The sequence below is a fragment of the Candidatus Saccharibacteria bacterium genome (assembly GCA_012965045.1).
Classification (GTDB): Bacteria; Patescibacteriota; Saccharimonadia; order Saccharimonadales; family DTSZ01; genus DTSZ01.
The window spans coordinates 1-57,671 of sequence record DTSZ01000001.1; the positions used below are offsets into that span (position 1 = coordinate 1).

A 57,671-nucleotide genomic window follows, 5' to 3' on the forward strand; every position below is an offset into this window, starting at 1 on the left:
GTACATTTGCCGGAACAACCTATAGTGCAGGTACTGCACTAACGCTTACCGGCACAACATTCAGTGTCACCAACGACGCTATTACCGACACTCAACTGCAATACAACACCGGGCAGCATCTTACTACTACCAGTGCACCAACATTCGACAATCTGACACTCGGTCAAACCAGCGAGCAGGCAATAACATTCGATGGCGGAGATTCATTGATTACCGTTCATGATGGCTTTGGCAATTTCAATATTAAAAGCGGGGTAGATGAAAATAATATAATTACATCAGGTGCTGGTGGGTCACATATTCGGCTAGATGAGGGCGGCTATATATCATTAAGCGTAGACGACAGTACTGCTGTTAGCGGCACATATAGCGCAGACGCTGATCTACGCATAGACGGCGGAGCAGTGAATGTGCAAACAGGCAACTTTGAGATTGGCGGAACAGCAGTCATAACGAGCGGTCTAGTTCTGCAAAATGTTACTGCTAGTGCAGACATCATTACCAGCGGAACACTGGCAGACGCACGCTTGAGCGCCAACGTTGCACTCCTTGATAGCACCCAAACATTTACAGGCCTTAAAACTTTTAGCAACACAGTAAATGTGAGTGGTGCTAATGTTATAGACTTCGGCGAAACAACAGGGTCAAAGATACAGTTGTATAACAGTAATTATGGGCTGGGCATCGACTCATCTACTTTAACAGTGTATTCAGGTCAAAACGTAAGCTTCCGTGATGGTGGGCAGAGCGGTACGGAGAGAGTCCACTTCGACCTTAATACTGGCGATATTCAGCTTGACGGCGACTTAACCGTAAGCGGTGGCGACATAACAAGTGCAGGCGCTCTTACTGTAACGCCAGCTGCAGGCAATAACTTTAATGTTGCGCTTAGCGGAGCAGGCGACTTTGCAGTAAATACAAGCCAATTATTTGTCGACACCAGCACCGGCAATGTTGGTATTGGTACTGCTGGCCCAGGTGCTAGCTTAGACATTGATTCTGCTGGAACAACATCTGGCTTGCGAATTACCAACGGTGACGCAACACATACCTGGTTTAACTACCAAAATGGCAACAACAATTACATCCGTGGTAGCACTACATTTATTGACACCTTAGTCGACCTAAATGGTAATGACATTAACGATATTGACGATCTAAACTTCCAAACTTCGAGTGGTAGCATTACAGATAATGGCAGTGGTCTGTTGTTTGACGGCGGCGATTCTAGCTTGGACTTCTTGGTCTATGACGATGCAGTTTACAGCGATCAACTCATACTTGGCTATAGTGGCACCGCCGCATTAACCACCTACGACGCAAACGAATCACTTAATATAAACACTAATGGCACTGGCGCGATAAACCTTACCCCAGGAAGCGGCAATAACGTCGTTGTTGGAGCAGGTAGCCGCCTTAAAGTCGTTAACACCCCAGTACTAGAAGGTGGCGATACAGCGGCGACACGAGTTTACCGCAACCTTGCTAATTACGAAAGCAACAGCAACTCACAAGCAGGCGCGATCGTCATTAACACTGGCGTACCACTAAGCAACCAAATGAGTGTTGTTACCCTTAAAGGCTATAAATATTCAGCCGGTGATTCTGGTGGGTCGGGGCACATATTCGACATTGATGTAAGTGGGTATTTCTATACAGCTGGGTCATTCCCGAACAGGAGTTTTGTCAACAAGGGTGATGTAACTATTGACCAAGTTCGCTTTGGTCTTGATGCTTCGAGCAATGTAGTTATTATCTTGGGTGACACTGCAGACACATGGAGCTATCCAAAGCTGTGGGTGGAAAAATGGATAAGCAGTCATAGTAGTGGTGGTGACGGCCAAGCCGACAATTGGAGCATTAGCACCGTAACAGACCTAACTGGCTATACCGATTTAACATCTGTACCAGACCAAACTCATTTGGATGCTGACTCTCGCTACATTCAGCTGCAAGCCTCTACCCCAGGCACCGCCCAAACTGGCAACATAAACGTAACAGGCGCTGTTATTGGTGGTAGCTTCCAAGGTAACGGCGCCAGCCTCACCAACCTCAACGGTTCAAGCATAAGCTCTGGTACAGTAGCAAATGCTCGTCTCGAAGGCAGTGGAGCACTAACTGTTACAGCAGGTACTGGTCTAACTGGTGGTGGCAGCGTAGCACTTGGCGGTTCTACGACTGTTAACGTTGTTGGTGGTACGTGTATTACTGCTAATGCTAACGACATTGCATTAACAGCAGGCTGTATAACTGACACTCAAATATCGGCTAACAGTCTTACAGCAGGATCACTCGCAGCTGACTCGGTTGGCAACAGCGAACTTATCGACACTCCACGTGTTACCAATCTAGAAATAACCGCCGGCAACGAAAATGGTATTAAATTCTGGAACGGCAACTCTAACTATTCAATTTCAATGGGCAATGGTCAGGATGACCAAGGTACAGTTACTGATTATTCAATACACAGTAATATGGGTACTACCGCGGGACGTGGCTTTACGTGGGGTAGCAGTAATACAGCTGTAAGTGCATCACTCAATGCGCTAACTGGCGACTTTAATACTGACGGCACCGTCACCGCCACCGACTTCCTTTGTACAAACTGTATTGATGCTGGTGCTTTGGCCGCAAACTCAGTCGACTCGAGCGAACTAGTAAGTGGATCTGTAGACGAAGTTCACCTAAACATCACTAACGCTCAAACATCTGGCTACGTATTAAGTTCTAATGGTTCAGGTGCATTTACTTGGGTACCGCAAACAGTAGACACCAATACTACATATTCTGCTGGCAACGATCTTGATTTAAGTGGCACTACGTTTAACCTAGAACCACAGCTCGACTTTGTAACTGCTATCGACGCACCTGCAACACAATTACTGCTTACATCCAACAACTATGTAGACGTACGACCAGAAGGTGACAACTACGGTCTTCTTGTACGACAAAATGGTCAAACAGACGACTGGCTTAACATTCGTGTCCAAGAAAATTATGTAGGATTCGGCATGAACTCTTCAAATCCAACACAATTGACATTGGCCGATGATGGATATGTTGGTGTAGGTGGTGTAACTGACCCATTAAGCCCACTGACGATATATAATGCAACATCGCCAGATCTTCGTACTCAAAGCGCAACAACGGGCACTACTTTTACCGACGGTGCATTATATGGTTATGATGGGTCTAATGACCTAAACATATGGAACTACGAGAATACTGATTTTTATATAGCAACGAATGCGTCAGAAGTATTGCGGCTTGGCGCCTCAGGAGACAGCACCTTTACAGGCACCGTCACCGCCAGCGACTTCCTTTGTACCAACTGTATTAACGCAGGTGCCCTAGCTGCTAACTCAGTGGACTCGAGCGAACTTGTAAACGCTTCTGTAGACGAAGTTCACCTAAACATTACTAACGCTCAAACATCTGGCTATGTACTAAGCTCTAATGGTTCTGGAGCATTCACCTGGGTGCCACAAACAGTAGACACTGACACAACCTACTCTGCAGGCACTGCACTAACACTATCGGGCACTACCTTTAGTGTTACCAGCAATGCCATAGGAAACACTCAGCTTCAGTACGATACTGGACAAAGCCTTACTACCGGTAGCACACCGACCTTCGCTACTATCAACACTGGCAACGGCAACATGGAAGTTAATAGTATTGCCGCGTATCTTGGTAACCAAAACCTACGCTCTACGGATAGCCCGACATTTAATTATTTATTCACCACAAACAATGTACAAGCTGATGGTAGTGGATTTTTTCAAGGAAGTTTAGTTGCAGGCACCACAGGAGCGGGAGGCCATAGGTTGAATATTGTTGGTGGTAGCTCACGCTTCCGAGGAACAGGAGCAAGTGCAGATATAGCAACCTTAGAGGCAACTACTGGCAGTTCAAAACTTGTTGTACGACAAGACGCATATAACGAAGTAATTCTTAGAGTGTATGACTCAAGCAATAATGAAGATATACGCCTAAATCCAGCCGGTGATAGCTGGTTTAATGGTGGCAATGTTGGCATTGGCACCACAAATCCGTCAGACCTTTTGACAATATCTTCTGACACAAATTCAGTTATTAATCTAATCCGGTACGGTAACGCACAAAATAACCGTGGCATTATGAAGTTTTCAAGAGGAGCTGGTACTGCTGGTTCACCTTCTGCCGTTGCTGATACGTATAACCTCGGATCGTTTGTGTTTGACGGTTATGACGGTTCGGCATTCCAATCTGCTGCTGCATTAGAAGCCTATGTGGATGGCACAGTTACAGCAGGCTCTGTTCCGACTAGCCTTGCTATTTCTACAGGCACAGCAGAAGGTAATCGTACTGAGCGACTTAGAGTAGACAGTACAGGTAATGTCGGCATAGGTTCCACTGATCCGGGTAGCCTGTTGCACATTAAAGGCAACGTCCCGACCTTAACTATAGAAAATACAAGCGATCTTGGAGCGCAACAGAGTCGAATAGAATTCACTCATACCACAGCGGGGGCGAATACTCCTCAAGCGTCTATTCATTCCGAGCAAACAGAGTATACATTCGGGCAATATTACGGCCAACTAGTTTTTTCTACATCACAGAGCAACTCTAACTTGATCGAGGCTCTGAGATTAACAAATACTGGTACTGTTCAGGTAGGTTCTGCTGCAAGAGGAGGCAGTATATATGTTGATTCAAATAAGAGTGGTGCTGGGAATGCACTTTATCTCGATAACAATCACGCAAGTGCCTCACAAACCCGCTTAAACTTCAATAACAAGGGTGTAAACCAGTGGATTCAATACTCACTACATTCAGACAATTCACTTCGTTTCTACGATGCAACTAATGCACATACCTCATTAACACTACAAAAGGACGGCGACGTCGGCATAGGGACCACTAACCCAAGCTATAGACTGGATATACTTGAAGATGCAAACGACGGCACTGACGCTAATCTTAGGTTGGCAAACTCAGGCACGGTAGCTAGCAGTCACACCATTTTTAGAAACCTAATCAGTAATACCACAGACAATAACTATATCTACTTTGGCGACAGCGATGATGTTGATGTCGGTAGAATCCAATATGATCATGGCGCTGATCGTCTACGCGTTTTCGCAGGTAATACTGAGCAGTTTAGACTTGAAGATACCGGTGAAGTCTACTTCTACAACACTGGAACCCGTTCTTCTGCTGCTAGTTCGTACTACACTCGTATAGACACGACTACCGGTGAGTTGTTCCGCTACACCTCATCTGCCCGCTACAAAGACAATATTGCCGACTATAACTACCAACCTAGCGATATTCTGCAAGCTCAACCACGCCAATGGAACGATAAAGAAAATGGGGTTTTTGATATTGGCTTTATCGCAGAAGAACTTGATGCTCTTGGACTTGTTGACTTAGTGATATATGACCAACAAGGTCGCCCTGATGCGGTCAACTATGACAAAGTGCCACTCTACAACCTTGGCGTACTAAAAGACCACGATGCCAGAATACAAACTCTGGAACAAAACCTTGGCACAGCCCAAAACCAAAACTACCTCCAAAATGGCGATTCTGCCACCTTTGCTAATTTAAACGCAACGGGCACCACCACGCTAAACGGCACATTACTTGTTAAGCAAAATGCTACCTTCGATAAAGACGTATTGGTAAAAGGTAAACTAACCGTACACAATGACCTAATAGTCAAAGCAGACCTTTTCGTGGAAGGCCGGCTAGTTAGCAGGGGAGAGGCGCCAGCCGTGGTTGACTTTAGCAGCCTTGGTACAGAAATAAATGGTGCAAGCATAGTGCTAGACGGTACCGACACTGCCGGAACAATTAGCCTAGAAACCGGTACTGACGCGGCTGTGATAATTGAAGGGCAAGAGACGGTGCTGGCTGAAATAAACTTTACGTCTGCCTACGACGCTGCACCACGCATAGCCCTAACCGCCAAAGACGGTAAGTCAGCCCGATTGCCGGTGTACTTAGAAACAACTGTAAACGGCTTCAAACTAATGGTAGACACCGCCATCGACCAAAGCCAAAGCTACGAATTTGACTACATAATAATCTCCAGCGAATCCGTCACCACCAACTAAGATCAGCCACCAAACCCACTAATAAACCCCCCCACACAGAACGCGCCACATAGAGCCACCAATACACCAACATACTATTCCAGCAATCCAGCAGCACCCCAATCCAGCAATCCACCAGTACACAAATCCACCAGTACACTAATAGCTAATTGAAATCATGTAACTAAAACTGATTTAAAACTGATTTAAATCAGTTTTAGTGTATACTTAACTCATGGTCATAAAAATAGCAATAGTGGGGCAGTTAGGCAGTTATGCCGGTAGACATGAAAAAGAAGTCAGATAGAGAAAATACGTAGTTATAGGAATGAATTTAGTTACAAAAAGCCACTACATGCGAAAAACGGCCAAAGCTACACATGGTGCCAGTGAGTACCGTATTAGTGCAAAATGTATTCGGACTAATTATTAATAGGGCAGTAGAGCCAACCGATCTATTCAACAAATGCTTACCAATCAATAAATAGAAAGCAGGTTACCATGGGGACTCGTCCAATTAGCGAACTAAATCAAAGGGCGCTCCAAAAGACGGGAACTGGCAGTTACACTATTACAGTTCCAAAACATTTAGTTAAAGCAATGCGCTGGCAAGTACGCCAAGAACTAGTATTTGTTAAAAAGGGCGACAACCTGATTTTAAAAGACGCCGAATAGGACCTTTGTAAACCGAAAAAAATTAGCGTAAATCTGTCTTTACATACACCCCTGTAGTTGCTACTATAAATGAGCACTTTGTGAGTTTTGGCAGTAGTTTATTGACATCGACCTCTGTTTGAACTCACATATTTTCACTTATTTGATGTAAGTGAGTTCGGATGTACTTTAAAAATTTGGATTATACAGATAGGCAAACAGAGGTAATCTTTGACCACGATGAGCGTCAAAGTAATTGCACTCTGTTAGTCATATGCACATGAAAAGAATAGTAAGAGCATACGATGGATGCCTTGACACAAAATACTGATGAAGGACGTGGTAATCTGCGATAAGCTTCGGGAAGCTGATACACAAGCGTTATATCCGAAGATTTCCGAATGGGGAAACCCGGCTAGAGTTATGTCTAGTCACTCTTGTCTGAATATATAGGACAGGTAGAAGGTACCCGGTGAACTGAAACATCTTAGTAACCGGAGGAAGAGAAAATAAGAATGATTCTCCTAGTAGTGGCGAGCGAACGGGGAAGAGACTAAACCTTATATGTTTCCGTCTTTTAGAAGACGGATAAGCTGACAGGCGAAAATATATAAGGGGTTGCAAGAAATCTTATGTCATGAATATTACGATAATTGGTGTTAATTTAACTACGGTTAGATTGCAGCGATTAGAGTTATATTTATGAATGATTAAGGACTGTCATCCTGATCGTAATTTCGCTGTATTAGTAGAAGGTTTTGGAAAGAACCGCCAAAGAACGTGAAAGCCGTGTATACGAAAATGCAGTTTGAACTTATATAGAGGTTTCTTAAGTAGGTCGGGGCACGTGCAATCCTGACTGAATCTGGGAGGTCCACCTCCCAAGTCTAAATATATTTTGTGATCGATAGCGAACCAGTACCGCGAGGGAAAGGTAAAAAGAACCCCGAGAGGGGAGTGAAATAGATCCTGAAGTCGTATGCTTACAAGGAGTCGGAGCCTGCTTTATGCGGGTGACGGCGTGCTTTTTGTAGAACGATCCAACGAGTTAATTTTGTCGGCTTGGTTAAGTCATTTGACGGAGCCATAGTGAAAGCGAGCCTTAATAGGGCGTAGGGGTCTCATCCCTGCCAAAAGTTGTATTGCGAGTTTAAATCAGCTGCCTGAAACGGCGGGAAATTTTTGAAAAGTATCAACCTAGATACTTAGAAAAAATTTAACACCGTTATCAGACGTTGATTTCAGCTCTCATAACCATCTTTTGGTAGAGACGAGACCCCAAAGGTCGGCAGGATTAGACACGAAACTAAGTGACCTAACCATGGGCAGGTTGAAGCGGCGGTAAAACGCCGTGGAGGACCGAACCAGGGCACGCTGTAAAGTGCTTGGATGACCTGTGGTTAGCGGTGAAATGCCAATCGAACTTAGAAATAGCTTGTTCTCCTCGAAATAGCTTTAGGGCTAGCGTGACGTGGTAGCAAGTGGGGGTAGAGCTCTGTTTACGATTGGGGTCCGCAAGGATACCCACCGTTGACAAACTACGAATACCATTTGTGAAATCGTTGCAGTCAGAACCTGGGGGCTAAGCTCCAGGCTCGAAAGGGAAACAGCCCAGATCGCCATCTAAGGTCCCTAAGTCTATGCTAAGTGGGAAACGAGGTGGAATTTCTTAAACAATGAGGATGTTGGCTTAGAAGCAGCCATTCATTTAAAGAGTGCGTAACAGCTCACTCATCAAGAGATTCTGCGCGGAAAATGTAACGGGGCTAAGCATAGCACCGAAGATGCGAATTGCAGTTTACTGCAGTGGTAGAGGAGCGTTCTTGTCAGCGTTGAAGTTGGACTGCGAGGTCTGGTGGAGCGGCAAGAAGTGAGAATGTTGGAATTAGTAACTATTCGGGAAGTGAGAATCTTCCCCGCCGAAAGAGTCAGGTTTCCTGGGCGATGATCGTCATCCCAGGGTTAGTCGGTCCTAAGCCGAGGCGAATAGCGTAGGCGATGGACAACGGGTTAATATTCCCGTACCGGTGTGAGTGTTGTAGGAAGTGCGCGGCGTGGTAGTTCGAGCGGTTTATGGTTATAACCGTTTAACTGTCTAGACTTCGGTCGAAGCAGGAATAAAACCGTTTCTAAGAAATGGAATTTGAATGACCCATGCTGACCAGAAAAGCTTTCCTATGTTAATAGCTCACTCCGCCCGTACCGCAAACCAACACAGGTACTCAGGTCGAGTAGACCAAGGCGTTCGAGAGAACCTTCGTTAAGGAACTCGGCAACAAAAGCGGCCGTAACTTCGGGATAAGGCCTGCCCCGTCACATTGTTTACAATGCGACGAAGCAAATGAAGTTTTGTTGTCAGTTTAAGAACGATTCATGTTAATTATTTCATATGATATCTATCGTTGAGAAGACACAATATAATTGCTCTTAACTGATGTAACTTCGTCAATAACGTTGTAAATAGCGTGACGGGGCCGCAGTTAATGAGCCCACGCGACTGTTTACCAAAAACACAGGTCTCTGCTAACACGAAAGTGGATGTATAGGGGCTGACGCCTGCCCAGTGCCGGAAGGTTAAGGAAGAGAGTTCACGCTTTCGACTGAAGCCCCGGTGAACGGCGGCGGTAACTATAACCGTCCTAAGGTAGCGAAATTCCTTGTCGGGTAAGTTCCGACCCGCACGAATGGCGTAACGATGTGGGCACTGTCTCAACGAAGGACTCGGTGAAAGTGCATTGGCGGTAAAGATGCCGTCTGTCCGCATCAGGACGAGAAGACCCCGTGGAGCTTTACTACAGCTTGGCATTGCATTAGGCTGCGGCTTGTGCAGGATAGGTGGGAGACTTTGAAGCAGATCCGCTAGGATTTGTGGAGTCACCCGTGAAATACCACCCCTGCCGCCGTTTGATGCTTACCTGGACCTCATTTTGCAAAGCAATTTGAAGGATTCCAGCGTAGCTAATTTAAGTAAGTAACACATATATATAACGGTTAATCGTAATTTTTTATCAAACCTTATGTTTTATTTATTCATTTAGATATACGTGATTTGAATTTGATTTGTAGAATCAGGTTCAGGGACCGTGTCTGGTGGGTAGTTTAACTGGGGCGGTTGCCTCCCAAAGAGTAGCGGAGGCGTTCAAAGGTCGGCTAACCTCGGATGGAAATCGAGGCTATAGTGCAAGCGCAGAAGCCGGCTTGACTGTGAGACTGACAAGTCAAACAGATACGAAAGTAGGAGCTAGTTGTCCGCTGTCCGTACATTCGTACATGAGAGTGGTATCGGCAGCGCTTTCGGATAAAAGTTACCCCGGGGATAACAGGCTTATAGCGCCCAATAGTTCACATAGACGGCGCTGTTTGGCACCTCGATGTCGGCTCATCACATCCTGGGGCCGGAGAAGGTCCCAAGGGTTCGGCTGTTCGCCGATTAAAGTGGTACGCGAGCTGGGTTCAGAACGTCGTAAGACAGTTCGGTTTATATCCGATGTGGACGAAAGGAAACTTGAGAGAATTTGCTCCTAGTACGAGAGGACCGGAGTGAACGAACCTCTGGTGTATCAATTGTCGCACCTGCGGCATTGTTGAGTAGCTATGTTCGGTTGTGATAAGTGCTGAAAGCATCTAAAGCACGAAGCCATACTCAAGATTAGGTTTCCCTATGAGATCCCGGAAAGACTATCCGGTTGATAGGCGCAAGGTGTACGCACTGCAAAGTGTTTAGCCGAAGCGTACTAATAGATCCATTGTCTTTTCATGCTCTGAGTATTTGGAATAATATGTTCCAGATATTCAGAGAAAACGCATGTGGCTAACATAGTGTAATTACTTTCTGTTTGCTCTATCTGTATAATTCAATTTAAACGTATATAATTTAACAACGATTTATTCTTCGCGATGAGAAAAATCTTACGGTTTGTCTCATATCCAAGAATTTGTGGTTTTTATGTTGGTGTCCAAGGCGGAGGGGGTCCACCCGGCTCCATTCCGAACCCGGCAGTTAAGCCCTCCAGCGGCGATGATACTCCTTGTGGGGAAAGTAGCACGACGCCAACATAAAGTTCACAAACAAAATTAAGTATTGTATCGTTCAAAGCAATGAATATGCTTTCATTTTTTGCTGGCTTCACATACTGCGACGGTTTTCCGTTTGGCGGTGAAGATGGTGCCGGAATAGTAATCCTTATCGGGATCCTAATCTTTGTGACTGTCGTCTACAGTGTGCGGTTTAACTTCTCTAGCGTATTACTGACTGAACCGATCAACAGAGTAAAAAAACGGTTACTATTGCTTATAGTAGGGTTGCTAGCAAGCTTCATAACTTTTGGTGTGAGTATCACTTTGCCTTATTTTCTGCCCGTTAGGATAAAGGGTCTGAGGATGCAGCTTAAAAGGATTACTTTAATAAGTGCTTCTGCCACCCTTGTCCTAGCCTTGTCGGCACACGCTATATATATTCGAAGCAGGTTTTTGCAGCGGTGCAGCTCTGAGCGTTCAGACGACTATTATTTACCCAGCCAAATGGAGTTGCTTCAGTCACTTGTGATTGTAATTGTAGGGGCGATTGTAGTTGGGGTAGCGATCAAATATCTATGTAGTTTTTTCGTAGCTCTGGTCAAAATTTTGAGACGGTCAAAAACATAATATTGACATAACCTTAATAAAGTGCTAAAGTTTGTGTAAGTTACGAAAGTTTCTTACAAACAAAAGAGGGTAGTTCACTCCAATCGGAGCGAGCCCCTCTTTTTTGTTTGGCAGAGCTTGGTGGAACTTACATTAAATAATGGGAGTTTAAGCAATGGCTGGAACTAAAGCAGGTGGCGCAAAAGCTGCACTAACTAATAAAAAACGATACGGCAAAGACTTTTACGCTAGCATTGGCGCAAAAGGCGGACGAAACGGTAACACTGGTGGTTTTGCTGCTAACCGTGAACTAGCTCGAAAAGCTGGTGCTAAAGGTGGTCGCATTAGCCGACGTACTAAAGCAAAAAAATCTGAATAGAATACAATATATTTAGATCAAAAGCCTAAGGCTATGTCCTTAGGCTTTTTGCTTTGTTGGCACTCGACAAACACGCTTTTTTTGGTCAAAGCTGACTTTCCAGAAGGCTTGGCAATTAAGACAGGTGTAGTGAAGTTCGTGGTTTTGGTAGCCAGTTTGCTCACATTCTATACATGTTGATCGTTTGTCTAGCCACAGTCGGTATGAGTCGAGGCAGTTTTCGGCAAGGTCATCATTAAATGTAATTGCATACCGTTCGCATAGCTCACGAGCTTTTTCCCATGCTGCGACCTCTTTTTTTAGAAGATCTACATCATTCTCGATTGAGTTATGGTCTAGCAGGGCGTGCCCTAATTCGTGCAGCAAAATCAATCGTCCATTTTCTTCACCAATAAATTCAGGATTAAAATAAACTGTTTTTTCTTCTGGGCTCCAGCGAAATTCATCGGCTGCCGAGAAGTTAAGATCAGTAAAGTCGGACTTAATTTGCTGCAAGGTACTGTTTTGCGGCATAAAAACATCCTCGTATTACGCATTGGTTGGGAAATGCGGCTTTCGTTATTGCAGGAACCTGCTTTAGTTGTTTTTTGACAGAAAGATACTGGTCGAGGTGTTGAAGTAGGTATTGTTGGTATTTTTCAAACTGTGAGCCTACTGGTCCACCTAAAATAACCAAGTCGGTGTCGATAGTTGAAATTAAGTGGCTGAGACCAAGGGCGATATCTTTGGAGAATTCATTCCAGATAGTAGGATCATCAATTTCAGTTGCGAGCCCACCATAGCGCTGATTAAACGCCCGCGCCGAGGCAAGATCCTCCCAAACCACAGTTGTGCCGTTCTTTTCGAACGGCATCATGCCTACTTCGTCCCGGCTCATTTCTGGTTCGATTTTTTTATCAACAATCACGCCAGCTCCTATACCGGTGCTCAGAGTAACGTATAGATTTACGCTATGACCTACACCAGCACCAGAAATTGCCTCTGAAAGTCCGCCGAGTTTCGCGTCGTTGTTAATAATCACATGACAGTTGAGTAATTTATTGAAATCTTCGACTAGATGAATGTTTTTCCAGTCTTTATTACCTAAAATAGGCACAGATTTTTTATCACGAGAAACAGGTCCTGGAACAGCAAAACTGGCAATAGTTAATGGTTGCGGTGAAAATTCACTAACTATCTGTGCAGTGATGTTTTTAAATTCTGCATAAGTTTCTGGAGTGGCGATTTTTTTTTGAACAACTGGCTGTGGGTCGTTTTGTAATGGAAACAACGAAAAAAGTGTTTTTGTTCCGCCAATGTCTACCCCTAAAATCATAGACCTAATTGTAACGAAAAAAACATATATAAGGTATTTGTTTTTATTTCTCTTTTATAGTATAATTAACATAATCGAAAAAGGTGTAAGGAGTATTTACATGGCAGATTTGCAAGAAGCATTGGCAGCTAGAGAGCGTCGTTCGCGATTTACAGCGATAGCAATTAGTGTAGTTATTATTCTTATTGTTGGTTTTATTGTATTTAGGATTGCTAATAATGGCGACAGCGAACAAGACGTGGCAAGTAGTGGGCAAGAGCAAACAGAGCAAATCGAGTCAGAATCTGGCGACAATACAGAAACTGCAGTTGACCTCGACGAGTTGTTTGGATCACAAGAAAGTGACGCTAACTCAGACGAACCTGTGGCTGAAGTCGAAGACGAACCAGCTGAGAGTGCTACCGATACTACTGAGGTTGCGAGCAACGCAACCAGCACGACATCGACTGGGGATCTTCCTAACACCGGCCCTGCAGAAAACGCAGCACTTGCTGTTGTAGTGCTCGGTGCCGCCTATGCTGTTTATACTCAAAACAAAACGAAACTAGCCGAAGCTCGGCTTAAATAATTACCACCTGTTTACAAACAGAGGTAAACAGATTACAATACACTCCGAATACATTTATCAATTAATTCGGTGATGAATGGTCATGGGCTACCCCTCTTACTTTCTGAGGAAGGAATCTTCAGTAGATTTCTTTTACTCGAAAAAGTTAAGAAGGGAGTTACCAGAACAAAGGAGAATGCCTAAGATATGGCAAAAGATTTAACAATGGATGAGTTGCTAGCCGAAGAAGAGGTTAAGCAGCTAAAACAAAGCGAAACAATAGAAGGAACAGTACTTAGTGCTCACAAGCACGAGATTTGGGTAGACCTTGGTGCTCAAGGTGTCGGTATAGTTATGCGTCGTGAGATTGGTCACGGCAACCGAGACCTAAAAGAAGGTGACTCAATTGTAGCCAGTATTGTCGACCCAGAGCTCGATAATGGTGTGGCGTTACTAAGCTTGAGAAAAGCAGCGAAAGACCGTGGTTGGGATGATTTACTCGCCAAATTTGAAGCTGGCGAAGTTATCGAGGTTAAACCTTACGACGCAAACAGAGGCGGTTTACTAGTTGAAGTTGATGGGATTCGCGGATTCCTTCCAGTCTCACAGCTTTCAGCAAAACACTACCCACGGGTAGCGGGTGCAGATAAAGATGAAATTCTACAAAAACTCAACGACCTACGAGGACAAATACTACGAGTACGAATCCTTGATGTAGATCGTAAGCAGAACAAGCTAATTTTCTCAGAAAAAGAAGCAGTGCGTGAAGACATGCAAGAACGTCTTAAAGAACTTAAAGAAGGTGACAAAGTAACCGGCACAATTACCGGCGTTGTAGACTTTGGCGCATTTGTGAACGTGTCTGGCATTGAAGGACTCATTCACATTTCTGAAATTTCTTGGGACCGCGTAGAAAACCCAAGTGACTATGTAAAAGTTGGCGACCAAGTTGACGCAAAAGTTATCGCAATCGACAAAGACCGGCTAAGCTTGAGCCTCAAACAACTTCAGGAAGACCCATGGCTTAAAGAAGTAAATGACTACAAAGAAAATGACACAGTAAGTGGAACTGTTACTCGAATAACTCCATTTGGTGCGTTTATCCAAATTAGCCCAGCGGTAGAAGCGCTTGTGCATGTTTCTGAGCTTGGCGAAGGTGACGCAGCTGATCCTGATAAGTTGTTTAAACTTAATGAGAAAAAAGAGTTTACAATTATTGCTATCGACAAAGAGGCGCGCAAAATTTCACTACGATTAAACTAAATTAAACAGAAGGAGGCACCACTATGGCCGAAAAAACAATTACGATCGGTGACTCCATAACTGTTTCCGATTTAGCAGATAAGATTGAAGTGAGCGCTGCTGAGTTAGTTGGAGCGTTGATGAAGAGTGGTGTAATGGCCACGCTTAATGACTATATTGACTTCGACACAGCTGCCATTATTGCTGCGGACTATGAAGTTGAGCTTGAACAAGAAGAGAAGAAAGATCCAATTGCCGAGCTAAAAAGTAAGCGCGATTTGTCTGATAAAGCGCAAGAAAGACCACCAGTAGTGGCTGTTATGGGTCATGTTGACCACGGTAAGACTACCTTGCTGGATTCTATTCGTGAAACTAAAATCGCCGAAGGCGAGTCTGGTGGAATTACTCAACACATATCCGCCTACCAAGTAACGCAAAATGACAGAGTAATCACCTTTTTAGATACACCTGGCCATTCAGCTTTTGCAGCGCTTCGTCAACACGGTGCGGCACTGACTGATGTTGCTGTTATTGTAGTGGCTGCTAATGATGGTGTGATGCCACAAACCAAAGAAGCGGTTGAATATGCACAGCGTGCCGGTGTACGAATTGTCGTTGCTATTAATAAAATGGACGCCGATGGTGCCGACCCTAATCGTGTTAAGCAGCAACTGAGTGATCTGCAGTTGATCCCAGAAGATTGGGGTGGTGACACTGTAATGGTAGAGGTTTCTGCACTTAAAAATACGAATCTGGATAAGTTGCTTGAAATGATTCTTTTGGTGGCCGATATTGATGAACTTAAGGCTGATACTGAAGTGCCCGCAGAAGGTATTGTGATTGAATCTCACACTGCCACCGGCAAGGGTCCGATCGCGACTATACTTGTTGAGCATGGGGTGTTGCGTGTGGGTGACTTCATAGTTACTGCTGGCACATATGCCAAGGTGCGAACCCTAGAAGATACATCAGGTAACGTTATTTCTGAAGCTGGCCCTTCGTGTCCAGCTGTTGTTACAGGATTTAAAGATGTCCCTGTTTTTGGCCAGCGGTTTGAAGAAGTTGAAAATGAAAAAACGGCCCGTAAATTAGCCAGTGAAGCTGGTCAGCAAATGCAAAAAGTTCGCACCAATGTAGTTAAATCTGCTAGCGACTCTGATGTTCTGCAAGCCATCGAACAAGAACGCCTAACGCAACAACTTAAACTAGTTCTAAAAGCTGACGTGCAAGGATCGCTCGAATCAATGATTACTTCGCTTGAAGAGCTTGGCAACGATGAAATTTCAGTGAAGGTTATTGCGTCTGGTGTTGGTGATATTAGCGAATCAGATATTACTGCCGCTCAAGCCGCAGAGGCTTCAATAGTTGGGTTTAATGTGCACGCCTCTGGCACTGTAAAACGCCAAGCAGTACGGGAAAATATTGATATAAAGAATTACACAGTAATTTATCAACTACTCGATGACGTCAAAGAAAAGATGCAGGAGTTGCTGCAGCCAAATATCGTTGAAGAAGAGCTAGGAACACTAAAAGTAAAAGGCATATTTAGGACCACGCAGAAGCAAGTTGTCTGTGGTGGTTTAGTTACAGAAGGTAAACTCGTCAACAATCAATCAATCGTGAAGATTTTCAGAGAAGACGAACAAATAGCCGAAGCGACTATAGTTAGTCTGCAAAAGGGTCAGGATGTTGTTAAAGAAGTATTTAAAGATGACATGTGTGGCCTAGAGCTCGCCACCGATGAAAAAGTAAACTTAAAAGAAGGTGATAAGCTGGTTTGTATTCAGCGTACATCTGTAGTTAAAAAACTCTAGCGTTTTACTGTAGTAAACTTACATATATGGAACAAGAAAGCTTTGCTGAGCCGGTATTGGTTATAAATCGACCAGAGTCTTTTACTGCTCGTCCAGAAAAAAGCCAAGCAAACTTGCGCCAACGAGCTGCCAAATTTATAAGCGGCTTCCTTTTGCCAAGCAAAGAGGTTAAGACGAGCAGGGGTGTAGATTCAAAGACATCTATTTTCGACATTTTAGATGTCGATGTTCTTGGTCGGAAAAAGAAGGAAGAGAAAAAAGAACAACCAACCCTCTGGGAGCGAATACAGGAAAGAGCTCTATACTGGCGCGAAAAAGCAACTACTGATGAAGATACGTTTTTTGATACATGGCTAAAGAAGAAGACCCCCAATAACGATGTCCATAGTGGCGGCAGTGATTATGGCTTTGATATAGGGGAGTTGTTTTCGATTACAGCAACACAAAGACCGACTGAGAGCCTGCTCAGCACAGAAGACGCCCTGCCGGAAGGAGCCGAAAAGCCAACAGGAACAAGAGAAACTATCGTGCAAAAATATTTTACAAAACAAAAAACTACTATCACCAAACTACTTACTCGGTCTAAAACACCAGAAACACAAGCAGAGTCGGATGCTACAGAATCACTGCCCACTGACCCTTCGGTGAACGTACAGCAACCCGCAAAGGCCGAGACAGCTGGAGTTGACCTGTATCATTCAACCGAGAAGAAAGGGCGTACACACAGCGCACTCGGAGCGATCGGTGCAGCTGTATCGTTAGTTGCTTCTGAGATATCATCAACGCTTCATGTTCCAGCTAATGAAGGTGGAGATAGTGGAGTTGAGTTGGATCCGAAACCAACTCGCATGGAAGACGATATGAGCACTCCAGACGTTGAGAACAATGTCGCTACGGAGGGCCCGCTTGTTGCGAGAGTAAATTATTTTGACACCGAACAATTAACCGAACACTCACAACTACCTCGAGTAGACATAGAAGAAGCAGCTGTCGAGCCTGTTATTGTATTCGAAAGGCGAGTCGTAGAGTCAGTAGACAAACAACCTAAAAAGATCAACAAAACAGATCGAATAATTGAACACAAAAATAGTGCAAAGTCACCTTTCGAAGCTACGCAACAACCAGAAATTATTACCATGAATGATGGTGCTCAAAAAACAAAAGCAAGTGTCAAACAACAAAAATCAAACACAACAACGCAGAAGGAATTACCAAGAACCATTAAGCATAGTCGCAGGGAAAACCAACGGAGTGTTGTTGACGGTAAAGAGCAGGGTGTTGCGACAGCCAACAGCAAAGCTGATCTAAGTGAACATGCGAGGAGATTTACTGTGCGACGAAAACCCGAGCACAGAAAGCTTCAATTTAGAGAAGCCGCACAGCCCGAACGGTATGCCAAAATATCTGAAAAAAAAGAGACAAAACGTATATCACCCGAGAGTGCGGATAAGCAGGAAATAGACAAGACCGCCAATAAGAAAACTATCGTATCATATGCAGAAATGGTTGCTGCTGCACCTACGCCTGAAAACTATCTACAGAAGCGCCAATTAGAGTACAGAGTATTGATTGATGACGCTAAACGAGCAGTTGAAAATGCCACACGGTCACTGCGAAACCCGAAGCTACGGTATTGGACTCGACGCAGCGTAGGGGCGGCTGGGGTAAGTGGAATTGCGTATTCAGTCATTAGGCTGGTATTCTAGTTTTATGTTAAAAATTGATGATTCATTACTACAAACAGCCGGTCTTGCCGATCTGCCCGACGAGGAAAAGAAAAAACTACTAGCTCAATTCCGAGAAATGCTAGAAATGCGCGTTGGTGTTCGCTTGGCGCAGAACATGACCGACGATCAACTTGATGAATTTGAAGGCTTTATTGATACCAATGACCAGCCTGGTGCATTGAAGTGGCTTGAAACTAATTTCCCTAACTACAAACAAGTAGTTGCTGAAGAATTCGAAGGACTTAAAAAGGAAATTACCGAAAACGCAGAAGCGATTCGCTCAACTGTAGCGTAGGTAACTATAGGTAGCCGTTGGCAAAATCTTTTGCAGCCATAGGCTTTTTGCCATCTGGTTGTAGCGAGAGGATTTCTAGCACGCCTTCTTCTGTATTGATTTTGATAATGCCGTCTTCGTAGATTGGGGTTGTGACTGGTAGTGAAGCTGTTTCATTTGCGCGGGCATCAAGGATTGCGCACGGTATGTCATTAATAGTCATTTTAACCTTAGGCCAGCCACTGTAGGCTTTAATCTTTTTAACAATGAACTCTGCTGGCTCGTCGGTTGAAACTTTGCCATCATGCTTAGAGATAAGCGGCGTATATGACGGCGTACCTGTTTGCTGGAATGGCCGCAAGCTGCCACTCACAATATCGACCAGTGCATTTGGCAAAATGTCGACCGCCACAGCGACGACTTTTTCGTATAACTGCTGCTTGGTTGTTGTGTCGTCAATCTGAATTGTTTCTTGGAGAAATAACGGTCCTTCGTCCATCTTAGAGTTCAACTGCATGATCGATACACCAGTTTCTTTCTTGCCATCAAGCAAGGCTTGTTCGATAGGCGAGGACCCGCGATACACTGGCAGCAGTGACGGATGTACGTTAATAATTCCAAATGTGAATGCATCTAAAACGCTGCTGGGGATAATCATCCCAAATGATGCAAGTACAGCTATTTCAGATTGTAGGTGCATTGTAGTTTGCTGAAGCTCTTCTTTAGTAGAAACCCAGATTGTCGGTATGTTGTGTTGTTTTGCGATGCGTTCAACGGCCCACTCTGTTTTAGCTGGCCCCGACCCACGCAGAATTACAGCCTCGATTATGTGGCCGTAATCGATGAGTGATTGCAGAATTTGACCGTCACATTCAATACCAGTTGCAAGACTTTCATTACCAAAAAAAACTAATTTTTGGCCTAAGGAGGTCGAAAATCCGGCTCGTTTTACGTCAGTCTTAAGTGGCATTTTTGGTAACGTCCATGTATTTGAGTAGTTTCGTTTTTTCGTCGCCGGTAACTTCGTCCATTTGCCCTTCGGGTAGTAATTTGAAAAAACGACCTTCCGCACCAATTTTATCTACGAATGTAATGCCATTAGTATGGTCGACTTCATGCTGGAAAACTCGCGCTAAAAATCCCTTTACTACAAATTTAACTGGCCGCCCAAATTCGTTTTTGGCTTTTACTTTAACCTTGCTGTAACGGGGGACCATTCCGTACACATCAGACACACTTAAACAGCCTTCGTGCTCTTCGACAACCTCACCTTCATAGCGAGTTATTTCAGGGTTAATAAATATATCAAAATTAGTATTCGATTTGTCACGAAAGCTTTGCCGCACGACAACTACTCGTTGCAGAACACCAATCTGGGTAGCTGCAAGGGCTACTCCAAATTCATGCGGGCGGCTTGCTTCCCAGTCCAGCGTTGCTGATTTCATGTCCGCAATTAATTTTTCAATTTTTTTATTCAATGGAAAAGACACTTCGTCGGATTGCTGACGGAGGTTTTTAGTTGGTAGTGTTACGATGTCTTCTTTTGACGCCATGGACATTAGTTTACAGCAAATTTAATGGATCAAAATTACAAATTATATTTTCTGATTCTAGTTGACGAGCAATGGCATTCAGCGTTGATCGTTTTTTTGTCCTAAAAATTAAATGCCATTGTTTTTTGCCCGCTGGGACATACATGCTCGGAGCAGGACCAAGGCTATTGATGTTTTTAAACTTCTGCTTAATTCGCAACAGATCATTCTTTGCAGAGCTGTCAGAGTTTCGGCGAGCAGTGATTTTTAGTAAGTACGAGAATGGAGGATAGAATCCTTCTTGTCTTTGTTTGATTTCATACTCGTAAAATTCTTGATAATTTTCTGTCAGTGCCGCGGTAATGGCTTTGTTTTGCGGGTTAAGTGTTTGAATAAATGTCCGAGCACCTTTGCCTCGGCGATCATTTCTACCAATGACCTGCGTTAGCATTTGAAAAGTTAGCTCCTCGGACCGAAAGTCTGGAATGTAGAGCATAGAATCGGCGTCCACGACGCCAACGGTCGATAGACTTGGAAAGTCAAAGCCTTTTGTTAGGAGTTGTGTGCCAATAAGGATATCAATTTTGTTGTCAGCAATATTGGTTAAGAGTGATTTGTACGTAAATGCCTGCTTAGAGGTAATGTCGCGGTCAATTCTTTCAATGCGGGCCTGAGGAAATAATTTTTTAAGTTCTTGTTCCAGTTTTTGAGTACCAGTGCCGCGGTAATGAACATCGCTGGAGCCACAGTTTTTGCAATGGATGATCGGTTCGGACATCTTGCCGCAAATATGACAAGTGTTCTTTTTGTTGAAACTGTGGAATGTGAGGGGGTGAGAGCACAGGTCGCACTCGGCCTTCCACCCACACTCAGAGCACAGAATATTGGGCGAATGCCCTCGGCGATTTAAAAAAAGCAGCGACAGCTGTTTGCTGGCTGTTGATGTATCGATTGATTCGATAAGGGCATCGCTTAGCACTTTGCTTCGGCCAAAGAGTTGCTTATTAGTTCTATCAACGACGGAAATCGAATGGTTGCTGCTTTTAAATATTCGCTCGGGTAGTTTTAAATAATTGATCCGCCCAGTTTCGGAATAATACTGCTCTGTAACATTTGGCGTTGCTGTGGCGAGCACTAATTGGGCTTTTGCTTGCTTTGCTCGAAATGCCGCTATGTGAACACTGTCGTAATACGGGCTTGAGTCTTGCTTTAATGATGCATCATGAGCTTCGTCGATGATCACACAGCCAAGGTGCCGAACTGGTGAGAATACTGCCGAACGGGGCCCGAGCACAACAACGGGCTCGTCGCTAGTGGCAACTGCTTGCCATGCAGCGTGTCGCTGGGCTTCAGATAATTCGGAATGCATGTGGACAGTATTGAATCCATGTGAGTGTAGGATGGCCAGTGTTTGGTTAGACAAACCAATTTCGGGAACTAGTAAGATTACATCTTTTCCTCGCTGTATTGTTTTTTTGATAACTTCAAGCATAACCTTGGTTTTGCCGGAACCCGTTACGCCATGGAGCAAAAATGTGCCGTTGGTTGTGTTTTCAATCTGTTTTATAACGCGTTTTTGAGCAGCGGTTAAGGGAGAGTCGTCTTCGGTAGCTGTGGCGCTGGGCGTGGTGAATTTTTTTCGTCTAGTAACATGCAGTTTTGATGGTACGACCAATCGTGCTGACTCAATAACACTTAAGCTGTAGTAGTCTGAAATCCAAGAAATTAATTGCATAAGATCCGGGGGGAGGCTAAAGATGGTTTCAAGGATGGGTTTTGTGGTAAACGAGGGCTTGGAGGTCTTAGTGTGCACTAAAGCGGTTATGGTTCGCTTACCGTAGGTGACTTTAACCACATCACCTATCTGCAGAGCGCTGTCGTAGTGATAGGTCGCGAACCCTAAGTGTTTTGAGAGCGGCGAAAGTGGGATAAGTTCATAAAAATTGCTCATAGTATTATTGTACAGTTAAACGAAAATCGTAGTAATCAAAACAATATAAACATAAGCGGTCGAATCGTAAATAGAGGCTATTGAAACTGTTAATAGGTACACATAAATTTGTATTTTTGCTAAATAGTAGATAAAAATACAAAAAATCCTTGACTATAAATCGTTGCATTGAATACAATATAGGCACTATGTTGGACGTGTTTATTACATCTCGAGTTCGTCGAAAGATTTTGGTAGTCTATGCCAAATATCCTGATTTTCAGACGCATGTTCGTGGTCTTGCTAAATTAATCAAAGAAGACCCAGGTAATATTCAACGTGAGTTAACTAAGCTAGAAAAAGTTGGCTTCCTTAATTCACGCAAGGAATCAAACACCAAGGTATATAGTGCCAACACAGCTTTTCCCATATTTAAAGAACTTCAAAGTATTGTCTTAAAAAGCCAACGTGCGAAGCGAATTGCTCGTCAATCGTAATTAATGAACACAAAAAAAGGTAGCTTATTTAACCAAGTTCTTTTAGCGCGTGGATTACGGACCGAAGCGAATACATTTTTTGAAGCACCATATAGTAGACTTTCGCACAATCCATACCTATTAACAGATATGAATAAAGCCGTTACTAGAATTGTTCATGCAAAAAAAACAAACGAAAAAATTTGTGTATATGGCGACTATGACATTGATGGGCTGACTGCAACTACCGTGCTGCTGGACGCTTTTAAGGCTTTTGGGATAGACGCCTTTGCGCATATTCCTAATCGATTTAGTGAGGGGTATGGGCTAAATAACCAGTCGCTTGATGCTATTAAAAGTAAGGGCGCAGACTTAGTGATAACAGTCGATTGTGGCTCGACGTCTATCAGCCAAGCAGCGCACGCTCGCGATCTTGGGCTAGACCTTATTATTACCGACCACCATACGGTTAGCGCACAGTTACCAGACTGCGTCGCAGTTATTAATCCTAAACGCACAGATAATGATTATCCATTTATTGACCTTGCCGGGGTCGGGGTAGCCTTCAAATTAGTTCAAGCTTTGCAGTCCGAACTTGACGGACTGCCCGCTGGGCAAGAAAAGTGGCTCATGGACTTAGTGTCGCTGGGGACTGTTTGTGATGTGGTTGAACTTCAGGATGAGAATCGTATGTTAGTTAAATGGGGAACCGAGGTGATGAAAAAAACTCGCCGCCCTGGCATACAGGCCTTACTGGATGTCGCAGCTACTAATAGACACGACATAGACGCTGCGACGTTTGGTTTTAGGCTTGGGCCCCGGCTTAATGCGTCTGGTCGGTTAGAGCATGCGCAGTTGAGCTTAGATTTATTAACCGCAACCGCTGAAGATACAGCAGTCAACATAAGTAAAACTTTAGAAGAGATGAATAGTGAACGGCGAAGAATTCAGTCAATTATTTATGAAGAAGCAATTAACCAGGTAGACCCGAACGATGATGTCATAGTTGTGGCGAGTGATTCATGGTCACATGGAGTTGTAGGCATTGTAGCTTCTAAGCTAGTTGAGAAATATAGAAAACCAGCCTTTGTAATGCAGCATCTGGGGGATGGAACAACTAAAGGTTCGGCCCGTAGTTTTGGTAGCTTTAAGGCCGTCGATGCTATTCGATCGTGTGGTGAACTGATTATTAGTGGTGGCGGACATGCTGCTGCTGGAGGATGCACAATAGCGACAAAAGATTTCGATGGTTTTAAAAAAGCAATTAATGCTTTCTATGCGAGCCTCAACTTGTCTGATCAGATACAGTTTTTGCGACCACCTGTAGATGTTGAGCTTGAGGACCTATCAGCTGTAACTGTGCAAGAAATAGCGCAGTTTAAATTGCTTGAACCATTTGGCAGAGGTAATCCTGAACCGCATTTTTTACTTACCGATATTAATATTAATTCACAGCGACTGGTTGGGGCTCAAAAAAATCATCTACAGCTAACCATTACAGACAAACTTGGCACCATGATGAGAGGCATTATGTTTGGCCAATCGTCTGAAATTACTGAGTCTATTTCGCCGATTGTAACGTTTTCGGAAAGTAGCTATCGACCTGGTGACGTTGAGTTTCAAATTAAGTTTGTGTAGTTGCAAAACCACATCTGTTACTGTAGGATACAAGCTGATAGAAATAGTATGACAGGAGCCTTTAAGTGGTTTTAGTTACAAGAAAAGACGGGAAAGAGTCATTAGAAAATATGATTCGTCGCTTCAATAAGCGAGTTGCTATGTCTGGTGTTATTGCTGCTGCTCGAAATAACCAGTATTTCGAAAAACCAATCAGTAAAACTGAACGCCGAAGCAAAGCTATTATCCGTAACAAACGTAAAGCTGAAAAACTTCGCCAAATTCGTCTAGGTAAGTAATGCAGGCGAGAGTATTAGAAGATCTAAAGCAAGCTATGTTGTCACGCGATGCCGTGACAACATCTGTTTTAAAACAACTCAAAGTCGCGTTTCAGTACGCAGCCATCGATAAGCAGTCCGACCTTGATGAGGCTGAAGAGCTGAAGATCATAAAAAAAGAAGCTAAAAAACGTCGCGAAGCTATAGAAATTTACGAAAAAGCTAATCATATCGATAAAGCTGAAAGCGAACGCAAAGAACTTGCTGTACTAGAAACATATCTACCTCAACAATTGTCTGAGGCTGAAATGCTAAAAGAGGTGGAAGCAGCAGTCGAGAAACTTAACGCAACCCAGTTGTCAGATGTCGGTAAAGTAATGGGGCATCTGTCGCAAAAACTGGCAGGTAACGTCGACAACCGCCGTTTAAGTGAAATTGTTAGAGACCGACTAAAAGGCGATTCTTAGATGATATATCTTATGATGGGTCAAATTGGGTCTGGTAAGTCTGTGCAGTCTAAACGAATTAGCGAGCACCTTGATGCGCTGCGCTTAGGGCTAGGGCAATTGCTCCGCGACCACTATCCAGACCATCCTTCGCTGCAGTCAGGTGACTTAGTAGAGCATCAACTTGTGGTTGACGCGGTGAAGTCATTTTTAGATAAACACCCTATGGAAACAATCATCATTGATGGTTTTCCGCGCAACATTGAGCAGAAAAAATGGCTGGACGAGTATGTAGCCGCACATCCCGACCACGAGATTGGTGAAGTATTTGTTCTTAACGTTGATGAAGACACGGTGCATGACCGACTTATAAAACGTGGCCGCTCTGACGATACTCCCGAAGCAATCGCAAAGCGTAAGGCGGTATTTGACAATGAAGTTAAGCCACTCATTGAGTCATATCGATCAGAGGGATTGGTCGTTGACATTGATGGCAATCAGTCGGTTGATGATGTTGATTCACAAATAGAATCGAAGTTAGCTCACCCCTAAGAGTGTAGAAAGTTAGTATGAGTTTAAAACACTTAGTGCGCAGTAAAAAAGAAATCGACTCTATTCGACAAAGTGGAGCAATGTTAGCTCACGTACTTACAGTATTACGCGGTTCCATCGAAGCAGACATGAGCACGCACGATATTGACGAAATAGCCCGCAAAGAAATAAAAGCACTGGGAGGAAAGCCTTCTTTTTATGGCTATAACGGTTTTCCGGGTGCGGTTTGCGCATCTATCAATGACGAAGTGGTCCACGGTATTCCTTCAAGGCACAGAGTTATGAAAGCAGGCGATCTAGTTAGTTTTGACTGCGGCGTGACCTACAACGGCATGGTTACAGATGCTGCTTTTACCGAAATTGTCGGCGGTGAATCCACGGTTAGTAAACGGGTAGTCGAATTAGTGAACACCACAAAACAGTCACTGCAAGCCGGGGAAAATGCGGTGCACGGAGATGTAGCTATTTCTGAAATAAGCAAGGCCATCGAAGACACACTACAGGCAAAAAAATTCGGTATAGTAAAAGATCTTGTTGGCCATGGTGTGGGCAGAAAATTACACGAAGAACCCGATATTCCAAACTATGTTACAGGTGGAAAAAGTAAATCGCTGCTTAGCGGCATGACAATTGCTATCGAGCCAATGGCAACACTTGGAACAGACCGCGTAACAATGGATTCTGATGGTTGGACAATTCGCACTCAAGATGGGAGTCTTTCAGCTCATTTTGAACAAACAGTACTGGTTACAGAAGAAGGCGTTGAAATTTTAACCGACTTTTTGTAGGCAGCACTAGCTACCTAATTGCATAAGCGATATACTACGTACTAATGCAACGTCAAAATAAAGCTTTTGTTGGTCTAGATATCGGCACGAACTCGGTTCGGTGCATGATTGGTATTGACGAAGAATCATCGGATAAAATTCAGATAATAGGTGTCGGAGTGCACGAGAGCGAAGGTGTTCGCAGGGGCTCGGTAATCAATGTCGAAGAAGTAATAGAACCTATCACCAAAGCAGTCGATGAAGCCGAGCGAACGAGTGGTTACACAATTGAAAGTGCTACAGTAGGCATTAATGGAAACCACATTGAAAGCCAACACTCCAAAGGTGTGATTGCGGTAACCGGTGGTAGCAACAGAACAATAGATGAAGCTGATGTTGAGCGTGTCGAAGAAGCAGCGTCGGTCGTTCAAATGCCGCCTAACCGAGAGATTATTCATGTTTTTGCACGGAGCTACAGCTTAGATGGGCAATCGAATATACAAAATCCATTAGGTATGACTGGCGTTCGACTAGAAGCCGAAACCTTGCTGGTTTCTGCATCTACACCAGCCCTAAAAAACACTCAAAAAGCCTTAGCGCATGTCGGTTTAGCGCTTAATGACCAGTTTATTAATGGAATAGCCGCCGCTCATGTTGGTTTAGCTAAAAAACAGCAAGAAACTGGCACAGTTTTAATTGATATTGGCCACTCTACAACTGGAGTAATGGTGTTCGAGGAAAAAGAGCCGCTTTATTTTGCAGTTGTTCCAGTCGGTAGTTCGCACATTACCAACGACCTAGCGATTGGCTTGCAAGTTGATCTAACAACCGCTGAAAGAATTAAAGTAGAGTATGAAAAAATCGCGACGAAGTTAAATAAGCAGTCAGCTGTAATAAATGACTCAAAAGGCAATGAAGTAAAATTTCGGCCGACGCTTGTGCGTGACATAATTGAAGCACGTACGGAAGAAATATTTGAAGCAGTTAACAAAAAACTTATGACTGTCGGAAAAGTTGGCGATCTACCTGGCGGAGTGGTGTTGGCTGGTGGCGGGGCGAATATGTATGGAATCGTAGATGTATGTAAATCGACTATGAAATTACCGGTTGAAACCGTTACGCTCAATACATATGGCGGTATTACTGACAATGTTGGCGGGTTGGAAATGGCTACGGTTAGCGGCCTTATGGAATTAGACAAGCTTGGGGCTGGAGTCGGCAAAAAGAACTTTAAGCTTAACTTGTCAGGCGGTAATTCGGTATTGCGCACAATTTTTGAACGCTTTAAACCATAGCGAACAACCTGCATACATTATTTTAGATATTTGCTAAAAACGTAGTTAGCTACATTTTTCTTTTGTTTTTACTGAACACAAAAGTGTATACTTAGCAATCAGAAACACTTGTAATAAGGAGGGACGCGTGCCTCAAGTAACACCTAAAGTTGAAACATTTGCTCGAATAAAAGTCGTCGGCGTTGGCGGGGCCGGCAACGCTGCCATAAACAGAATGATAGAAGCTGGCGTTCAAGATGTTGATTTCATTGCCGTCAATACCGATGCTCAGGCTCTTCATAATTCAGCTGCACCTACTAAAATTCATATTGGTCAGCAAACCACACGCGGTCTTGGTGCCGGTGCTGATCCAAAGGTGGGACAATCGGCTGCAGAAGAATCATACGATGAAATAAGTAAAGCACTACAAGGTGCAGACATGGCGTTCATAACATTCGGTGCTGGTGGTGGAACTGGAAGCGGAGCCGGTCCAATCATTGCCGGCGTTGCTAAAGACCTTGAAATTCTAACGGTTGGTATAGCCACGAAGCCATTCGCATTTGAGGGTGAACGACGACGACGCAATGCCGAGGAAGCGATCTCTAACCTACGCGGTAGCGTGGACACGATTATCACTATTCCAAATGACAGACTACTCCAGACAATCGACCGTAAAACTCCGCTGATGGATGCATTTAAAGTCGCTGACGATGTTCTACGACAAGGCGTAGAGGGTATTTCAAACCTTATTACGGTGCACGGCATGATCAACCTCGACTTCGCTGACGTAAAGGCCGTTATGAAGGATGCCGGATCCGCATTGATGGGCATTGGTTCGGCAACTGGCGAGAACAGAGCAGTAGAAGCTGCTCAAAAAGCTATCGAATCGCCGCTGCTCGAAGTGTCTATTGATGGTGCTCGTGGAGTGCTGTTCAATGTCACCGGTGGTCCAGATATGGGCATGCACGAAATTAACGAAGCTGCCGAGATTATTACCTCTGCCGTAGACGCTGATGCCAATATTATCTTCGGTGCCAATATGGATCAGTCTATGGGCGATGAAGTGCACGTTACCGTGATTGCCACTGGTTTTGATGCTGCCTTCTTTGTAGATAAGTCCAATTCTAATGATGGTTTGGCATATTTCTCTAAACCGAACCGATCAACATTTGATGATTCTGATGACGAAGATGTTCAAGATGATGAAGGTTCAAGCTCTGTAGTGCACGGCAACGTCGATGCTCCGCAAGAGGAAGCCAACATGAACGATGAGATCGACGATGATGAAGTTGATCTTTCCATGGATGATGACGAAAAAACTGAACAACCAGACGAAAAATTAAAAAAAGACGACAATGATTCTGGCGATATTTGGTCAATAGACGACGACGAAGATGAGTTTGAAAAACCAGCCTTTCTACGCCGTAGAAAGCGCAAAAAAGACTAAAAAAGTCATATAAATATTGATACTGCACACATATTTTACCCGACCAAAAACCGTCCGTTTGTGCTAAAAATGACAACACAAAGTAATTGACACAAACACCATAACTAGGGCTATAATCGATGCTAGGTACACCACATGTGTGGTTAAGCACATTTGTCGTACAGTACATAAATAGACGGAAGGAGACGCATGAAATGCCCACAATGTAGTGGCGATGATACAAAGGTGCTTGAATCACGAGAAGTTTCTGATGTATCAGCAATTCGCAGGCGAAGACACTGTAATTCATGCTCTGCTCGATTTACAACATATGAGCGCATTGAACGGCCTAATCTTGCCGTTATAAAACGTAATGGTGAGCGCCAGTTGTATGATCGGACTAAATTGCTTGCTGGGATATTGCGCGCATGCGAAAAACGGTCTGTGTCACGACTCCAATTGGAGGAGATGATAAACAGTATCGAACGAGAATTGCATGAATGTGATGAATCAGAAGTGACTTCTGAATACGTAGGTGAACTTGTATTAGACCGATTGGCTCGTATTGATCCAGTGGCATATATACGGTTTACAAGTGTGTATAAAGACTTCACCAACCTAGAAAGCTTTGAGCGCGAACTCCAGCGTCTAAAAAACAAACAGAAGAAAAACAAAATTATATAAATAATTTGAGGTACGTTCCGGTCAGTAGCGATTATGTATCACATCGCAGCTAATGGCCGGAGCATAGCTCGTAGACTCTTTAAAAACGTATGTAGAGACACGTAATTTTAATGAGACACAAAAATTAAAAACAAAAAATTTGTTAGGAAAATAACAATAAATAGCAAATTTAAGGAGGGTAATAAAAGACATGACACCGTATCAACAAAAAATATCATCATTAGGGTTAAGCCGTTTTTTCACGAGTTCGGACACACATCCATACGATCAAGTTAAATGGGAAGTTCGTGAATCAAAAATTGTTAACCCGGTTACGGGCGAAGTCGTATTTCACCAACCAGAAGTAGAGTTTCCTACCTCATGGTCTGTGAATGCAACGAATATTGTTACCCAAAAATACTTTACAGGCACACCGGGCACGCCGGAGCGCGAATCATCTTTGCGACACTTAATAGACCGCGTTGCCGACACTATTACCGAACACGGGCTAAAAGAGGGTTACTTTGTCGATGAGGAAGAAGCTCGCATATATAACGAAGAACTTAAATATATACTTGTCACTCAACGAGCTGCATTTAACTCACCGGTATGGTTCAACATCGGTGCAAAAGATCGAAAGCAGCAAGCAAGTGCGTGTTTTATCCTTGGTGTAGAAGACGACATGAAGTCGATTCTTAACTGGTATGTTGAAGAAGGAATGATCTTCAAAGGTGGAAGTGGCGCTGGTGTAAACTTAAGCAAAATTCGATCAAGCAAAGAAAAACTAAGCGGGAGCGCAGGCTACGCGTCTGGTCCACTTAGCTTTATGCGAGGTGCTGATTCTTCAGCTGGTGCGATTAAGTCTGGCGGTAAAACTCGTCGAGCTGCCAAAATGGTTATTCTCGACGTTGATCACCCAGACGTAGAAGATTTTATTTGGAGTAAGGCAAAGGAAGAACGTAAAGCGCGAGCTCTGCGCGAGGCTGGCTTTGACATGAGCCTTAACGGTGACGATATTCACTCGATTCAATACCAAAACGCCAATAACTCAGTTCGCGTAACTGATGACTTTATGAAAGCTGTCGTTAATGATGATGATTGGCAGTTAACAGCTCGAACCGAAGATGCTGCTGTTGAAACCGTAAAGGCTCGAAAAATTTGGCGACAAATTGCTGAAGCCGCGTGGGAATGCGCAGACCCAGGATTGCAGTTTGATACGACTATTAACCACTGGCACACCTGTCCGGTTGCTGGTCGAATTAATGGCTCGAACCCATGTAGTGAATACATGCACCTTGATAACTCAGCCTGTAACCTTGCTTCACTCAACTTACTTAAGTTCTTAAATGAAGACAGCACGTTTGATATTGAAGCCTTCCGACACGCGACCGAAATAATGTTTATTGGTCAAGAAATCTTGGTTGGCTACTCAAGCTACCCAACAGAAGGCATTACGAAGAACGCGAAAGCCTACCGTGAACTTGGTATCGGTTACGCAAACCTTGGCGCTATGCTTATGGCTCAAGGATTGCCATATGACTCAGACGCAGGTCGCGCCCAAGCTGCAGCCATTACTTCGCTTCTTACTGGCCACAGTTATGCAACCAGTGCAAAGATGGCTCGTCGCGTTGGACCGTTCGCAGGTTACAACCAAGACAAAGAAGGCATGCACAAGGTGCTTAAACAGCATCGAGAGGCTGTTGGTAGTATCGACGCTAACTTTGTGTCAGAAGACCTTCTAAACGCCGCTACGATTGCCTGGGACGAAGCAAATGAGTTTGGTGAGCAGTTTGGTGTACGCAACTCGCAAGCTAGCGTGCTTGCACCAACCGGAACCATCGGCCTAATGATGGACTGTGATACAACCGGAATTGAACCAGACCTTGGCTTAGTCAAAACCAAGAACCTAGTTGGCGGTGGAACAATGAGTATTGTTAACCAAACTGTACCGCGAGCATTAAAGTCACTTGGCTACACGCCGCAACAAATTACCGCTATCACAGACTACATCGACGAAGAAAAAACAATCATTGGTGCGCCAAGTCTTAAAGACGAGCATCTACCAGTGTTTGCCTGCTCAATGGGCGACAACCCAATTCACTATCTTGGTCACGTAAAAATGATGGGTGCCGTACAGCCATTCTTATCTGGCGCCATTAGTAAAACAGTCAACATGCCAGAAGACGTGAGTGTTGAAGATGTCGAACAATTGCACCTCGACTCATGGAAGCTCGGCCTTAAAGCTGTAGCAATTTATCGAGACAACTGTAAGGTTGCTCAACCACTGAGCATGACCAAAAAAGCTGGAGCAGACGAAGGTACAAAAGCTGACGAGGTCGTTGCCACAGAAGGCTTTGCAGTTGCTGGTGTCCACAGAAAAGAACTACCAAAGCGTAGAACTTCAAAAACTTACGAATTTAAAGTAGCGGGCAGCAAAGGTTACTTTACGGTCGGCGAATTTGAAGACGGCGCTCCTGCTGAGTTGTTCTTGAATGTATCAAAACAAGGAAGCACCTTAGCCGGAGTAATGGACGCCCTTGCCATTAGCGTGAGCCATGGCTTGCAATACGGCGTACCATTAAAGAGCTATGTTAAAACCTTTACAAACATGGCCTTTGCCCCAGCTGGTCTTACTGACGACAAAGACATTCGTACAGCCAGCAGCTTAGTAGACTACATCTTTAGACGGATCGGCAAAGACTACCTAAGCTTTGATGATCAGCTTGAAACCGGCATAAGCCATTTTGAGGATCAACCAGCTAACCAAGCGCAGCTAATTGCTGACGAGGTGGTTGAGAAAATCCAAGAAGTTGTAGCCGAAGAGAAGCCAGCCCAAGCGCCTCAGGCTGCTGCACCGGCACCAAGCGCGCCAGCAGAAACTCCAACAAAAGAGGACGACACAGCACCACTGTGTAGCTTCTGCGGCAACATAACGCAACGCTCAGGCAGTTGTTATGTATGTACGTCTTGTGGGATGACGACGGGTTGTAGCTAGGATCTTAGCTGCATAGCAAAAAACAGGCCTCATACAGAGGTCTGTTTTAATTTAAACCATGGTATACGTTTAGGATTCAAAATACTGTATTATCGTTGCAGCGCTATGACAGAAATTAGATTATATCGACACGCACAATCAGAACTTAATATACGACGTGATTTGGTTGGAGGACGAAGCAATCAGACGAGACTAACACAGCTTGGCGAATCACAAGCTGTAGCTTTGGCGTGGCACCTGCAAAGTGAGAACTATTCTCCTGACGTGGTGTTTAGTTCACCTGCCATACGAGCAATCCATACTGGAAGAATTGCTCTTTTGGGCCACGGTATAAAGGAAGACGATTTTATAACTGATTATGGCCTGCAAGAATTGAGCCAAGGACATGCTGAAGGTGGGCCTAGAGAAACTATATATACTGACGAAATCAGGGCTCGAATAGGTGTTGAACTTGAGGAGTTCGCATTTGAAGGTGGTGAATCGATGAGGCAAACTGGGCAACGAATGCTAAACGATTGGTTGCTGCCAACATTAGAGAAATTTCCAGATGCAGATAGGATTGTAGCGTTTACCCATGGCTTTGCGATTAAATGTTTAGCAGCTCAGGTTGAAGATGGCTGGGATCACTCTCGAATACGCTTCCATTCTGTACCAAATGTATCAGAAACAACCTTATTTTATGATCGACAAAGTGCCGCGTTGACAGTTGGCGATGTAGGGAAAGTCACAGTTGCTGACTAGTTTGGTATAGTACCTGCATGAAGCTTACGATTATTACAAAAGAAGACCACGAAGACCGCCGAGAGATTCGCCAATATATTGAATCGATTAAAGACGATCTGCATGAAGGTGTTGATTTCAATGTTTACGATTCTAAAACTAAAGAAGCCCAGTCTGTTATGCAGCTGTATGGCTTAATGCAGTACCCGGCAATAGTCATTACCCGACCACTCGATGGCAGCGTGATTCAGACATGGCAAGGGATGCCGTTGCCACGCAAGAGTGAGATTGTTTATTTTGCTAATTCTTAAGATTTAAGCAAACTAAAGTTTGCAATTTAATTCCACCATTTTGAGTGATCAAAACGGTGGAGCCAAAAGATCACCCTGTTCGTATCTCTTGATATCTTCATTGCTAAATAACACAACAGCCTCCGGAATGGCTAAAGCCAGTCTGAAAGTAATCCATAGGAGTTTCAGACAGGTCCTCGGCTTAATTCTTGTGTATTTAGGCATTCAGATTCAGGATCCGCTCAAAAGGGAGGGGCGAGCTTCGCTCGCCCTGTAGCCCTGCAGCCTCTTCCACTTCCTCAACCTACCTGATCAACGAGTGCCTCAAATACAACTAAAGCAAAAAACTTTGCTGAGCCTAATCCAATAAAATTATAGCGAAGCCGCTTGACGTTGTTTTTTGCGTTGTATTTCTAAGCAATGAGATGATAGAGAAGGGTGAGTGTGGTCGTATTTTTGGCTTCCGTTTTTGACGAGACAAAAATGGAAGAGTAATGGCAAGCGTCAGCTTGCAACTAAGTAATTCAAAAATATGTACATCTGCTATATACTTTTAACTACAAAGCATTTGGAGCATTCCAAGAAGTGGCTATCAACCACAAGCTAATGGGAAGAACGGATTAGTCTAAGTAGAACCCATCGCAGATCCTCACTGCGAAATCAAAAGACCGAGATAAAGAAGTAAGTCGTATGATTTGCATGCACGGATGGTACCTCGCTAAAACAGCGATCCTGCACTCACAAGAATGTGAGTGTTTTTATTTTTAAGGAGATAGATCGTGAAATTTAAAGCCAAAACCCGACGAAAAGCTATAGAGTACGAAAAAGACATTGTTATGCAGTGGAAGAAAAACAAGACGTTTGAGAAGTCTGTAGAGACGCGTCCAAAGGAAAATAGTTACGTATTTTATGACGGCCCACCGTTTATATCTGGTGACCCGCATCACGGAACACTACTGAGCAGTATCGTTAAAGACGCCGTGCCGCGCTTTTGGACAATGAAAGGCAAACGAGTTGAACGTGTATGGGGCTGGGATTGTCACGGATTGCCGGCGGAGCGATTTACAGAGAAAAAACTAGGCATTCATTCTAGAGAAGAAGTAATAGAATACGGTATTGAAAAATACATTAACGCAGTACGAGCTAATATGGTTCAGACCAGTAGTCAGTGGGAAGACACCATTGATAGAATTGGTCGTTGGGTAGAGTTTAAGGGTGCCTATAAAACTATGGACAAAGACTACATGGAAAGCGTGTGGTGGGCTTTTAAAACTCTGTATGAAAAAGGCAAGATTTACGAGGGTGAAAAGGTATTGACGTACTGTACGTTGGACGGTACGCCATTGTCTAAGGCCGAAGTAACCATGGATTCTGGTGCATACCAAGATGTCACCGACCCGAGTGTGTATGTGAAGTTTAAGTTAACTGATGGCTCAACGCTCCTAGCCTGGACAACCACACCGTGGACACTCCCAGCTAATACGGCTGTAGCGGTTAATAGCGATGTAGAGTATAGCGAAGTAAAGGTTGGCGACGAGCAGTTTATTGTTGCTACTGATTTACTAGAATCAGTTCTTGTTAACGAAAAAAAGCAACCACTGGAATATGAAGTCATTCGAACTCTAATGGGCTCAGAACTAGTCGGCAAGTCCTACGAGCCGCTGTTTGTTGATCGCGGCGAAAACGCTCACAAAGTTTGGGCGGCAGACTATGTAGAAACAGAAGCAGGCACTGGTATTGTGCACTTAGCACCAACATACGGCGAAGAAGACTTTGAGCTGGCTAAAAAAGAAGGTTTTCCAACTGTTCACACCATTGATGAACACGGCTACTTTACTGAGGGGCCGTGGCAGGGTCAGAACGTGTGGGAGATTAATAAACAGATTGCTAAAGACATGAATCGCTACAGTACAAAAACATTGCAGGGCGAATACGCTGCGATGGCGACTGAGCAACGCATCGAATTCCACAAAAACAATGAACCAGAGCCAGACGCCGCAATTTGGCGAGTCGACTACATAAAGCACAGCTACCCGCATTGCCACCGCTGTGATACAAAATTAATGTACCGCGCGCACCCGAGTTGGTTTATGGATATTGACGGACAGCGCCAGCAAATGCTGGAACTGAACGGCAATATAAATTGGTTTCCTGACCATCTAAAGCACGGTCGGTTTGCTAAAAATATAGAGGCAGCACCAGACTGGAACCTTAGTCGTGACCGTTTTTGGGCAACTGCTATGCCAGTATGGAAAAGTGAGAGCGGCAACGTAAGGGTGGTTGGTAGTTATGCTGAACTCAAAAAGCTAAGTGGAGTAGAACTAGATGACTACCATCGTCCATGGATTGACGACGTTACGTTCGAACGCGACGGCGAAACATACACTCGCGTAGATAAAGTTATGGATAGTTGGTTTGAAGCTGGTTCAATGCCGTTTGCTCAGTTCCATTACCCATTTGAAAACAAGCAAAAGTTTGAGCAAAATTTCCCGGGTGATTTTATTGTTGAGTATATCGGACAGGTCCGAGCGTGGTTTTACTACATGCTGGCTGTATCAACAGCGCTATTTGGTAAAGAGTCATTCCAGAATGTTATTACCACCGGAACCTTAGCCGGCAACGATGGCCGCAAGATGAGTAAAAGTCTTGGCAACTATACCGACCCGAACGAGTTGATGGATCAGTTTTCTGCTGACGCATTGCGCCTTACTTTACTAACCAGCCCAGTACTTAATGGCGAAGATTTTGCCTTAAAAGACAAAGATGTGTCCGACGCTAATCGGAAGCTTGCCATGATCTGGAACATGTACGACTTTTTTACACTGTATGCAGAGGTGGACGAGTGGGAATGGGACGGTAGCTTAAACGACCCAACTGATTCACTTAGCAATAGTTTAGATTTGTGGGCGGTTAGCCGGGTGCACGAGGTAGCCAAAATTATTGAAGAATCAATGCAGCGGTATGATTTGCCAAGCGCCACACGTCCTATATTTGAATTGATTGAAGATATGTCTAACTGGTATGTGCGTCGTAGCCGTCGCCGGTTTTGGAAAAGTGAAGACGATTCAGATAAAAATGATGCCTACAAAACACTTCATTATGTGCTTACTCAGATGAGTATAATTTTTGCACCGTTCACACCATTTTTAAGTGAAGAGCTTTATCAAAAGATGACCGGTGGTGAGTCAGTGCACTTGCTTGACTGGCCACGCATAGGCCACACTAACGAGCTTCTACTAGAACAGATGAAGGTCGCGCGATTAGCGATTAATTCAGGGCTTTCAATTAGAGCAAAAAATCAGATAAAAGTAAGACAGCCGCTCGCTAATGTTACGGTTTCAAATAGTGCTGAATCAAAAATTACAGATGAATTGATCGACGTAATTAAAGAGGAACTCAATGTTAAACAGATGACTTTTTCTAGCCTAGACTATGCCGAAGACAATTCATCAATGGATACATTTGCAAAAGAGTTTGTTGTACAACTTGATACTAAAATCACAGATGAGCTTAAAGCTGAAGGTATGGTGCGAGACGTCATTCGACAGGTGCAGAGTGAGCGTAAAAAAGCTGACTTTGAGGTTGATGATCACGTAGAGCTTACCCTGTGGACAGATGATAAAGAGTTGCAAAACGCTATCAAGGCCCATGCTGAACTAATTCAGCAAGAAACCCTCGCCACAACACTCCTAAGTACCAAGCCGAGCAACCAAATTGAATGCAAGATAGCCGGTAAAGAACTGCTAATTGCTGTAAAAAAAGTCTGACCATATTTTTTACGAGCTTGCTAAACTAGGGGTATGCTACGCAGCCGCTTGGGAACCGCAACAAAAACTGACTGGTTGTTAATTGCAGCTACTGGATTTTTAGTTGGTCTGAGTACCACTATTTTATTTGCAATCGAAGAGGGTGCGGCAAACTCAGTTAATTTCTCACCGTATAAACACGTCTTACATGCCTTGATTGGCATTGGATTGGCCGCAGTAATATCTCGTAGTAATTTCGGTATATGGTACCGTCTGGCCAGCTGGTTGTATTGGGCATCGATACTTCTGTTGTTGATTGTTTTGTTCGCTAATCCAACGTCTGGTTCATCCCGTTGGATAGAACTTGGGTTTATGCAGTTTCAACCCAGTGAACTGGCAAAATTCGCCCTAATATTGCTTTTAGCGCGGCTGTTTTCTCGTCGGCGCGGAAAAATGAATAATCCTTTCAACATAGGCCTGTCAATTTTCTACACGGCACTACCGTCGGCGTTGGTCTTGCTTCAGCCCGACCTAGGCACGGCAATTGTTTTTGTTGTTATTTGGTTTAGCATGCTGGTAATTAGCGACATAAAGCCGCTGTATCTTGTAGCAGGTTTTATTTTTGTAGCCGTTATCGGCGCATTATCGGTGCCGCTGCTGCAGGACTACCAGAAACAACGACTGCTAACGTTCTTAGACCCTTCAGCTGACCCGCAGGGCGCAGGCTATAACGTTCGTCAGGCTAGTATTGCCATTGGAAGCGGCAAGGTTTTTGGTCAGGGTTTAGATTCTGGCACCCAAAGTCAGCTTAATTTTTTGCCAGCCCAGCATACCGACTTTATATTTGCCGTAACAGCAGAAAAGCTAGGCTTGGTTGGGGCGATGAGTGTAGTAATAGCATTCGGGGTAATTGTAGTTCGCATATTGCAGCACGCTGCTCGGTTAAAAAACTCTTTTGCGGCCCATGTTTGTTTAGGGGTGGCGGTACTGTTGGCTTTTCATATAATTATTAATATAGGTATGAATCTTGGGCTTGTGCCGGTTACGGGGTTGCCGCTACCGTTTATGAGCTATGGCGGCACATACCTAGTGATAACCATGGTGGCCATCGGTGTAATGTTAAGTACGCTACGAAAACAAGAAAATCTAGAATTTGTGTAAGAAGTCTTTACAGAGGTCACTTTAACTGTTAAGATTTATCAGATTATGAAGCAAGCAGTGATTAAAACAGGTGGCAAACAGTATGTCGTTAAAAAGAACGACGTTTTAGATGTTGAAAGTTTAGGCGATGCAAAAACCGTAAACTTTACTCCTTTGATGGTCTTTGATGACAATGACGTAACTGTCGGGGAGCCAGAAGTAAAAGGTGCAAAAGTTTCTGCTAAGGTCTTAGAACAAATTCGTGATGACAAAGTTGTAGCAATTCGCTACAAAGCTAAAAAACGTGTACATAAAAAACACGGTCACAGACAAAACTACTCTCGAATTCAAATTACTGATATTAAATAGTAGTATTTAATACGACAATATGGCCCCACTTAACACCTGTAATTTTTAGCGCTATGTACTATTTTTGCTGGTAAGTGTCAAAAATACACCATTGGTCCAGCCAAAGCCTTCTTGGTTGGGGTAGCGACCTGGTTTGCCAACCGACTGGTTGACGACATCATATTTTTCCCAGAATTTACCTGTTTCTGTAAAAACAGCCATATTTAAACTAAGCCATTTGTCGGCGATGCGCTGCGCGTCGTCATCAAGGTTATATTTTTTTAGACCATCGATAACAAACCAGTGTAGCGGAGCCCAGCCATTTGGATAGTCCCATTGTTTAAACGGCTGCATAAGCTGCTGGTCAGTTGTGGCGCTTAAACCGCCAGAATGTTCGAACTCGCTAAGATGATCGACTAGTATTTGAGCTTCTTTTTTGGTTAAAACTTCCGCAAACAATGGCATAAAACCAGCCAATGATTTAAATGAGCTGATTTGGTTGGATGCAAGATCATAGTCATAAAAGAAACCACCGTGCCCCATAAGCTGTTTAATAGAAGTAGCTCTGGCTTTGGCTTGTTGTCTGTATTTGTGGGCCTTATCGGCGTTATCAGTAAGCTCATAAAACCACTGTAAATCGAGTTCATAGCGGTGCAGTAAGCAATTTAGATCAATTGGCACGTAGGACAGAGCATGATTATTGAATCGCGACGTCATATCCCAGCCCGATTCGTGCTCCGCTGTCTGGTCGATTAAGTGGTGGTCGGCGTAGCGGCTTAATCCTTGATGGACAAGGTGATCCACAACATGATCAGCTGGATCAATGTTCATCCAATAGCCTGTTAATTCAGCCTCTGCAGTTGCCATAACTTTTTTTAGCCAAACGGTGTCGCCAGTTTTAGCATAGACCACTCGAGCCATGCTGGTGAGCAGCGGCGGTTGCGATATGCCGGTGTCGTAGGTTCTATTCCTCATTGGAATTAAGCCGAATCTGTCGAATAAAAACACTAAATTATCAACCATGCCACGGGCCAGGTCGATATTTTGGTCGTCATCAACTAAGCCTAAAATTATAAAAAAACTGTCCCAGTAGAACTGATCACAATGAAACTGGCCGCCGCTTGGAGACACGAATGGATTCGGTAGTTGAATGTAGCTACCAGAGTCTTCTGTGGTGCAGGTCATTAAGTGACCCCAATAATTTTTAATATAGCTCCGTGCGGATTCTATTTGTTTTTGTTCCATAGTAAACAGGTTAGCGTGCTTGGTGTATGGGTTGCAAACTGATAAACTAAAGCAAGATAGAAAAATATAAATGTTGAGGGCGTTAAAGTGCAAAAAGTGCTTGCGGTGGCTAACCAAAAGGGTGGGGTTGGCAAGACAACGACTACTATTAATTTGGGTAGCGCACTAGCTCGTGCAGGCTATAAAGTGCTGTTGGTCGATCTTGACCCACAAGCTAATACAACCAGTGGACTCGGAGTTGCCCGACCAGAAACCTCAATATATGATCTTCTGTTTGACGACAGCAAAACGGCCCAAACCGTTGTTGATGCGGGTGAAGTTTCATTAATTCCATCACATCCTAATCTGGCTGCCGCAGAAGTAGAGCTGGTTAGCGAGCTTAATAGGGAACGACGGTTGCAGAATATTCTACAAACCACAGCGTTCGACTATGTATTGATAGACTGTCCGCCGTCTTTAGGGATATTAACAATCAATGCGCTTACCGCCGCAGATGGAGTGTTGATTCCTGTCCAGGCTGAATATTACGCGCTTGAGGGGTTGAGTCAGTTAGTTGATTCTATTCAACGAGTTCGTGTTGCGCTAAATCCACGCCTGACTATATCTGGTGTCGTGCTGACTATGGTTGATGAGAGGACCAGCTTATCAAAAGAGGTGCTAGAGCAGGTTAAACGACACTTTGGCGAACTTGTATTTAGTGAATTTGTGCCACGGAATGTCCGCTTAGCTGAAGCACCAAGCCACGGGGTTAGTGTGTTTGAGCATGACAAATGGAGCAAGGGCGCTCGCGCGTACAAAACGATAGCGAATGAATTAGTGAAACGAATTGGGTAGGGTAGAAAGAACATTATGGCAAAAACAAAAGGACTAGGCAGGGGACTGGAGAGTTTAATACCCACAGAAGTTATACAGGAGCAAATACAAGCTTCGCGAAATACCGGAGTACAAGAAATTGATCTCGCTCATATTGTTCCAAACCCTCATCAGCCACGAACGAATTTTAAACCAGAGGCCATTGATGAACTTGCTCAGTCTTTAGAGCAACACGGATTGGTCCAACCGGTAGTTGTTATAAAAAATAACAATGAGTTTCAGCTTATTGCTGGTGAGCGGCGTGTGCGTGCAGCAAAGCAGCTCAAATGGAAAACAATCCCAGCGTTAGTCCGCACTGCAGATGAGCAACAGCAACTAGAGCTAGCCTTAGTCGAAAATATTCACCGGGACGATTTAAATCCTTTGGAGATTGCTGCTAGCTACATTAAGCTTGTTGAGCTATTTGGGCTGGAAGTTGTAGAGGTTGCCGAAAAAGCAGGTAAGGCGGAGAGTACTGTTCGGAATATTATTCGTTTGCTTAATCTACCCCAAGAAGCAAAGGACGCACTAACGGATAAGGTTATTACTGAAGGGCATGCTCGGCAGATCCTCGCCTTAAAAGACCCGAAAAAACAGCAAGAGCTGCTAAGTCTTATCAAAAAACACGACTGGTCCGTGCGGCAGACGGAAATGTTTACTAAACGGTTTAAAACCAAGGGGAGCACTAAAGAAGTTGCGGCAAAACGAACGCTATCAGAAACACCGCAAACGAAGAAACTCAGCCAGGTTTATAACCGCACGGTGCGTATTCAGCGTACTGCCAAAGGTGGCCGGCTTATGTTTGAATTTAAAAACGAATCAGATTTAAAAAAGTTAACAAAACGCTTAGCCGAACTAGAATAAACGAGCATTTCCTAACGGGAACAGGCGGATTTCTAAGGTTCCAATGATTTTATCTATCGACACGGTGCCAAGTTCATTACGTGAATCGAGCGATCCTCCGGGACTGCGGTTGTCGCCGCTAACAAAAACATGATCATTTTCGACAGTAATATCAACCAGTCCGCTGGTGTATTCCAGGTCTAATTTTAGCTCAGCATCAACATTAAATCCGTCGGGGAATTCGTCATTGTAAATGGTGATTACGCCGTCTTCCAGCTTGACTCGCTCGCCAGGCAAACCAATGACTCGCTTGATTAACTGCAGATCCGAAGAGCCACGTGGGTCATTAAATACAATAATGTCCCCTCGTTTTGGTACAAATTCGCCCTGACTAATGCTCGAGAACGTTTTACCTAACTTAGAAATTACCAGCCGATCACCAGGAGACAGTGTCGGCTCCATGCTTTGACCAAAGACTTCGTATGACTGCAAGCCAAAACCATTAATAATAAGAACGAGCAGAATTACCGCTCCAATGAACTTAAATGCCGATAGAGCATTTTGCACCCACGGGGTTCGCGCTTCTGCAAAATCAGGCTTTATGTCTTGTGGTGTTTCCATAGTTCTAGTAAAGTATGCCTCGTAGTTAGCATAACTTCAAATATTTACTGTTTTAGTCAATGAATTTCTACTGATTTTAGGCTATACTATAAGAACATTTTATGATGAACAAGAACAGAGGTGGTACACCTCAAGCTAAACTTTCTGGTAAAGGGCGTCCGTTGCGACGCTCTTTACGTGATGCGCGGCCTATTGGTAAAACTCAGCAACATATAGAAAAAAAGCAAACGACGCGACCTCGACGCCGAAATACTGCTGCAGATTTCGAAAAAGGCCTTAACAGCATCACCGATGTAGCTAAATCTCCTAAAAAACGGGGCATATACCGATTTAAAAAATTATTGAAATACAGCTTTTTATTGACTGTTTTCGTCGGCGTAGTCATGGCCGGCTATATAGGCTTTAAGATTTTTACATTCGCCCAAGACGTGATTGTTGACAGGGGTGATGGCGCTCTTGGATTGTCTGGTGATATTGATCCAAGCCAACTAAAAGGTGAAGGTGACGGCCGCGTGAACGTCTTGCTTGTAGGAATTGGCGGCGACGGCCATGAAGGTGCTAATTTGTCCGATGTCATTATGACCGTCAGTATCGACCCAACCAACAACACGGCAGCCATGCTGTCTATCCCACGCGACCTGTACTTAACGATTCCAGGTTATTACTCAACCCGCATAAATGCTGCATATGCACTAGGCGAGCAAGACCCTGACACAACCGGAGCAGAGGTACTAACCGAAACAGTTGAGGGGATTCTCGACATTGATCTTCATTATTTTGTCCAGATTGATTTCCAGGGCTTTATTGAGGTTATTGATCGACTTGGTGGTGTAGAAGTGGATGTACAAGAATACTTACGTGATCCTTTTATCGAAGAGACATTTGGCGGCGGTTATAGCGGGCCGTTTGAGGTTTTCCCTGGCATCCAGCAAATGGATGGCCCGACCGCCCTACAATATGCTCGGTCTCGAAAAACTACGAGTGACTTTGACCGAGCCCGCCGACAGCAAATCGTATTAAAGGCGGTTAAAGACAAAGCTTTGAGCCTTGGAACGTTCTCTAACCCGCTTAAGATTGGCGATATGCTTGACTCGCTTGGTCGGAATGTAAAAACCAACATTCAAATATCTGAGATGTTACGCATGCTTGAGATCGCTCAAACCATTAACAACGACACGGTGAGAAGTGAAGTGCTCGACAATAGTGCTGGCGGGTTTCTTGCCGCACAAAATATCTCGGGTGCTTCTGTATTAGTGCCCCGCGGTGGTTTGAATAATTTCTCTGAAATACAAAAATACGTAAAAGGTGATTTATTTGCAGACGGGTTTATTACCAGCGAAAATGCAGCCATAAGTGTATTAAACGCCACAAACACTCCTGGCTTAGCGACAGAACTCGGAGAAGAGCTTGAGGAGCTTGGCTACAACGTGGTTGAAATAGGGAACGCCACGTTAGAAGCTGTACCAGAAACAACAATTTTGTATGACAATTCTCTCGGAGTCCTGCCGTACACCACGAGTTTACTGGAAAAGCGCCTTGATATTATTGCTCGAGGTAAAGCACCAGAAGTCGGCCAGACAGGTGTGAATGATATAGTCATTGTTATAGGAGCGGATTATATCGATGACTGACGAAGCCCCACAACCGGAGATTATTAAGAAGCCTTTTAAGGAGCTGGTTTTAACTCAGGTAGCTCGGTTAATAAATGTCGCTATGATTGTTGCGGCCTATTTGCTCATAAGCAATGATTTGTTCGAGATTGCTTTAGTAGTTTTTATTTTTAGTAAGTGGCGGATATTTTTTACACGACCACGACTGTGGTTTACGAATCTAGTTAATTCACTGTGTGATGTGACGTTCGGTCTGTCTATTTTGCGGCTAATGGAGCTGTATTATCCAGTCGACGAACAGATTGCGATTGGATTAGCCGGGGTGTTGTTTATATGGCAGTTAATCCTTAAACCCTTAACCTCCCACTGGGCTGTTCGGCTTCAGGCACTACTGTGTATAGTAGCCGCGAATACGACAATTTGGACATTGTACGCCGACCCTGACATGCTGCACGGATCACTCGCTGTCCTTCTTAGTATTATTGCGGCCTACGCTTCGGGGCGACATGTCTTGCGCCAAGTTGATAGTGAAAAAATTCGTGAAGAAATTCGCGGTAAAATTTTAACGGTTTGGGTGTTTATTGCAGCTCAACTGGCGTGGTTTTTTTGGCTGTGGAATGTGTATTACGGTCTGCGATTATTTGACGTGTACGTACCGCAAGCAGCAATTATATTTGGTATAACATTTTCGTATTTAGGTTCCGTGCTGTTGTACCAACAACCAGAAGAATCCAAACCGTCTTCACGACGATTTATGGTGCAACAAACTATTTCGTATAGCATAATTATGGTTGCTATTATTGTTCTTACGAACTGGAATACGAGTATTCAATAATCCAAAAGGGAGGGCACTTTGGAAGACAACAACACAACCACAACGACAACGACAATTGCATCAAACCAGAGGACTAAGAAACAGACTATAAACTATATAGTTGTCGTTATTTTGTCACTTGTAGCCGGATTTGCTGGCAGCTTTGTTTATAATCAGACATTTAAATCTAGCAGCATACATTCGCCAACCACAACAGAAGAGCGCCAACAGTTAGTATTGCAAGAGAGCGAAGTTATCGCTGAAATTGCCGAGCAAGTAGAGCCGAGCGTAGTGAGTATTGTAACCGAGCAAACCGTGCAGGGCTTTTTCACTCAAGGAGTATCCGAGGGGGCAGGGAGTGGCATAATTCTTACCGAGGATGGGTTGGTAGTTACGAATAGTCATGTTATTCCAAGTAGCGTGGATACGATTACCGTGGTGGCTTCGGACGGGACCGAGTACGAAAATGTCGAATTAATCGACCGCGACCCATTTAATGATATTGCCTATCTAAAAATTCCAGACGTTTCCGACTTAAAACCGGCTCGCCTCGGAACATCAAATGAAGTTAAAGTGGGCGAGAAAGTAATAGCTATCGGTAACGCTCTGGGCCGGTTCGATAATACGGTGACATCTGGAATAATTTCTGGCCTCGGTAGACCGATAATTGCCGGAGGTGACGGCGAAGAAGCAGAAAGTTTAACAAACCTATTTCAAACCGATGCAGCTATTAATCCCGGTAACTCTGGCGGGCCGCTTCTTAATATTAACGGGGAAGTAATTGGCATAAATACAGCAGTAGCCGATGGAGAGAATATAGGTTTTGCTATACCGATTGACGATGTTACTCCTGGGATTCAGAGCGTTAAAGATAACGGGGAACTCATAAAACCATACTTAGGGGTGCGCTACATTACTCTTACGGCGGCAATATCAAAACAGTTTGGGCTTGTGAGTGAAACAGGTGCCTATTTGGTGGCCGACAGAGGCAATGCTGTGTTGCCAGAAAGTCCAGCAAGCAAAGCTGGGCTGCAAAACGGCGACGTAATTATATCTGTTGACGGCGTTTTAATTGATGACAGAAATACACTAAGTTCTTTAATTGGACGTCATCAGGTTGGCGATGCAGTAGAACTGGTCATTGAACGAAATGATGAGCAGCAGACTGTTCAGGTAGAGCTAGAAGCGGTTCCTGATAGTTTGTAGATTGTTCAATCACTTTTATTTCATTGCTGGTGCTAGAATAAAGACATGACAACATTGGACAAACAATTAGACTTAGCGAAAGATATTGCTAGGCAAGCTGGCAAGATTATGACTAGCTACTTTCGAGATGGCGCACCAACCAACACGAAAGATGATGGAACTGTGGTTACATCCGCCGACATAGAGATTAATCAACTAGTAATCGATAGTTTCACCAAAGAGACTCCTGAATATTCAATATGGGGAGAAGAAAAGAGTGTAATACACCGAGGGGCAGAATTTACATGGGTCTGCGACCCAATAGATGGAACAGCGCCTTTTGCAAAAAAAATCCCTATATCTACCTTTTCGCTTGCACTAGTAAATGGACAAGGAGTGAGTGTCTTAGGTGTTGTGTACGATCCATTTACAGATAGACTATTCGAGGCAGTAAAAAGTCAGGGCGCCTTCATGAACAACGAGAGTATTCGTGTATCAAAAGTCGATAGTCTCCGTGGCGCCTCTATAGATCAGGAGCTTTGGGTAAATAATGTCGAAGGAGTAAGTTTTGAAGATCCAAGAGGTAGATTTGCCATCTTAGGCGCTCAAGTTAGTGTGCAGTGCTCAGCAGTTCTTACTGGCTGTCTTACGGCGAGCGGAGCGTTCGATGCTATGTTGTTTGGTCAGAGTAAACCAGAGGATATAGCAGCACTCGCCGTAATCGTTCCAGAGGCTGGGGGTAAGGTCACTGATCTCTACGGGAATAAGCAAAGGTATGATCAAAAAATACAGGGTGCAGTGGTTTCCAATGGTTTATTCCACGACCAATTAATTGAAATTACTAACTCCATGAACTATAAGAGTCTAAATCTCTAATCTCTTGCAAATATACTAATAAATTCGGAAGCTTTATGATATTTAAATCTATAGTGTTTAGCCTGTGCTGTTAGTTCATTGACTTGATCTGGGTTTGATTCAACGATGAGTAAATTACAACTTTTAGGTAATCGCGACAGTAGTTTTCTGTACAATCTTAAACCATTATCCTCTGCAAATAACGCTAGACTTGGTTCGTATACGGTTTCTGGACTCCGCTCATCTGTTTTTCGAACATACGGCAGGTTGGCAACCACGGTATCTATCCCTCTCCAAGGCAACTCCTTGGAAAGAGAGTTTTTATGATCTAGGATGTCGGTTTCAAAGACATTTATATCAAGTTTGAGTTGTTTTGCATTTTGCTTGGCGACTGTTAATGCGTCTGGTGATATATCGCAGGCCTGCACCTCTAAGTCAGGACGATTGGCTTTTATTGCTAAGGCTATCGCTCCAGAGCCTGTGCCGACGTCAATCAATGTACTTCCTTTAGGCGCCACATTAATCGCCTGTTCAACCATTGTTTCAGTTTCGGGCCTTGGTATGAGCACTTCTGGAGTAACACTAATATCTAAACCGTAAAATTCAATACATCCGCGGATGTAGGCTAACGGCTCTCTGTGCGTACGGCGCTTTAAATAATTATTTGCTTCTCGGAGCTGCTCTTTCGTCAATTTTTCGGGTGGATTTGTTAATAATTTTGTCCGATTAGTCTTTAAAACCAAAGCTACAATTAGCTCTGCGTCAAGCCGAGCAGAGCTAATACCTACACCCTTTAACTGTTTAGTAGCGGTTTCTAAAAACTGATTAGTTAGCATAATCTATAATTTGGTTTTTTATAGCGGTAACAGATTGAGACGAATCAATTATTTCCCATCCATTAGTTTGTGCAAGAACAAGCAGTCTTGATGAATCGTTAAACACGACTTTACGTTCATCAGTCTTATACCCGTAGCCCTTTAGTTCCCGTGTGTCTAGGCGTTCATTTCTTACGCTGCTAGGTGCATCTAGAAGAATCACCTTATCAAAATATTGTTTTGCTCGTGAATCTATTTGTTGCGAAAAACCGCAAATAAATACCAAGTTACTTGAATGGAGATACTGTTCGAGTTTTTGTAAATTCCAGTCCCAGCGGTAGTCATTCCAATTAAAGCCAGGCTTATTAAATACTTTTGCAGAAACTTCCTTGCCTTGTTGATCGTAAAGAGCACCAATGCCCTTTATGTCTGTAGAATCATCAAAAGCTTTGTAACCAGCTTGATTGAGCTTACGGCAAAGGGTTGTTTTGCCGCTTGCCGCAGCGCCGGTTATTAAAATTTTCATTGTGTGGTGCAACTTATAATCATGTTCACAGTTTCCTCAACTGTTAGTCGATTAGTGTCAACGACTATAGCTCCCAGACCTCTCATTCGTTGTTTGTCGGAATCCTTGTATTTGGCTATTGCATCGCGCTCTTCCTGTTTCTTGCCGTAGGCATTATCTCGAGCATCGTATCTGTTAAAAAGCACTTCAAGGGGGGCATCGAGAAAGAATATAAAACCACATTGGGTAGCAATTTTTTCAATACCGTCAACGTTACCAACTAAAAACAAGTTCTTATCTAGTTTTGTTTTGCTTTTTTTTGCTTGAAATTTGGCAGGATTAATCCGCCACTGAAAATACTGAAGATAACCATCCATATTCATCACAACCTTGCTTCCACGAGGGTGGAATTTATTAGTGCGTGTATCAAACCAATCAGAGACGGAGTCCAAATCAATTACTTGGTATCCGTCTTCTGCTAACGTATTGCCGACGGTTGTTTTTCCCGTACCGGCAACGCCCGTAATTAAAACCTTCATTACACTCGAGCATCTTCCTCTATAAGTTGTTGCTCGAATTTAAGCAACTCTTCTACAAGGTCATCGATGTCGCCGTCGAGGGCACTTAACATGTTAGAGCGTGAATATTTTATGCGATGGTCTGTAATGCGATCTTGCGGCAAGTTATAGGTACGGATCTTTTCGCTGCGATCGCCACTCCCAATAAGGCTTTTTCGATGTGCTGATTCTTTAGCTTGTTGTTCTTCTTGTTGCTTGGCTAGCAAGCGGGCTCGCAGGACACCCATGGCCTTTTCTTTATTTTTAATCTGAGACTTCTCATCTTGGCAGGTTACAACAACGCCAGTTGGTACGTGAGTTATTCGTACTGCTGAGTCGGTGGTGTTAACGCTCTGACCGCCGTGGCCACTTGCTCGGTAGGTGTCGATTTGTAGGTCTTGCTGCTGTATATCAATGTCTTGTTCTTCGGCCTCTGGTAGTACGGCTACGGTTGCTGTTGAGGTGTGTATGCGGCCTTGGCTTTCAGTAGCCGGTACTCGTTGCACTCGGTGAACGCCGGATTCGAATTTCATAAATCGGTAAACTTGCCGACCGGTCACTTCGAACGACACTTCTTTATAGCCGCCATTGTCGGAATTGCTAGTACTGATTATTTCGACTTTCCAGCCCTTGTTTTCGGCATACCGTGAATACATTCTAAATAAATCACCAGCAAAAATTGCCGCTTCGTCGCCACCAGCCCCAGCGCGGATTTCGACAATCACGTCTTTGGGGTCATTCGGGTCGCTTGGAGTAAGCTCATTCCGCAAGCTGGTTTCAAGTTTCTGTTTTGTAGCTTCTAATTCTTTTAGTTCTGATTGAGCCATCTGGCCAAGGTCTGGGTCGCCAACCATCTCTTTAGTGTCGGTAATGGCGGTCTGTGTTTGTTCAAGTTCGTTTAGCGAGTTAACGACGTCTTGCAGCAGGGAATAGCGCTTAGACTTTGCAATAAAATCAGGCTTTGCATGAACTCCTGGCTCGCTCATAAATGCTTCGAGCTGTTTTAGTTCTGATTCTAGTTTGGGTTTAAATTCTAGTAAGTTCATAAAAATAAAATACTGCCTCAACTTGCAGGCAGTATAACGTGTTTTCTATTAGTTTAGGATTCTTTTAACTCGACTTTAGCGTTTTTATCACCAAGCTTCACAGCTTCTGATTGTTCTTTTTCGGTCTTAGGAGCTTGTTTTTTAGCTGCAGCTTTCATTTTAGCTTCACGAGCAGCCTTAGCTTTTTCTGCTTTGGCCTTAAAGCGGTCAACTCGACCTTCGAGGTCTAGAACTTTTTCTTTACCTGTGTAGAAAGGGTGAGATGAACTGCTAATGTGAGTTTTTACCAATGGGTATTCGTTGCCGTCTTCCCACTTAATAGTGTCATCGGCCTTTGCTGTCGATTTAGTTAAAAACGTCGAACCATCTGATGTGTCTTGGAACACAACTGGTCGGTAATCTTGTGGGTGTAAGTCTTTTCTCATAAACGAAGACTATCATAACTGAGGTTGTGAAACTTGTAAACCCCAATCTCATCTGATAGAATTTCTGGTAGCTCAAATAATTAATGTAATACAGAGAGTTTGTGAGCATCCTCTGGTTTTTTCTTAGAACTAGTTAGAGCTCTCGGTGAATAAGGAAGCAAGAAAAGGAGATCTCTTTATGAGTTCGATTGATCCACGTGATCTATTAAAAGCTGGTGGCCACTTTGGTCACAAAACAAGTCGGTGGCACCCTAAAATGGCGCCGTATATTTTTGACGCCAAGCAAGGTGTTCATATTATTGACTTAACAAAAACCGTAACACTACTGGACGACGCATTAGCTTTTGTTGAAAAAACAGTGGCTGGCGGCAAAGACGTGCTAATTGTTGGCACAAAACGACAGGCAAAGTCTGTTGTAAAGGACATGGCAGAAAAAACAGGTATGCCATACGTAGTAGAGCGCTGGTTGGGCGGAATGCTTACAAACCACTCGACAATGGGCGAAAGAATTAAACACTTAAAACAGCTCGAAAAACAAATGGAAAGCGGAGAACTTGAGGCAAAATACAATAAACTAGAAGTTCAACGATTCCAAGAAGATATTGATAAGCTAAATCTAAACTTTAGCGGCATCAAGGAAATGAAAGGTCAACCAGGAGCAGTCATTGTAGTTGACGTTGTTGAAGAAAATAATGCTGTTAATGAAGCAAATAAACTACACATTCCAGTTGTAGGTATTTGTGATACCAACGCGAACCCTCAAAACATTGATTTTGTTGTTCCGTGTAACGATGACGCAATTAAGGCAATTCAATTGCTAGCAGACGCGTTTGCTGGGGCGATCGATAAAGGTCTAGCTAAACGTGGCGCTGCAGAACCAAAAGAAGACAAGGAAGGTGGAAAATAATGGCAAGCGTAGAAGATATCAAACGACTCAAAAGCCTAACAGGTGTTGGTTTAACCGCTGCAAAAAAAGCACTCGAAGAAGCTGACGGCGACTTCGATAAAGCTTTAGAAGCTATGCGCATTAAAGGTATAGCTAAAGCCGACAAAAAATCTGACCGCGAAGCAAGCGCTGGTATGGTGCATGCTTACATTCATGGTGGAAAAATTGGGGTATTGGTCGAAGTGAATTGTGAAACAGATTTTGTTGCACGAACTGACGACTTTAAAGCATTTGTTAATGATGTCGCTTTGCACGTTGCTGCAGCTGCTCCACAATTTGTGTCTGCAGAAGATATTTCAGAGGACATTATTGCTAAAGAAAAAGATTTAATCGCTAAAGAACTTGAAGAACAGGGTAAGCCAAAAGAAATGCTGGATAAAATTGCAGAAGGAAAATTAAAGAAGTTTGCGTCTGAAATTTCATTACTTGAACAAGGCTTTGTAAAGAACCCTGACATGACTGTCGGAGAGTATCTGAAAGAAACAATTGCTAAGCTAGGCGAGAACATGGTTATTCGTCGCTTTGAGCGAATCGAGATGGGCGTATACAATTAGGTATAGCAACAAACTTTGGAGGTTCAGTTATGGACGGTGAATTAAAACAAGCCGAGCAAAAAATGAAAGGTGCCCTTGAGCACTTACATGGAGAGCTAAAGAAAATTAGAACCGGCCGCGCAAATCCGGCTGTTTTAGATAGTGTTCAGGTTGAGGCTTATGGACAACTGAGTCCACTGCAGCATGTGGCAAACGTAAATGCAGTCGATTCACAGATGCTTACTATTACGCCATTTGACCCGAGCAATCTAGACGCAATCACCGCTGCTATTCGTAATGACTCGTCGCTTGGCTTAAACCCAGCGGACGACGGGAAGGTCATTCGTGTCCCAATCCCGCCACTTACAGAAGAGCGACGCAAAGAAATTGCCAAGCAAGTCGGCGAAAAAGCAGAAGAGGCTAAGATTAGTCTTCGGAATGCCCGCCACGACTGCTTGAGTAGCCTAAAAGACCAAGAAAAAGCTGCTGACCTTACTAAGGACGAGCTGTTTCGAGCCGAGAACAAGGTAGGGGAACTGATAGAAAAATACCAAGGCGAAATTGATTCTGCGGCAAAGACCAAAGAAGACGAGATAATGACTGTTTAGCTTTATGATGATTTTTTTGGGGCTGATTTTATTTGTTTTGATCATCGTTGTTCACGAATATGGTCATTTTTTGGCTGCTAAACGCAACGGCGTGGAGGCTGAGGAGTTTGGCATTGGATTTCCTCCAAAGATTGCAGGCAAAACCATGGGAAAGGGTATTTTTAGGGGTTATTACACTCTAAATTGGCTGCCATTTGGTGGATTTGTAAAACTTAAGGGTGAAAACTCTGAAGATAAACGTAAAGGCAGTTTTGGCGCCGCTAGTTTTTGGGTAAAGACAAAGATTATATTAGCTGGTGTTTTTATGAACGTAGTTTTTGCTGTCATGGCTTTTAGTATTGTTGCAGCTATAGAAATTCCTCGGTTTCTGCCGAACCAGTTCACTGTAAAAAGTGAGGAAACCGTTATCGAGCAACATGTAGACATTGTACGCGTGGAAGAGGGCTCCCCAGCTGACCAGGCAGGGCTAATAGCTGGCCAAAGCATTGAGTCTATCGCTGGCGAGGATGTTAATACTTTAGACGACTTAAATCGACTGGTGGAGAAATACGCTGGTCAAACTGTAGGTATTGGTATTGTTCCAACCGAAGCTTACCAAACAGGCGAGTTTTCAGATGGTGTAGTCCAGGCGGAACTACGAGCAGACCCAGAGGATGGGGAAAGTTATTTGGGCGTTGGGTTGAATTCCATAGATACATACCGAGTTAGTCCATGGGCGGCACCGATCGCTGGCGCTGGCTTAACTGTTCAAATTGCTGGCGAAACTCTCCACTTTTTAGGAGATCTTGTTACGAGTCCTTTTAGAGGTGACTTTCAAGAACAAAGCCAAGGAATTGCTGGTCCAGTCGGGTTGGTGTTCGGAATTTTTCCCGCTGTTGATTCACTGTTGAACTTACTATTTTTGGGTGGCGTTATTTCAGTTTCACTCGCAATTATGAACGCGCTACCAATACCGGCACTGGACGGGGGGCGACTTGCGGTAACTGGACTGTTTTTACTGCTCAAAAAGCCACTTACTGCAGAGGTTGAGAACCGTATCCATGGCTCTGGTATGGTATTCTTCTTGTTTTTAGCAGTACTTATTACGTATTCGGACATTTTAAAGTTGTAGAATATGGAATCCTTCAAAAAACACTGGAGTTTCAAGCCGTTCCAAGCTAAGCCACCGTGGGGTGTTGGTTTTTCGTTTTTTCTGGCCATCCTCGCTATTCCACTGCTTGATGCCGGGGTGGTTGTCTGGGCGCGTAACGTTGGTTTTTTAGATAGCAATTTCGATGCTTCAAATATGACTTTTATTGTGCTTCAACTGACAGTTTTATTAATGGAGTTAGTATTTATCGGCTTAGTATTAAAAGCAAAAGTAAAAGATAAACGGCTTTTTTCGTTAAAGCCAGTTACAAAAGCACTGGGACTAATAAAGCCGACAAAATCACAGTACAGTGAATTGTTGAAAACTGCCGCAGGCTATTTTTTTGTATTGTTTTTTATTCTTAGTCCGCTAGTTGGTCTATTGCCAGAAAGTATTACTAGCCAAGAACAGCAGATTGGTCTCGATAAGACAACGACCTCCATGCTAGAGATAGCGCTGAGTGGGCTTATTTTATTGGTGCTTGTACCTATTGTTGAAGAGGTTTTGTACAGGGGAGTAGTATTTCGTTCACTGACTCGGTCGATGACGATGCCAATTGCCGCGGTGGTTTCGAGTGTTTTATTTGCTCTGGCTCACTTTAATATTGTGGTAGGAATCGATACCTTTGTTTTAGGAATATTACTGTGCTTGGTTTATTCTAGAACTAAGAATCTTTGGATGGCAGTAGCGCTACATTCAGTAAAAAATTCAATTGCATTCGTACTATTATTTTTCACGAATACTTAAGGAGGATACCTATGCGATATTCAAAACTGTTCAGTAAAACTCAAAAGAATTCTCCAGCTGACGAGGTATCAAAAAATGCTCAGCTATTAATGCGGGCAGGCTTTATACATAAGGAGATGGCTGGGGTGTACGCGTATCTACCGCTCGGAATTAGAGTCGTTGAAAAAATAAAACAGATTGTTCGCGAAGAAATGAACGCCATCGATAGCACTGAGCTAATAATGACTAATCTACAGCGGCCAGACATTTGGGAGCAAACCGATCGTTGGGATGATGAGAATGTCGACGTCTGGTTTAAGACAAAGCTTCAAGACGGAACCGACCTTGGTTTAGCGTGGTCGCACGAAGAGCCAATTTTAGAGATGATGCGACAGCATGTAGTCAGCTATAAAGATCTTCCAGTTAGCGTGTACCAATTTCAAACTAAACTGCGTAATGAACTGCGAGCTAAAAGCGGCATAATGCGCGGCCGGGAGTTCGTGATGAAAGATATGTACTCCCTGCATTCCTCACAAGAAGACATGGATCGCTACTATGACTCTACAATTGAAGCCTACAAAAAGATTTACGACCGCCTAGGTATTGGTCAAGAAACCTTTGTTACATTTGCCAGCGGCGGCGCCTTCACTAAATTCAGCCATGAATTCCAGACGATTTGTCCTGCTGGAGAAGACACACTGTACGTCAATGAAGATAAAACTGTAGCGGTCAACGAAGAGGTGCTCGACGATGCTACAAAAGAAATTGGTGTAGATAAAACAACGCTTAAAGCGGTAACAACAGCGGAAGTTGGGAATATTTTTAAGTTTGGAACCGAAAAATCCGAAAAATTGAATATAAATTTTACTGATACAGATGGCACACAAAAACCAGTCTTTTTAGCGTCATACGGGGTCGGAATTACTCGAGTGATGGGTGTTATCGTTGAAAAATATGCCGACGAACATGGCATGGTCTGGCCAGAACAAGTAGCACCTTTTGCAGTGCACCTAGTCTCAATTGGAGACAAAGGACAAACTCAAGCCGAAAGTCTTTATTCGCAGCTTACAGAGTTGGGTATAGAGGTGTTTTATGACGACAGAGAGGTATCACCCGGCCAAAAACTTGGTGATGCTGATTTAATGGGTATGCCGCATAGGGTTGTAGCCAGCAATAAGACGGCAGAAAAGAATAGCTTTGAATATAAGGCTCGGACAGATAACGAATCGGCTATGGTGAGCTACGAACAAATACTTGAAAAACTCACTAAATAACAAATTTCACAACAAGCTTGCGCTAGACGCCAGTAACTGATTCAACGTACACTTACATACAGATGGTAGCGAGGGACTTTGGGCGGTATGTAGCTCACGATATCGGCATTGATTTAGGTACGGCAAATACGCTGGTGACTGTTAAGGGCCACGGAATAATAATTAACGAGCCGTCCGTGGTCGCAATTCATAAATCGACAAAAAAAGTAGTCGCAATCGGCGAACGAGCCAAGAAAATGATCGGAAAAACTCCCGACGATATACTTGCAGCTCGTCCACTCGTAGATGGCGTAGTCAGCGACTTTGAAATAACCGAACAAATGCTTAAATATTTCGTTGATAAAGTTCATCAACTCCAGCGTGTTGCCTGGAATCGCCCCAGGATAGTAGTTGGGTTGCCAAGTGGGGTGACGGAAGTTGAAAAACGCGCAGTTGAAGAGGCGGCCAGGAGTGCCGGGGCTCGAAAAAGTTATTTAATTGAAGAGCCCATGGCAGCAGCGATAGGTGTTGGTCTGCCAGTTAAGGAAGCCGAAGGTAGCATGATTGTTGATATCGGCGGCGGCACAACTGAAGTTGCCGTCATGTCACTTGGTGGAATTGTAGTGTCGCGAAGCTTGCGAATTGCTGGCGATGAATTAAGCGAAGTCATAATGAGGCTGGTGCGCGAAGATTTTAATCTACATATTGGTGAAACAACGGCCGAACGAATAAAGATTGAGATAGGCGCAGTGCACCACGATCAAGACCGTAAATCTATGGAAGTTCGGGGTCGCAACATTTTGTCCGGCCTGCCACAGTCGATTAACTTGAGCACAGAAAATGTTCGCATGGCGCTGTCAAAAGAAGTCCGACCAATTGTTGAAGCTGTCCGAACAACATTAGAAGAATCACCACCAGAACTTGTAGCAGATATTTATAAAAATGGCATTGTTTTAGCGGGTGGTGGGGCTTTATTGCGCGGCTTAGCGAACCAAATTGAATATGAAACACGTGTAAAAACCCGGGCCGCCGACAACGCGCTAACAGCCGTTGTTGAGGGTTGTGGACTAGTGTTAAACGAACTCGATAGTCTAAAAGAAGTATTAGTTAGATCGGAGTATTAGCTAAGTGGTTGGGGAAAATCAGAAACAAATTCGGGTGGTAGTTTTTATTTTTGTGTTCACGCTGAGTGTAGCACTAATGTCTGCGGCGCCAGTACGCGGATGGGTTGATATAATTTTGAGTCCATTGGAAAATCTTCTCACTATCAGTGCGGATGATTCAGTGAATGACCCTGAGCTTTTGGCCGAGAACGAGACTTTGATTGCGCGAATTACTGAGCTTGAACAAGAAGCTCGGGCCACTAAGGAGAGCGCAATTCTGGCCGAAGTCATTAGTTTTTCAGCCGACCCGTACGAACGGCGAGTCATTTTAAATAAAGGCAGTCTGAGCGGGATCAAAAAAGGCCAAGCCGTCCTGGCTAGTAACAGTTTTATCGGTATTGTCAGTGACACCCAAGAGCGACGAGCGGTGGTCCAGTTATTGAACGATCCTCAGTTTAAGGCGATTGCCAAAACTAAGGCTGGCACAGAAGGTTTGTTGTTCGGTCAGTTTGGCGCAATTACAATGACTCGAATACCCAAAGACGCAGCTATTTCTGTAGGCGATAGTATTTTTACTGTTGGGGAGGCGGGCACCGTCCGGTCTGGTTTGTTTGTAGGCAAAGTACGGGAATTACAGCCGGACAGTAGATTATTACAAACTGCCTTTATTGAACCAGTGGTGTCGCTCAATGATATACGCGCCGTTAGCGTATTAAAGGATAATTAGGTGCTTATAGTAGCTTGGCTTACATTTTGGTTGGGCATCGTATTTTCGGGCTCGTTGTCTCTTATGCTAATTCCGTGGTTTGTTTTAGCAGTACTTTTATGCGCCACAGCAAAAAATCACTATACCTATGTTCATTGTGCGCTGATGGGGCTTATTCAAGCGAGTTGGTTTGGGTTTGGGGCTGATATACTAAGTGTAAACATGATATGTATGGGGCTCGCATACTATAACCAACTTGAAAACGGGGTGCGCGTATCACCGTTTATGCTAGCTGCAATCACGTGTCTCAGCCTGGAGTTGGGAACAGGGATTTTAGAAGTTAATGCTTCCATGCAATCGGCAGTAACTCTGAGTGTCGTGTATGTGTTTCGGGTTGTTCTGACGGCAATAGTGTTACGGTATTTTATCCGTAAAGTGC

General features: G+C 43.9%; 49 protein-coding genes and 2 rRNA genes (1 of these 51 running past the window's edge). 39 read left to right on the forward strand and 12 right to left on the reverse strand.

Features of this window, described 5'->3' with window-relative positions; translation table 11 throughout:
- Positions 1-6,581 precede the first annotated feature (6,581 nt).
- The 4 genes from EYO12_00005 (at position 6,582) to EYO12_00020 (ending at position 11,736) form a co-directional block, all read left to right on the forward strand.
- A complete protein-coding gene (locus tag EYO12_00005; protein HIA91485.1) occupies positions 6,582-6,755 on the forward strand; it encodes an AbrB/MazE/SpoVT family DNA-binding domain-containing protein in 174 nt (57 codons plus the stop codon).
- Positions 6,756-7,014: 259 nt separating this feature from the next.
- Positions 7,015-10,492, forward strand: a 23S ribosomal RNA gene (locus EYO12_00010).
- Between the two features lie 190 nt (positions 10,493-10,682).
- Positions 10,683-10,790 (forward strand): 5S ribosomal RNA (rrf, locus tag EYO12_00015).
- A 742-nt stretch (positions 10,791-11,532) separates the two neighbouring features.
- Complete coding sequence (locus tag EYO12_00020) at positions 11,533-11,736, forward strand: hypothetical protein (GenBank protein ID HIA91486.1); 204 nt, start codon at positions 11,533-11,535, stop codon at positions 11,734-11,736.
- A 39-nt stretch (positions 11,737-11,775) separates the two neighbouring features.
- Here EYO12_00020 and EYO12_00025 read toward each other — a convergent pair whose 3' ends face one another.
- Positions 11,776-12,249, reverse strand: a complete 474-nt coding sequence (locus tag EYO12_00025) for a hypothetical protein (protein HIA91487.1) — start codon at positions 12,247-12,249, stop codon at positions 11,776-11,778.
- Positions 12,218-13,051, reverse strand: a complete 834-nt coding sequence (locus EYO12_00030; GenBank protein ID HIA91488.1) for an ROK family protein — start codon at positions 13,049-13,051, stop codon at positions 12,218-12,220. Before EYO12_00030 ends, EYO12_00025 begins: the two co-directional genes overlap by 32 nt.
- A 100-nt stretch (positions 13,052-13,151) precedes the next feature.
- On the opposite strand from EYO12_00030, the gene EYO12_00035 reads away from it, so the two are divergent.
- The 5 genes from EYO12_00035 to EYO12_00055 all read left to right on the forward strand — a co-directional run bounded on the left by EYO12_00035 (position 13,152) and on the right by EYO12_00055 (position 18,676).
- Complete coding sequence (locus EYO12_00035; protein ID HIA91489.1) at positions 13,152-13,619, forward strand: hypothetical protein; 468 nt, start codon at positions 13,152-13,154, stop codon at positions 13,617-13,619.
- Positions 13,620-13,805: 186 nt separating this feature from the next.
- The gene (locus EYO12_00040; GenBank protein ID HIA91490.1) at positions 13,806-14,861 is read left to right on the forward strand and encodes a S1 RNA-binding domain-containing protein; all 1,056 of its coding nucleotides are present in this window, start codon (positions 13,806-13,808) and stop codon (positions 14,859-14,861) included.
- A 23-nt stretch (positions 14,862-14,884) separates the two neighbouring features.
- Entirely contained in the window at positions 14,885-16,654 is a 1,770-nt protein-coding gene (locus EYO12_00045; GenBank protein HIA91491.1) for a translation initiation factor IF-2, read from the forward strand.
- Between the two features lie 26 nt (positions 16,655-16,680).
- Positions 16,681-18,360 carry a hypothetical protein gene (locus tag EYO12_00050; protein ID HIA91492.1) on the forward strand — a complete coding sequence of 560 codons (1,680 nt, stop codon included), beginning with the start codon at positions 16,681-16,683 and terminating at the stop codon, positions 18,358-18,360.
- A 4-nt stretch (positions 18,361-18,364) separates the two neighbouring features.
- Positions 18,365-18,676 (forward strand): hypothetical protein, encoded by a 312-nt coding sequence (locus EYO12_00055; GenBank protein ID HIA91493.1) that lies wholly within the window; start codon positions 18,365-18,367, stop codon positions 18,674-18,676.
- 4 nt (positions 18,677-18,680) lie between these two features.
- Here the strand turns inward: EYO12_00055 and EYO12_00060 are convergent, their stop codons facing one another.
- Genes EYO12_00060 through priA form a run of 3 tightly spaced genes read right to left on the reverse strand, consistent with a single transcriptional unit; the run spans position 18,681 to position 22,138 of the window.
- The gene (locus EYO12_00060; protein HIA91494.1) at positions 18,681-19,625 is read right to left on the reverse strand and encodes a hypothetical protein; all 945 of its coding nucleotides are present in this window, start codon (positions 19,623-19,625) and stop codon (positions 18,681-18,683) included.
- Complete coding sequence (gene def / locus EYO12_00065; protein HIA91495.1) at positions 19,615-20,208, reverse strand: peptide deformylase; 594 nt, start codon at positions 20,206-20,208, stop codon at positions 19,615-19,617. Before def ends, EYO12_00060 begins: the two co-directional genes overlap by 11 nt.
- Before the next feature lie 10 nt (positions 20,209-20,218).
- Positions 20,219-22,138, reverse strand: coding sequence for a primosomal protein N' (gene priA, locus EYO12_00070; GenBank protein ID HIA91496.1), 1,920 nt, complete (start codon positions 22,136-22,138; stop codon positions 20,219-20,221).
- Between the two features lie 188 nt (positions 22,139-22,326).
- Here priA and EYO12_00075 point away from each other — a divergent pair, with 188 nt between their 5' ends.
- The 15 genes from EYO12_00075 to rplU all read left to right on the forward strand — a co-directional run bounded on the left by EYO12_00075 (position 22,327) and on the right by rplU (position 38,876).
- Positions 22,327-22,614, forward strand: a complete 288-nt coding sequence (locus EYO12_00075; GenBank protein HIA91497.1) for an ArsR family transcriptional regulator — start codon at positions 22,327-22,329, stop codon at positions 22,612-22,614.
- 3 nt (positions 22,615-22,617) lie between these two features.
- Complete coding sequence (gene recJ / locus EYO12_00080) at positions 22,618-24,231, forward strand: single-stranded-DNA-specific exonuclease RecJ (GenBank protein ID HIA91498.1); 1,614 nt, start codon at positions 22,618-22,620, stop codon at positions 24,229-24,231.
- A 65-nt stretch (positions 24,232-24,296) separates the two neighbouring features.
- Positions 24,297-24,509 (forward strand): 30S ribosomal protein S21, encoded by a 213-nt coding sequence (gene rpsU / locus EYO12_00085; protein ID HIA91499.1) that lies wholly within the window; start codon positions 24,297-24,299, stop codon positions 24,507-24,509.
- The gene (locus EYO12_00090) at positions 24,509-24,955 is read left to right on the forward strand and encodes a GatB/YqeY domain-containing protein (protein HIA91500.1); all 447 of its coding nucleotides are present in this window, start codon (positions 24,509-24,511) and stop codon (positions 24,953-24,955) included. The genes rpsU and EYO12_00090 overlap by 1 nt, the downstream gene beginning before the upstream one ends.
- Positions 24,956-25,486 (forward strand): nucleoside monophosphate kinase, encoded by a 531-nt coding sequence (locus EYO12_00095; GenBank protein HIA91501.1) that lies wholly within the window; start codon positions 24,956-24,958, stop codon positions 25,484-25,486.
- 17 nt (positions 25,487-25,503) lie between these two features.
- The gene (gene map, locus EYO12_00100; protein ID HIA91502.1) at positions 25,504-26,274 is read left to right on the forward strand and encodes a type I methionyl aminopeptidase; all 771 of its coding nucleotides are present in this window, start codon (positions 25,504-25,506) and stop codon (positions 26,272-26,274) included.
- A 44-nt stretch (positions 26,275-26,318) separates the two neighbouring features.
- Positions 26,319-27,548, forward strand: a complete 1,230-nt coding sequence (gene ftsA / locus EYO12_00105; GenBank protein ID HIA91503.1) for a cell division protein FtsA — start codon at positions 26,319-26,321, stop codon at positions 27,546-27,548.
- 127 nt (positions 27,549-27,675) lie between these two features.
- Positions 27,676-28,974, forward strand: coding sequence for a cell division protein FtsZ (gene ftsZ / locus EYO12_00110; GenBank protein HIA91504.1), 1,299 nt, complete (start codon positions 27,676-27,678; stop codon positions 28,972-28,974).
- Positions 28,975-29,163: 189 nt separating this feature from the next.
- A complete protein-coding gene (nrdR, locus tag EYO12_00115; GenBank protein ID HIA91505.1) occupies positions 29,164-29,637 on the forward strand; it encodes a transcriptional repressor NrdR in 474 nt (157 codons plus the stop codon).
- 190 nt (positions 29,638-29,827) lie between these two features.
- Positions 29,828-32,611 carry a vitamin B12-dependent ribonucleotide reductase gene (locus EYO12_00120; protein HIA91506.1) on the forward strand — a complete coding sequence of 928 codons (2,784 nt, stop codon included), beginning with the start codon at positions 29,828-29,830 and terminating at the stop codon, positions 32,609-32,611.
- Positions 32,612-32,716: 105 nt separating this feature from the next.
- Positions 32,717-33,352, forward strand: coding sequence for a histidine phosphatase family protein (locus tag EYO12_00125; GenBank protein ID HIA91507.1), 636 nt, complete (start codon positions 32,717-32,719; stop codon positions 33,350-33,352).
- Positions 33,353-33,369: 17 nt separating this feature from the next.
- On the forward strand, positions 33,370-33,642 hold the full coding sequence (locus EYO12_00130; GenBank protein ID HIA91508.1) for a hypothetical protein: 273 nt from the start codon (positions 33,370-33,372) through the stop codon (positions 33,640-33,642).
- 758 nt (positions 33,643-34,400) lie between these two features.
- Complete coding sequence (locus EYO12_00135; protein ID HIA91509.1) at positions 34,401-37,388, forward strand: isoleucine--tRNA ligase; 2,988 nt, start codon at positions 34,401-34,403, stop codon at positions 37,386-37,388.
- Positions 37,389-37,421: 33 nt separating this feature from the next.
- The gene (gene rodA, locus EYO12_00140; GenBank protein HIA91510.1) at positions 37,422-38,528 is read left to right on the forward strand and encodes a rod shape-determining protein RodA; all 1,107 of its coding nucleotides are present in this window, start codon (positions 37,422-37,424) and stop codon (positions 38,526-38,528) included.
- Positions 38,529-38,573: 45 nt separating this feature from the next.
- Complete coding sequence (rplU, locus tag EYO12_00145; protein HIA91511.1) at positions 38,574-38,876, forward strand: 50S ribosomal protein L21; 303 nt, start codon at positions 38,574-38,576, stop codon at positions 38,874-38,876.
- A gap of 51 nt (positions 38,877-38,927) precedes the next feature.
- On the opposite strand, the gene EYO12_00150 is transcribed toward rplU, so the two are convergent.
- Complete coding sequence (locus tag EYO12_00150) at positions 38,928-40,100, reverse strand: hypothetical protein (GenBank protein HIA91512.1); 1,173 nt, start codon at positions 40,098-40,100, stop codon at positions 38,928-38,930.
- An 87-nt stretch (positions 40,101-40,187) separates the two neighbouring features.
- On the opposite strand from EYO12_00150, the gene EYO12_00155 reads away from it, so the two are divergent.
- Together EYO12_00155 and EYO12_00160 are read left to right on the forward strand one after the other, a co-directional pair.
- Entirely contained in the window at positions 40,188-40,934 is a 747-nt protein-coding gene (locus tag EYO12_00155) for a ParA family protein (GenBank protein HIA91513.1), read from the forward strand.
- Positions 40,935-40,949: 15 nt separating this feature from the next.
- Positions 40,950-41,816, forward strand: coding sequence for a ParB/RepB/Spo0J family partition protein (locus EYO12_00160; protein ID HIA91514.1), 867 nt, complete (start codon positions 40,950-40,952; stop codon positions 41,814-41,816).
- On the opposite strand, the gene lepB is transcribed toward EYO12_00160, so the two are convergent.
- A complete protein-coding gene (gene lepB, locus EYO12_00165; GenBank protein ID HIA91515.1) occupies positions 41,808-42,416 on the reverse strand; it encodes a signal peptidase I in 609 nt (202 codons plus the stop codon). The two genes, EYO12_00160 and lepB, sit on opposite strands and share 9 nt — an antisense overlap.
- 101 nt (positions 42,417-42,517) lie before the next feature.
- Here lepB and EYO12_00170 point away from each other — a divergent pair, with 101 nt between their 5' ends.
- From EYO12_00170 to EYO12_00185, 4 genes are read left to right on the forward strand one after another with little or no spacing between them, the layout of a single operon-like run.
- Positions 42,518-44,047: a LytR family transcriptional regulator gene (locus EYO12_00170; GenBank protein HIA91516.1), complete on the forward strand. Its 1,530-nt coding sequence runs from the start codon at positions 42,518-42,520 to the stop codon at positions 44,045-44,047.
- Positions 44,040-44,861 carry a hypothetical protein gene (locus EYO12_00175; GenBank protein ID HIA91517.1) on the forward strand — a complete coding sequence of 274 codons (822 nt, stop codon included), beginning with the start codon at positions 44,040-44,042 and terminating at the stop codon, positions 44,859-44,861. The genes EYO12_00170 and EYO12_00175 overlap by 8 nt, the downstream gene beginning before the upstream one ends.
- Positions 44,862-44,879: 18 nt before the next feature.
- Positions 44,880-46,046, forward strand: a complete 1,167-nt coding sequence (locus EYO12_00180) for a PDZ domain-containing protein (protein HIA91518.1) — start codon at positions 44,880-44,882, stop codon at positions 46,044-46,046.
- 45 nt (positions 46,047-46,091) lie between these two features.
- Complete coding sequence (locus EYO12_00185; GenBank protein ID HIA91519.1) at positions 46,092-46,901, forward strand: inositol monophosphatase; 810 nt, start codon at positions 46,092-46,094, stop codon at positions 46,899-46,901.
- Here EYO12_00185 and prmC read toward each other — a convergent pair.
- Genes prmC through EYO12_00210 form a run of 5 tightly spaced genes read right to left on the reverse strand, consistent with a single transcriptional unit; the run spans position 46,898 to position 50,228 of the window.
- Positions 46,898-47,716: a peptide chain release factor N(5)-glutamine methyltransferase gene (prmC, locus tag EYO12_00190; protein HIA91520.1), complete on the reverse strand. Its 819-nt coding sequence runs from the start codon at positions 47,714-47,716 to the stop codon at positions 46,898-46,900. The two genes, EYO12_00185 and prmC, sit on opposite strands and share 4 nt — an antisense overlap.
- Positions 47,706-48,221 carry a hypothetical protein gene (locus EYO12_00195; GenBank protein ID HIA91521.1) on the reverse strand — a complete coding sequence of 172 codons (516 nt, stop codon included), beginning with the start codon at positions 48,219-48,221 and terminating at the stop codon, positions 47,706-47,708. Before EYO12_00195 ends, prmC begins: the two co-directional genes overlap by 11 nt.
- Complete coding sequence (locus EYO12_00200) at positions 48,218-48,739, reverse strand: dephospho-CoA kinase (GenBank protein HIA91522.1); 522 nt, start codon at positions 48,737-48,739, stop codon at positions 48,218-48,220. The genes EYO12_00195 and EYO12_00200 overlap by 4 nt, the downstream gene beginning before the upstream one ends.
- A complete protein-coding gene (locus EYO12_00205) occupies positions 48,739-49,803 on the reverse strand; it encodes a peptide chain release factor 1 (GenBank protein HIA91523.1) in 1,065 nt (354 codons plus the stop codon). Before EYO12_00205 ends, EYO12_00200 begins: the two co-directional genes overlap by 1 nt.
- 53 nt (positions 49,804-49,856) lie before the next feature.
- Positions 49,857-50,228 carry a type B 50S ribosomal protein L31 gene (locus tag EYO12_00210; protein HIA91524.1) on the reverse strand — a complete coding sequence of 124 codons (372 nt, stop codon included), beginning with the start codon at positions 50,226-50,228 and terminating at the stop codon, positions 49,857-49,859.
- A gap of 178 nt (positions 50,229-50,406) precedes the next feature.
- Between EYO12_00210 and rpsB the strand changes: the two genes are divergently transcribed.
- From rpsB to EYO12_00255, 9 genes are all read left to right on the forward strand, one after another.
- On the forward strand, positions 50,407-51,135 hold the full coding sequence (gene rpsB / locus EYO12_00215; GenBank protein ID HIA91525.1) for a 30S ribosomal protein S2: 729 nt from the start codon (positions 50,407-50,409) through the stop codon (positions 51,133-51,135).
- Positions 51,135-51,728, forward strand: coding sequence for an elongation factor Ts (locus EYO12_00220; GenBank protein HIA91526.1), 594 nt, complete (start codon positions 51,135-51,137; stop codon positions 51,726-51,728). The genes rpsB and EYO12_00220 overlap by 1 nt, the downstream gene beginning before the upstream one ends.
- A 29-nt stretch (positions 51,729-51,757) precedes the next feature.
- Positions 51,758-52,315, forward strand: coding sequence for a ribosome recycling factor (locus EYO12_00225; protein HIA91527.1), 558 nt, complete (start codon positions 51,758-51,760; stop codon positions 52,313-52,315).
- A 4-nt stretch (positions 52,316-52,319) separates the two neighbouring features.
- Complete coding sequence (locus EYO12_00230) at positions 52,320-53,426, forward strand: RIP metalloprotease (protein HIA91528.1); 1,107 nt, start codon at positions 52,320-52,322, stop codon at positions 53,424-53,426.
- 3 nt (positions 53,427-53,429) lie between these two features.
- A complete protein-coding gene (locus EYO12_00235) occupies positions 53,430-54,191 on the forward strand; it encodes a CPBP family intramembrane metalloprotease (GenBank protein ID HIA91529.1) in 762 nt (253 codons plus the stop codon).
- Positions 54,192-54,202: 11 nt separating this feature from the next.
- Positions 54,203-55,444: a prolyl-tRNA synthetase gene (locus EYO12_00240; GenBank protein ID HIA91530.1), complete on the forward strand. Its 1,242-nt coding sequence runs from the start codon at positions 54,203-54,205 to the stop codon at positions 55,442-55,444.
- 62 nt (positions 55,445-55,506) lie between these two features.
- Positions 55,507-56,547, forward strand: a complete 1,041-nt coding sequence (locus EYO12_00245) for a rod shape-determining protein (protein HIA91531.1) — start codon at positions 55,507-55,509, stop codon at positions 56,545-56,547.
- A 4-nt stretch (positions 56,548-56,551) separates the two neighbouring features.
- Positions 56,552-57,253: a rod shape-determining protein MreC gene (locus EYO12_00250; GenBank protein HIA91532.1), complete on the forward strand. Its 702-nt coding sequence runs from the start codon at positions 56,552-56,554 to the stop codon at positions 57,251-57,253.
- A gap of 201 nt (positions 57,254-57,454) precedes the next feature.
- Positions 57,455-57,671, forward strand: the 5' portion of a protein-coding gene (locus tag EYO12_00255) for a hypothetical protein (protein ID HIA91533.1). The gene runs 17 nt beyond the window's last position; 217 of the gene's 234 nt are visible here — the first part of the coding sequence; the start codon lies at positions 57,455-57,457; its stop codon lies beyond the right edge, outside the window.

Excerpts from the sequence above, each read along its gene's own strand:
- EYO12_00005 (HIA91485.1), top strand. The coding sequence starts at position 6,582 with ATGGGGACTCGTCCAATTAGCGAACTAAATCAAAGGGCGCTCCAAAAG.
- EYO12_00020 (HIA91486.1), top strand. The coding sequence starts at position 11,533 with ATGGCTGGAACTAAAGCAGGTGGCGCAAAAGCTGCACTAACTAATAAA.
- EYO12_00025 (HIA91487.1), bottom strand. The coding sequence starts at position 12,249 with ATGCCGCAAAACAGTACCTTGCAGCAAATTAAGTCCGACTTTACTGAT.
- EYO12_00030 (HIA91488.1), bottom strand. The coding sequence starts at position 13,051 with ATGATTTTAGGGGTAGACATTGGCGGAACAAAAACACTTTTTTCGTTG.
- EYO12_00035 (HIA91489.1), top strand. The coding sequence starts at position 13,152 with ATGGCAGATTTGCAAGAAGCATTGGCAGCTAGAGAGCGTCGTTCGCGA.
- EYO12_00040 (HIA91490.1), top strand. The coding sequence starts at position 13,806 with ATGGCAAAAGATTTAACAATGGATGAGTTGCTAGCCGAAGAAGAGGTT.
- EYO12_00045 (HIA91491.1), top strand. The coding sequence starts at position 14,885 with ATGGCCGAAAAAACAATTACGATCGGTGACTCCATAACTGTTTCCGAT.
- EYO12_00050 (HIA91492.1), top strand. The coding sequence starts at position 16,681 with ATGGAACAAGAAAGCTTTGCTGAGCCGGTATTGGTTATAAATCGACCA.
- EYO12_00055 (HIA91493.1), top strand. The coding sequence starts at position 18,365 with ATGTTAAAAATTGATGATTCATTACTACAAACAGCCGGTCTTGCCGAT.
- EYO12_00060 (HIA91494.1), bottom strand. The coding sequence starts at position 19,625 with ATGCCACTTAAGACTGACGTAAAACGAGCCGGATTTTCGACCTCCTTA.
- def (HIA91495.1), bottom strand. The coding sequence starts at position 20,208 with ATGGCGTCAAAAGAAGACATCGTAACACTACCAACTAAAAACCTCCGT.
- priA (HIA91496.1), bottom strand. The coding sequence starts at position 22,138 with ATGAGCAATTTTTATGAACTTATCCCACTTTCGCCGCTCTCAAAACAC.
- EYO12_00075 (HIA91497.1), top strand. The coding sequence starts at position 22,327 with ATGTTGGACGTGTTTATTACATCTCGAGTTCGTCGAAAGATTTTGGTA.
- recJ (HIA91498.1), top strand. The coding sequence starts at position 22,618 with ATGAACACAAAAAAAGGTAGCTTATTTAACCAAGTTCTTTTAGCGCGT.
- EYO12_00090 (HIA91500.1), top strand. The coding sequence starts at position 24,509 with ATGCAGGCGAGAGTATTAGAAGATCTAAAGCAAGCTATGTTGTCACGC.
- EYO12_00095 (HIA91501.1), top strand. The coding sequence starts at position 24,956 with ATGATATATCTTATGATGGGTCAAATTGGGTCTGGTAAGTCTGTGCAG.
- map (HIA91502.1), top strand. The coding sequence starts at position 25,504 with ATGAGTTTAAAACACTTAGTGCGCAGTAAAAAAGAAATCGACTCTATT.
- ftsA (HIA91503.1), top strand. The coding sequence starts at position 26,319 with ATGCAACGTCAAAATAAAGCTTTTGTTGGTCTAGATATCGGCACGAAC.
- nrdR (HIA91505.1), top strand. The coding sequence starts at position 29,164 with ATGAAATGCCCACAATGTAGTGGCGATGATACAAAGGTGCTTGAATCA.
- EYO12_00120 (HIA91506.1), top strand. The coding sequence starts at position 29,828 with ATGACACCGTATCAACAAAAAATATCATCATTAGGGTTAAGCCGTTTT.
- EYO12_00125 (HIA91507.1), top strand. The coding sequence starts at position 32,717 with ATGACAGAAATTAGATTATATCGACACGCACAATCAGAACTTAATATA.
- EYO12_00130 (HIA91508.1), top strand. The coding sequence starts at position 33,370 with ATGAAGCTTACGATTATTACAAAAGAAGACCACGAAGACCGCCGAGAG.
- rodA (HIA91510.1), top strand. The coding sequence starts at position 37,422 with ATGCTACGCAGCCGCTTGGGAACCGCAACAAAAACTGACTGGTTGTTA.
- rplU (HIA91511.1), top strand. The coding sequence starts at position 38,574 with ATGAAGCAAGCAGTGATTAAAACAGGTGGCAAACAGTATGTCGTTAAA.
- EYO12_00150 (HIA91512.1), bottom strand. The coding sequence starts at position 40,100 with ATGGAACAAAAACAAATAGAATCCGCACGGAGCTATATTAAAAATTAT.
- EYO12_00160 (HIA91514.1), top strand. The coding sequence starts at position 40,950 with ATGGCAAAAACAAAAGGACTAGGCAGGGGACTGGAGAGTTTAATACCC.
- lepB (HIA91515.1), bottom strand. The coding sequence starts at position 42,416 with ATGGAAACACCACAAGACATAAAGCCTGATTTTGCAGAAGCGCGAACC.
- EYO12_00170 (HIA91516.1), top strand. The coding sequence starts at position 42,518 with ATGATGAACAAGAACAGAGGTGGTACACCTCAAGCTAAACTTTCTGGT.
- EYO12_00175 (HIA91517.1), top strand. The coding sequence starts at position 44,040 with ATGACTGACGAAGCCCCACAACCGGAGATTATTAAGAAGCCTTTTAAG.
- EYO12_00185 (HIA91519.1), top strand. The coding sequence starts at position 46,092 with ATGACAACATTGGACAAACAATTAGACTTAGCGAAAGATATTGCTAGG.
- prmC (HIA91520.1), bottom strand. The coding sequence starts at position 47,716 with ATGCTAACTAATCAGTTTTTAGAAACCGCTACTAAACAGTTAAAGGGT.
- EYO12_00195 (HIA91521.1), bottom strand. The coding sequence starts at position 48,221 with ATGAAAATTTTAATAACCGGCGCTGCGGCAAGCGGCAAAACAACCCTT.
- EYO12_00200 (HIA91522.1), bottom strand. The coding sequence starts at position 48,739 with ATGAAGGTTTTAATTACGGGCGTTGCCGGTACGGGAAAAACAACCGTC.
- EYO12_00205 (HIA91523.1), bottom strand. The coding sequence starts at position 49,803 with ATGAACTTACTAGAATTTAAACCCAAACTAGAATCAGAACTAAAACAG.
- EYO12_00210 (HIA91524.1), bottom strand. The coding sequence starts at position 50,228 with ATGAGAAAAGACTTACACCCACAAGATTACCGACCAGTTGTGTTCCAA.
- rpsB (HIA91525.1), top strand. The coding sequence starts at position 50,407 with ATGAGTTCGATTGATCCACGTGATCTATTAAAAGCTGGTGGCCACTTT.
- EYO12_00220 (HIA91526.1), top strand. The coding sequence starts at position 51,135 with ATGGCAAGCGTAGAAGATATCAAACGACTCAAAAGCCTAACAGGTGTT.
- EYO12_00225 (HIA91527.1), top strand. The coding sequence starts at position 51,758 with ATGGACGGTGAATTAAAACAAGCCGAGCAAAAAATGAAAGGTGCCCTT.
- EYO12_00230 (HIA91528.1), top strand. The coding sequence starts at position 52,320 with ATGATGATTTTTTTGGGGCTGATTTTATTTGTTTTGATCATCGTTGTT.
- EYO12_00235 (HIA91529.1), top strand. The coding sequence starts at position 53,430 with ATGGAATCCTTCAAAAAACACTGGAGTTTCAAGCCGTTCCAAGCTAAG.
- EYO12_00240 (HIA91530.1), top strand. The coding sequence starts at position 54,203 with ATGCGATATTCAAAACTGTTCAGTAAAACTCAAAAGAATTCTCCAGCT.
- EYO12_00245 (HIA91531.1), top strand. The coding sequence starts at position 55,507 with ATGGTAGCGAGGGACTTTGGGCGGTATGTAGCTCACGATATCGGCATT.